Below are 55877 nucleotides of genomic sequence, written 5' to 3'. Positions count from 1 at the left end.
CCCGGGGTTGTCGATAAGCACCATCGGCAGCAGGGTGAAACTGCCGAGGAGCGGATCGGTACCCGAATAGTTCGCTCCGCCAGGCTGATTCGGGAGATCGTCGACGACTTGTTGATACGCCGCCCCTGCGGCGAAGGCGCCCAGTCCCATGCCTACGACGATCGGTACGCGAAGGTCGACCACGCTCGGGAAGTGGTTGAGCTCGTCTTCGATCTTCTTGAGGATTTCCCTCACCAGAATGTGGTTCAACCCACCCGTCGGCACCAACGAGTTCAACAGCTCGTCGACGTCGGCCGACGTGACCGAGAGATACTCCGTGCCGTTGATCTCCTCGGCCACCGAGTTGGGGGATGACGGCACCCAGCCGAGGTCGACGCCGAACAACTTGAGAAGGGTGAAGATCGGTCCCGCGGTGATGACATTGAGGCCTGCGGTGTCTGGGACCTCGGCGAGGTTCAATGGGTCACTGAGGTCGAGGCCGAGGGGCTTGAGCAACTCGGTCAATGTGGTGGTGGTGTCCAGTCCGGGGAGACCGGCCGCAACGAGCGCATTGTTCAGATCGGTGAGCAGACTGCCGAGCGCTAGCGCATCGAAAACCGGATCGAGATCCACTGGCACCTCGCCCAGCGCACCGGTCAGCACACTGCCAAGAACCTGGTTGAGGAGGCCGGACGCCAAGGTCTCCAGGTCGATACCCAGGGCCTCGGCGGCCGCCGCCAGGTCGACGTTGTTGACCAACGCCGTCGACAGTTCGGCACCGATCGCCTGGGACAGGTTGTAGACCTGGGGACCAAGACCATTCGTGAGATCGTCGATCTGATCCGGCGGCGGGAAGATGTGCACACCAGCCTGCAGGTCGACATCTCGCTTGACCGCCGCTGCGTTTGCCTCGGACGGGGGGGCTATGCCGGCGGTGAGGGCGGTAACCGTCGCAGTCGCTGCGCCGATAGTCGCGATCTTCTTTGCACGCTGCCGACGCGTACGGTGTTTGGCGCCCATGCGAACTGTCCTTTCGACCGCCTTCTCAGGTTCTTCTCAGGCACCGTACACCGTCGTGATTGCGATCACTATGGTTGCTAAGGAAATTTGTTCGGGGACCTAATTGACTATGGAGCAAACATACGCATCCGTATCATTGGAACTGTTCCGACTGGGTGACAGGCGGTAATCTCGTGTTCATCTCAATATTCAGCGAATACGGTTTATCGACGCCAGCGTCAGTTGCTGTCGGGTGGCGTTCCTTGCGAAGCAAGTGAGTTGCGGGCGTTGGATATTCCAGTCGTTGTGTGACGGATGCGCTCGCGCGATATGGGTCATACCGTTTGCTAATCGCTGTTGAGTTCGCCGACAATTGTGTTCACCTGGCGCGCATAGCCACCGCCGAACAAGACCACGTGTGCCAGGAGCGGGTATAGCTGATGCAGCCCGATGCGGTCTTGCCAACCGTCGCGCAATCGTCGGATTGATTGATAGCCGGCCAGTATTTCGCCGAGATGCGGACAGCCGAACAGGTGCAGCATCGCCAGGTCCGTCTCACGATGGCCGCCGTGCGCGGCCGGATCGATCAGCACTGCACCGTTCGGCGTCCACATCACATTGCCGCCCCACAGGTCGCCGTGCAATCGGCACGGAGCATCATCGTCATCGAATCTGCCTGCGCGGCAGTGTTCGATCACCACGCCGAGGGCCTCGCATGTCGCGTTGCTCAACGTGGGCGCGACCATCCGCGCCATCGGCCGTAACCGTTCCTCGGCGTAAAACTCACCCCAGGAATCGTGCCCTTCCAACGACATTGGCAATGGGCGGGCCATCGGGCCGAAAAACCCCTGGCCGTCGTATCCGTCGGGGCCGGCTCCGAACCATGGCGCGCCGGCGTCGTGCGTGACGGCGAGGCGCCGCCCGAAGTCGAAGGCAGCTTCAACCGACGGCGCAACCGACGTAAGCCGCTGCAACCTCAGCGATGTGGCGTCGTACTCCAGCACGCGCACGCACTCGGCGCCGCCATCGACCTGAAGCCAGCGCAGGCCTGCCGCCTCGGCGGCGAAGAAGCCCGGTGGCGCGGCCGGATTGCGCTTGACGAACTCGTCCACTATCGCCGGCGTGGCACGCCGGCGATCTGGGCGAGCATCCGATCGCGAAGCGCTGCAGGCATATTCGTCACAAGCGCCACCTGTAGCTTGTTGCCGAGGCCGACGATGTAGCGGGCGCGCGGGCGACGCGCTGTCAACGCCTCGTCGACAACGGCGACCACCTTGGAGGCCGGCGCCGCCATCTTCCGCGCCATCGGGATGAACTTCTTCATCCCCGCGACGTGCTGGGCGTAGAGCACGCGATGCTCGGTTGACATCGCCGCTTCCGCTTTGATCACCATGTCGTCGGCCATGCGCCACATGTCCGTGTCAGTCTGCGCCGGCTCGACCACCACAACGTGCACACCCCACGGCCGCAATTCCACCCGTAGCGCATCCGCGCCTGCTTCCAACGCGAATTTCGACGCCGAGTACGCACCGAGCATGGGCAGCGACAGCTGTCCGTTCACGCTCGAGATGAACACCACCCGGCCACGCGATTCGCGTAGCTTGGGCAACACCGCCCGGGTGACCGCGAACTGGCCGATCACGTTGACGTCCAATTGTTTACGCCAGTCTTCGGCGGTGAGCGCCTCCACCGCACCCGCCACCGCGATACCCGCGTTGTTGACGACGGCATCCAGCCGCTGCGGCAGCGCATCGGGCAACGCCGCGATGTGGCCGGCATCGGTGACGTCGAGGATGACGGTCGAGATGCGATCCGGATTCACGGATGCCACCGCGGCGGCATCGGCCTCGGTCCGGACACCGGCGATCACGGCCCAGCCGGAGGCGGCCAGATGTTCGACGACGGCCCTGCCGATGCCACGGGCCGCGCCGGTGACGAGAACGGTTGGCATAGTCGCGAGACTACTGCGCGATTCCAGAGTTATCCCCAGTCTGTACTTCATCCACAGGTCACCGATTTGGTGCGCGGTGGGCCTGCCGGGATCGGTAGATTCGAATGCATGTTCGATGGATCACTTGCTGGGATCGCCGAGCTCGCGGGCCTGGATGATGCGACGCTCAGCGACACCGCGGTCGGGTGGGCGCGGGTCGAGGCCGCCGCGGCCGCCCGCAAGCTCGCCACCATGGCCGAGATGTTCACCCGCCGGACCGACACCCCGACTGCCGAGGACCGTGATCTGTGGTGGGTGGATCCGAGCGCTGCGGTGGGCGCTGAACTCGGCGCCTCCCAAGGCATCAGCACATGGAACGCCTTGTCGCAGGCGCGGATCGGCGTTGTTGTGCGTGACCGGCTACCCGCGGTGGGCGCCTTGTTCGCCGCCGGTCTGGTCGATGCGGATCTGGTGCGAGCCACCGTCTGGTGTACCCATCTCATACAAGACCCTGACGCGCTGGCCCGCGTCGATGCCGACCTGGCCGCCCAGATCATGAGGTGGGGTGCGTGGTCCGATCGCGCAGTCCGCCAGGCCATCGACGCGTTGATCATCGAGCACGATCCCGGTGCGCTGCGCCGCGGTAAAGCAGCCGTCCGGGCCCGCTACGTCGACTTCGGTTCGCCCGGCGACGAGCCCGGTACGACAAGCATGAATGGCCGGTTGCAGGCCCATAACGCGGAGTTGTTGGACAGCGTCGTCGACGAGATGGCAAGGTCGGTGTGCGCGAATGATCCCCGCACCCTCGATCAACGCCGCTCCGACGCACTGGGCGCATTGGCGGCTCACACCGACCTGGCGTGTCTGTGCCACCGCGACGACTGCACCGCAGGCACGTCGACCGCCCCGGTGAGAAACGTTGTGGTGCATGTCGTGGCCGACCGGGCCACGGTCGAGGCTGTAACCGGCACCCGGGCCGAGTCATCCGACGACGCTACCGACGACGGCGCAGCCAAGGTCCCGGACGATTTAGACGACGAAACCAGCGACGACATCGCCACCCGTGCCGACGACGCGCCAGCCGACGATGTCGCGCCCGCGTTCCTCGTTGGCGGTGGGGTTCTGCCTGCCTACGCTCTGGCCGAGGTCTTGCCGTTCGCGACCGTGCGGCCGGTGATCCACCCAGGCGACGCGCCGCCCGAACCCGGCTACGCCCCGTCGCAGGCCTTGGCCGATTTCGTGCGCTGCCGTGATTTCACGTGTCGCTTTCCCTACTGCGACAAACCCGCGGACCGATGCGACATCGACCACACGGTGCCTCACCCGTTGGGGTGTACGCATGCGTCGAACTTGAAGTGCCTGTGTCGCTTTCACCACCTGTTGAAAACATTCTGGGTGGGCGAAGGCGGCTGGAAAGACCGCCAGATGCCTGACGGCACGATCATCTGGACCGCGCCCACCGGACACGAATACGCCACGCTGCCCGGCAGTATGCTGCACGCTCCCGCGCTCGCCCGGCCGACCGGCACGCTCGCGTTGCCGCATTCCGTGCCCGCCTTCACCGGCGACCGCGCGGTGATGATGCCGAAACGCGCCCGCACCCGGGCCGAAAGCACTATGCGAGCCATCGCCGCCGAACGACGCCTCAACGACGCGTTCGTCGCCGAATGCAACGCTCCCCCGCCTTTCTAGCGCAGCGGAAGCGCCGCGATCGCCGGCTCGATGACGGCGCGTAACCGCCTCGGCGATACGCCGTCTCGGGCCTGAACCGATAAGCCGTTCAGCACAGTTGTGAAGTAATCACCCAACTGCTGGACGTCGGCGTCAGCGTGCAATTCACCTGCCGCCTTGGCCACTCGAACGGCCCGCGTGATGGATTGCGCGCGCTCGTGTCGGCACTTCTCGAGCCACTCGCGAATCTCGTCGTGTCCGGGCGTGCAGTTCGTTGCCGCGGCCACGACCATGCAGCCTCGCGGATGCGGCTTGGCATAGACGTCGACGGCATCGCGCAGCATGCGGCGCAGGGCGTCCGCCAGGCTGGACTCCTCCGCGAACGCCCGGTCGGCGAATCCGCCCTCGGTTCGCATGTAGAGTTCGACGGCCTCGCGGAACATCTGCTCCTTCGATCCGAATGCCGCGTAGAGACGCGCGGAGGCCAATCCCGTCGCGGCCACGAGGTCGGCCATCGATACACCCTCGAACCCGTGCCGCCAGAACAGCTCCTGCACTATCCGCAGGGCAGCTTCGCGGTCGAATTCCCGTGGACGTCCTGCCATCACGCAACTCTCAGAATCGGTCTATGACGACCACACCGGTCGTGCCGTAGGTCGCCATCGACTCCAGAACACCGCCCGCACCGTCGAGGCCGACCGTTGACGAGACGACTTTTCCAGGATCGAGCCGGCCGGTTTCGATCATCGACAACATAGCGGGAAACCGGTGTGCCGCCATGCCGAAGGCGGACAGGAACTCCAGTTCCCTGATCATCATGACGTCTATCGGGAGTTCGACATTGCCCCGTTCGGCGGGGGTTGTGTGTCCCAACTGCACATGGCGTCCCCGAATACGCAGCGAGTCCACGGAAGCCCGGCACGACGCCGCGATACCAACGGCGTCGACCGACACATGCGCACCGCCTCCGGTGAGGTCACGCACGGCACCGGCTGGATCGTCCTTGGCGGCGTTGACCGTGTGCACGGCGCCGAGTGCGCGCGCGGTTTCGAGCTTGTCGTCGAAAATGTCGACGGCGATCACGTTCGCGCCAACCGCGGCCGCGATCTGCACCACGGCCAGTCCCATGCCGCCTCCCGCTCCGTGGACGGCCACCCATTCGCCACCACGCGTCCTGGCCTGTTCGACAATGCCATGGAACGCGGCCATGTATCGGCAGCCGAGGCTCGCCGCGGCCGTGGAGCTCAGCGACTCCGGCAACTCGATCAAGTTGAGGTCGGCGAACCGCACCGCGACGTACTCGGCATAGCCGCCCCAATAGGAAACGCCGGGCACCAGCTCGTCGAAATGCTCACATACCTGCTGATTTCCCGTGCGGCACGTCTCGCAGGTTCCGTCACCGGGGTTCATCGGGAATGTCACTCTGGCACCAGGCTTCCAGTTGCTCACGTCGGCACCGACTTCGACAACGGTTCCGGCGAACTCGTGCCCGAGGACGAACGGCGCCGCGAGAACCGGTCCGCCCGACCAGAACTGACCTGACCACAACGCCCAGTCCGTACGGCAGATGCCGTTGGCTTCGACCCGAAGGATTGCGCCGTCGGCCGGGCAGGCCGGATCGGGCACTTCAACCAAGACCGGCTGTGTTCCTAGCTGTTCTATGACGGCTGCGCGCATCGAATGTCCTATTCTTTGTTGATTGACAAAGAATAGGATGCGGCAGCGGCCGCGGATCCGCAAGCGTGCCGTCGATCTAGCGGCCGAACCTGAAGATGAGCGCGCTGATCGCGACCAGCAGGGCGGCCAGCGCGATCACAGGCGCGACGGTGAACCTCGACAGCGTCGCACCGATCACCGCACCACCACACATCGTCGCGACCACTGCGTAGCGCAGCTTCTCGCGCTGTCCGGTTCCACCAGCCAGGCGGCTGTCGAAACCTATGCCGACAATCGTCGACGTGAGCACCGTGGTGCTGAGTTCTTGTATCCCGAACTGGCGGGCCGTGGCGTTCTGGATTCCGAACGTGAGGGCCAGGCCGGCGATCAGAAACAGCTTGGAGTTGTCGCGATAGTCCAACACCCCCATGCCGGCCAGGATCGAGAGCGCGGCCAACATAACGACTTCCACGCCGAGGGCAACGGTCAGCCAGGTCCGCACGTGGCTGTCGATGTGCCGGGCCAGCCTCCCGCCCAGCACAGTGCCTGCCACGAAACCGGCGAATGCGACGACTGCGGCGGTCAGGTCCACACCTGAATGCGGCACGAACCAGAAGCCCAAGAAGATCACATTGCCAGTCATGTTCGCGACGAACACGTGGCCGAGCACAAGCACGCTGATCGCGTCGACGATTCCGGTCGCCATTGTCAGCAGCAGAAGCGCAGTGACAGTGAGTCGTTCGGATACCGGCGAAGCTATGGCCATGCCTACATCCTCGGATTACAGCTGCGGCGAAAGGTCCAGCTGAGTGAGCGCGGGCATCTGGGTGATGCGCCAATCCCCGTCGTTACGCACCAGAGTCAACCGATAAGACAGGTACCGCAACGACGGAACGTTCTTGGTCACCGGGCTTGTCGACACCGAGTTGGTGTAGACGATCGCGGTGGCCTCCGTCGGGCTGATGCTCTCCACCGCGGTACCCACCACCTGCGTGTTGTTGGTGATCTGGGCTTGCTTGTTGGACGGCACGATCGAGTCGATGAATTGCCGGTACTGATTGGCGAAGTCACTCGACAAGTACCGCGACGCGCGGTCTGGCAACGACTCGATGTTGTCCGGCGTATAGGTCCACAGCGTGGTGATCGCATCTGCTGACGTCTGCGCCACCTGGAGTTTGGTGTCCACCAATGCCCGATCGGACAGGTAGGGCTGCATCATCGCCCCGGCGAACGCGCCGGCGGCGACGAACACCGCCGCCGCACCGACTGCGGCATAAGTCAACCGCTTCCCAGCCGGACGGTACGGGACGAGTGCGGGCTGCGGTTCCTCGTCGGTCGAGGGTTCCGGCTCGGGCTCGGGTTCTCCAGGCTCGGTCTCGGTCACGGTCTCGGTCTCTTCAGGCTCGACCTCGGCAGCCTCTTCGGCCGCAACAGCTTCCGTCTCGACGGGCTCGGGCGTCTCGGCCTCGGGCTCCGGGTCGGTAGCCGCGAGGCGCCGGCCCTTGCCCACCGGCATGCGCTTGGGCCGCGCCTCGGGGGACGGCTCGTTAGGGCTCGGCTCCTCGGCAGGCTCCGATGCATTGCGCTTGCGTCCGAAACCCCAACGGCGGCGTGGCTTCTGGTCGTCGGACGTCAGATCACCTGGATCAGCTGGCTGATCTTCCACTGTTGTCCTTCCAGAATCGTCGTTGCCACCCAACGGTTTCCGCTCTCGATGTTGGTTTTCCCGTCCGGCGACCGGGTGTTGATCTTGGTCGCCACCAGCACGTCGGCGCTGCCGTTGTCGTTCCAGCGCTGGATTCCGGCCTCCAGCACGCTGCCTGCGGTCGGTTCGGCGCGGGCGACCTGGATGATGATCTCGTTCTGCTTCTCTTTGAACATCTTCTGGAAGTCGCCGGTCGCCTGCGTCAAGATACGGTCCGCATAGTCGTTGGCGTGGAACGGATCGAGCGTCGTGTAGACGGTCATGAATTCACGCACATAGCTGAGCGCTGCCGCGTTCTTGATCTCGGTACGGCGATCGGTCTCGTGCCGCACGAGTATGTACGTGCTGCCCGCGACGGCCGCGGCGATCAACAGACCGGACAACAACGCGATGATGGGCAGGCCCCACCGGATCGGCGGCTTGGGCTCGACCGCGAAGTAGTCGCGCTCGTCGGGGTCGATCCTGCGGCGCGGGCTCATTGACCGCCCCCGTTCATCTGCGGCTTCTTGAGCACCGTGAGGTTGTCGACCTGCCAGGCGTCACCGGATTTGCGGAAATCGGCCCGCACGGTCGCGGTGATGAACTTCAAGTCCTGGGGGTTGATTCCGCGCTGGCCCTGCATCGCCAAGAGCATCGACGCTTCGGTCTTGGTGGCCGACAGCACCGCGCTGCTCACCGCCCAGTACTCGTTGGTGGTTGGGCCGCCCTTTCGGATCGCATCCTGCTGGGCGATCACCTGGGGCCGGTAGTTGTCGGTGGCGAGGCTCTGCGCTCGCGCGAAATCCTGGTCGAACGAATCGACGCCGTAGCTCAGTAGCTGCTCCACGATCCGCGGGCCCTCGTCGGCGATCTGCTCGTGCGCGTGGCGCACCGCCTGGTCCTGGCGGTACACCGCCAGGTAGCCCACGCCGGCCGCGGCCACACAGACGATAGCCGCGGACAGGATCAAGACACCGGCGTGACGACGGGCGTTCTGCTCGGGCTCCTCGACACGATGCACTTCCGTGCGGGTCAGCAGATCGGCGAACGTGCGCTTGCGCTTGTCCCACAACGGCCACAGCCAGCCTATGAACACCGCAGCGGTATCCAGCAGGTGCGCGAGGTCGCGCAGCAACAGACGTACCAAACCCGCTTTGCCGTCGCGCGTCATCACCCGGATGCCGAACACCGCGCGTCCGACCGACCAGCCCGTGGTCGCCGGCCACAACACCCGGTTGACCAGCACGGCGATCGTCACCAGAACGGCCACCGCAAAGGAGGCCCACCACAACCAGCCGTACAGCGGTGCCGATAGCGCCAACAGCGCGAGCGACGCGACCGCCGCCAATCCCGGGAGCACATCGATCGCGAACGCGCCCACCCGTGCCGCCCACGACGCCAACGGCACGTCCGGAGTGTCGTTCACGGTTTCCACGTCGGTGGAGTCGAGCACTGCAGTCACGACGTGACCTGATCCAGTCTCGCGACCTTGTAGTTGCCGTCCTCGGCGCGCGCCATCTTCACCCGCAACCGATAGCCTTGTTCCTCGTCCGACTTCTCGGTGTTGGTCACCAACACGCGCACGGCGACAAGCAGATCCATCGACCCGTCGTCGTTGTGCTTCTCCACCGCGGCGCGCAGATCCGACACCTTCACCTGGACGTTGGCCGCCTGATAGGCGTCGAGCAACATGCCGCTGTACAGACCGGCCTGGGTCTCGAAGTCGCCCGTCGCGCACTCGATGATCTTGGTCTGGGCCTCGATCATGGCCTGGGTGTCCGGCGCCTGCGTCGCCGTCACACAATCCTTGGCCGCTTGCAGAGCCGCAGCCTCGTCACGCGCGATCTGCTCGCTGGCCGAGTGCGCACGCAGCGCCAGGTAGCCACCGACACATGTCGCGGCGGCCAGGACGACCAGTCCCGCGCAGATGCCGGACATCCAGCCCCGACCGAGCCGGGACGGCCGGCGCCCATCGACGGCCTCGGCGGTGTCCTCTACGGTCTCCTCGGCTTGAGGTTCGGTGTGCTCCGGTTCCTGCTGATCGGTGAGGTTCAGCTGGCTGGCGCCAGCATCTCCTTCCATCCGTCATCTCCTGGGTTATTCGAGTTGGTGACGGAGTACTTCACACCGCCGGGACCGACCACCTCACCACTGGACGGGTTATAGGTAGCGGTCGAGCCTGCTCCCGGAGTGTAGATGCAGGGGTTGGGTTGTTGTCCACTGCAAGTGACACTGCCGCCACGGGGCGCCGTGAGCGGATCGCTGGTCGGTCCAGAAGCCACCTCGGGAGGTGGCAGCTGACTTGCCGGCAACGGGTTGAGCCCATTGTTGATCGACGGAGCCGGGATCACCCGGCCTGGGTCGACCGGCTGGTCACACCGTGCGGCCGGAGCCGGGCAGTTGCGCACCTGGTTCGGATCGCCGTACCACGGGTTGGTGCCCAGCGGGACGTACGGATCCTCGCTGCGGCACTCCCGCGGCGACGCTGCCCGCTTGCCGGGCACGTCGGCGCACGGGTAGTTGCGGGCACCACGGACCGCGTTCGGCGCGTCCTTCGGAATCTTGCAGTACAGACCTTCGGGCAGCGGACGCGGCGAAGTATCTGCCGGCGAACGCCATTCGGACGCAGGGAGGAAGCCCGTCAGGCACGGCGGCGGCGAGTTGATGCCCAGGCCGAAGTGCAGCAGGCCGTCTGGCGCGAAGATCGTCGCGGTCTGCGCGACCGCACCGCCCTGCGGCAGCGCCACCAACACCTGCTCGACGTTCTTGTTGTAGCGCTTGAGCATGTCGATGACGATCTCGAGGTTCGCCAACGTCTGTGGCAGCGACTCCCGGACATCGCTGAACACCGCGTTCAGCTGGTCGGCGGTCGGAGCGGCCTGCTGCAGACCACTTCGCAGCGCCTCATCGTTCTGTGCGCTCTGCGCGGCGAGCGTGTTGAGGTTCGCCGCCCACCGCGAGATCGCGTCGCCGGAATTCACCTGGCTGTCGATGATGGGCCCGGAATTCTCGATGATGTCGTTGACCGGATCGAGGTTTTCCTTGAAGTCGCCTGCGATCGCCTGCGTCGAATCGACCAGACGTTGCAGCGACGGGCCCAGGCCGCCGAAGGCCTTGGATGCCTCGTCGAGGAGGGTGCCGATCTTCTCCTTGGGCAGCACGGCGAGACCGTGCTCAGCGGCGTCGAGCGCCGGGCCCACCTCGGCGGGCACGGTGCCCTTCGTGATGGTCTGGCCTTCGCTGAAGTACTGCTTGGGGTCGCCGTCGGAGATGAGGTCGATGAACTGCTCACCGACCGCCGACACCGAGTGCACGTTGGCGCTCGCGTCGACCGGGATCTTGTACTGGTCGTAGATCTCCATCTCGACCCTGGCGCCGCGCTCGGTGGGCTCCACGGACGTGACCTTGCCGATCGTCGTGCCGCGATAGGTCACGTTGGCCGTCTCGTACAAGCCGGCCGAGTTCGGTAGCTCGGCGTTGAGCTTGTACATCCCAATCCCGGCCCACGTCGGCAACCGCAGGTAGAACAGCGCAAGCACCACCAGCGCGACCAGCGTCAGCGTCAGGAAGATGACGAGCTGCATCTTGATGAAGCGGGTCAGCAGCATGTCTCACTCCCCCCTTTCGACCAGCGGGCCACCGGGTGCGTTGTGCGGGTTCGGGGTGAACCGAACATCGGGAATCATCGTGTTCGGGTCGCGGCCCCAGGCCTGTTCCAGCGCCCGCAGCATGCCCGACACACCAGTTCCGGACAGGAACGCGTTGTCGACCGAGCTCAACGTGAGGTCCAACTTCAACGACACGTTGATGAAGTCGCCGCGAACGGCCTTCGGGATGTTCTCGATGTTGAACGGCACCGTGAGGATCAGCTTGAGAGCGTCCACGAGGTACGGGGCCGCACGCGACAACTGCTTGAGCGGCCGCTGCAGGTTCTGCAGGTTGGTGTGCAGATTCGCGTTGCTGTTCGACAGCGTGTCGTCGGCGGCATCCGACAACCGGCCCAGCGCGGTCACCGCGTCGGCGAACAGATCGCGGGTCTCCGCGAAATGCTGGATCAGCGGCGGGAACTCGGTCAGCACCCGGTCGAGGGTGTCGTTCCGCTGCGCGACGATGTTGAGCAACCGGTTCGTCGAGTCGATCGCGCGAGTGATCTCCTGGCGCTGCTGATTGAGCTCATCGGTGAACGTGTCGAGCCGGTTCAGGAACTCCCGGATCTGATCGCCGCGGCCGTTGAGGATGTTGAACACCTCGGTCTGGATGACCTCGATGTTCGGGATGCCGCCACCGGTCAGGATTCCCGAGATACCCGCCAGCGTCCGCTCGATCGTCGGGTACGCCGACGACTGCGCGAGCGGGATGGTGTCTCCGCTCTTGAGCATCTCCTTGGACGGGTCGGGCGGCGGATTGAGTTCGACGTGCTGCGAACCCAGCAGGCTGGTCTGGCCGATCTTGGCCAGCGTGTTCTTCGGCAGCTCGATGCCCGGCTGCAGATCGATGGTCAACGTCGGCACCCAGTTGATCAACTCGATGCTGCGAACCCGTCCGACGAAGACGTCACGCACGCGGACCCGGCTGTTGGCGTTGAGCGCCAACGTTTCCGGCATCTGCACGTACAGCGTGGTGCGGCCGGACTCCGTGCCCGGCCCACCCGGCAGTGGCACGTTGGCCACACCGCGCCACTGACCGCACGAGGTCAGCACGAGCGCCGCCGCTCCCAGCACCGCAATGCGGCGGCCGATGCGACTCAACTTTCTCATCACCTTGCTCCTGCTTCTGCGGGCAGCGGCGGACCGGGTGGCGCCGGCGCAGCAGGCGCGGCCGGAGCGGCGGGCGCGACGGCCGACAACGGGTCACCTGGGATGACTCCCGGAGCCGGGGCCGGCGGTGGGCCCGGCTGCGGATACCACGGCGGCGGAAGCGGATTGCGTTCGTCGTACGCGTTCGGCGGACCGGGCAGGTTGCCGCCCGGCGGCACCCCGAACGCAGGCGGGGCCTGCGGCGGCACGATGTCCGGACCACCCATCAGTTCGGCGAGCGACTCCGGCGTCAGCATGTTCTGCGTGAACGGCTGCACCTGGACGCCCTGCATGCCGGGCGCCACGATCCAGCCCGGTTCGTGGTTGCCGTGCGAGAACAACGTGTCACGCGACCAGATACCGGGAACAGTGGTGTCCTTGTATCCCGGCGGCGGTTGCAACCGCTTCTCGGAGTACGCGATCTGCTTGGGCAGCGTCATCGCCGTACTGGCCAAGTTCATGCCGAAGGGCAGGTAGTTGAACTTGATCGCGTCGAGAATCGGCGCCAGGTACTGCGCGCACAACTCGGCGGAATCCTGGTAGCCAAGCCGGCTTCCGGCCTGGATCGAGCTGCAGATGAACTGCAGTGGATTCGAGAAGTTGGTCAGCCCGGGAAGCACCGGGAGGCCGATGATTCCGCCCTGGTTGGGCGCGACGATGTTCAAGACGTTGGCCGCCAGGTTCGGGTAGGCGTGCAGGCCGGTCTCCAGACCGTTGCGCGGTTCAGGCTGCAGGATCGCGGTGGTGACCTGCTCGAGGTTGTTGATGTCGTGCGTGAGCACGCCGCCGTTCTCGTCCAGGAACTCGCGCGTGGTCTTGAGGACACGGTTGAGGTCCTGCAGCGCGTTCGCCAACTCCTGGTCGGTGTTCGTGAACGAGTTGGTGAACTGCGCCAGATCGTCGTTGAGCGCCACGAACTGCTGATCGCTGCGGTACAGCGCGTTGACGAACAACGCCAGGCTCTTCACGACCGCGAAGAAATCGCCGCGGCCCTCGTTGAGCGTGGTCAACGCCTCCGACAAGCCGTCGAGCGTGCGGTTGACCTGATCGCCCTTGCCTGCGAAACCGTCGGCGAAGGATTCGATGATGTCGCCGAACGGTCCCTTGGGTTGCTCTGGTGTCGGGCCCAGGTCGGCAAGCAGGCGGGTGACCTGGTTGCGCAGTTCGTCGTACTCGATCGGGATCTGCGTGCGCTCGATCGGGATGACCGCACCGTCCTGCATGGCCGGTCCGCCGGTGTAAGGCGGCGACATCTGGATGACGCGCGAGGCGACCAGGCTCGGGTTGAGCACAGAAGCAGTCGCGTCCGCGGGCACCTTGTACTTGTTGTTGAAGTGGAAGACCACTTTCATCTTGTCGCCCGCGGTCTCGATCGAGTCGATCGCGCCGACCTTGACGCCCATGATGAGCACCTTGTCGCCGGGATAGAGCGCGAGCACCTCGGGAAAATACGCGGTGACCGTCGTGGTCGTCAGTTTCTTGTACAGGTTGATGCCGAGGAACCCGGCGACCAACGCCGCTGCGACAACCAGTGCGCCGACGATGACAGCTGCCCGGGAAACGTTGGGCAACTTCATGTTCCGAATGTTGAAAATCGTTGACATAACGTTCGCCTAACCCTCTTGCGACCCTGGCGGCAGGAACGGCGGATTGCCGGGAAGCGGTGGCGTACCCGCCGGCGGCAATTGCTGGCCGGGTCCTGGCGGCGGCGGCGGACCGACGATCGCCGGGGGCGGCGGTGCGATGCCCGGCGTGAAGTCAGGCGGGCCTGGCTGCGGGCTGACCGGGACGGTGCGGGCTCCCGGCGGACCGGGGGCCAACTCGACAGGTGCGCCGGGCTGATCCGGCGGCATCTGACCCGGGATGGCAGCGCTCGGCACACCGGGCGAATGCGCGATCCCGTCCGGATTCGGTGCCGACGTCGCGACGTCGGGCGGACCGTAGCCACCGGGCACCGGCCCGTACGGGCCCTGCGTCAGGTGCGCACACGGCAGCGGGTTGCCCGGAGACGGGATGCCGTCCGCAGGCGGGGTGTACGAGCACGGCGATCCGGGCGGAACGGCCGGACCCGGATGTTCCGGCGTGCCCTCGAGCGGCGTCGGTGCCGCGGGCGGGGCGCCGTTCTCGAATCGCTGGCCGTTCGGATCCGGGAAGCGGAAGGCCGGCAGACCGGCGTTGCGCCAGAACTCCTCGGGATCGATGCCGCGCTTCTTGAAGGCCGCGTCGACGAAGGGCTGCAGGATCGTCGGCGGAATCAAGTTCACCAGCATGACCTTGAAGTACGGACCCGAAGCGAGTGCCTCGGCAAGCGAGGTGATGAACGAACCGGCGGTGGTCAGGATGTCTGCCAGATCTTGCTTGCGGGCCACCAGCACGTCGCTGACGGTGCGCAACTGCTCGAGCACGTGGTTCAGATTCGGGTTGTCGGCGATGAAACCTTCGACCTGCTGCGAGACGGACGACACCCGTTCCAGCAACATGCTGACGGCCTGCCCGCGTTCGTTCACCGCAGCCAGCAGCGTCTGCGCATTCACGAGGAGCTGGTTGACCTGCGTGCTGCGGTCGCCGAGCACCGTCGCGATCTTGTTCGCGTTGGCGAGCAGCTTCTTCACGTCGTCGTCACGCTTGCCGATGGTCTCGGAGAACCGAGCCACGCCGTCCAGCGCCGCGCTCAGGTGTGGCGAGGTCTGATCGACGGTCTCGGACAACACATTCAGCGACTGCTTGACCGACTGCGTGTCCCAACCAGATGCGTTGCGCGTGACATCCAGGAACGCGTCATAGATCTGGTACGGCGTCGTCGTCTGCCCCAGCGGCAGCATTCCGCGCGGCTTCAGCGTCTCGTCACCGCGCGGCTGGATCTCGATGTTCTTGCGGCCCAGGATCGTATCGGTCCGGATCGCGGCCCGGCTCTCTGTTCCGATCGTGCGACCGCCGAGCGTATAGCCGATCTCGACCTTGTCGCCGTTGATGTCCATGCTCCGGACGGTGCCGACGTCCATGCCTGCGATGCGCACCTTGTCGCCGATGTTCAGGCCGCCGGTATCGGCGAACTGCCCGTAGTACGTCGGCACCGCGAACAGCATCGGCACGCTCGTCAACGTCGAACCGACACCGATGATGAGCGCGACAACCACGACGCCCATCAGGCCCTTACGGAACCGGTCGGAACCCTGCAATGTCCTCATTTCGGCGTGCACCTACCCGACGGCTGTGACGTGACTCTTACGGTTCGGACGGGCCCGCCCGGCTGCAATCCGTTGAGCTTCAGAGTGAGGTCGCAGGCATAGAAGTTGAAGAAGTCGCCGTAGATGCCACCGGCACGGCCGATGAGCTTCAACGCCGCCGGGAAGTCGACGAGGATGTCGTTGAGCTTCTGCTGCTGATCGATCAGCGGCTTCTGGATGACATCGAGATACCCGACGGTGTCCTTGAGCAGTGGCCGGTTGTCCGACAGTAGGTCGGCAAGGGAACCGGCCGCGTCACTGATGTCGGCCACCGACTCCCCGATCGGATCGGCGCGGTTCTTCAGCCCGGTGATCAACGTCTCGAAGTTGACCAGGGTCTCGTCGAACTGCTTCTGGTGCTTGACCGTGGTGTCGAGGACCGTGTTGAGGTTCTTGATCACCTCGCCGATCGCCTGATCGCGGTCGGCGATGGACTGCGTCAGCTGTGCCGTTTGATCCAGGATGTCGTTGATGGTGCCGCCCTGGCCCTGGAAGATCGTGATGATCGACTTGGCGATCGTGTTGACCTTGTCCGGCTCCAGCGAACGGAACAGTGGCCGGAAACCGCCAACGAGGGCATCGAGATCCAGTGCGGGCTCGGTGCGCTCGAGCGGGATCGTGCTGCCCGGCGGCATGATCGTGTTGCTCTCACCGCGCTTCAGTTCCAGATAGCGGTTACCGATCAGGTCCTGATAGCGGATCGCGGCAGTGGTCTGGTCGAACAGGGGCAGCGACTTCTCGACGCTGAATTTGACCTCGGCTTGCTCACCACCGTTGATCAGGTCCACGCTCGAGACCTTGCCGACCTCGACGCCGGCAGCGCGCACGAATTGCCCTGTGCGCAGGCCGCTGACGTTCTTGAAGATCGCCGAATACTCGGCGGTCCGGTTGAACCGGATCTGACCGAACACCACGAAGATGAGCGCGGTGAACGTCAGCAGCACCAACGAGAAGATGCCGAGCTTGATAAGCGTGCCCTTGATGCTCATGCGGCTCCCTCGCAGGCTCGGGTCCCGCATGCCATCTGCTGTCTATTCGCTCCGCTCATGGGTTGATCGTGTTCTCCCCCACTTGGCGACCCCAGACATACTCGGTGAACATCGGCTGACCCAATTCGAAGTGGTTGTAGGGGGCGATCGACGCGCCGGTGTCCATCACCAGATACGGCATAGGCCACAGATCGCGGGTGATCGGCTGCCAGCACCCCGGCCGGCCCTCGGGCCCGCCCTTGGCGTTGACGCGCGGCAGGTTGTCCGGGAACACATACGGGTTTCCAACACCGACCACCAACGAGTTGGTCACCAGCGAGTAACCGTTACCACCAAGCGCCCCAGCGAGTTTCGGTGCCGCGTCATGGTAGTTGCGGATGGTGCAGAACAGCGCCGGGCTGTACTCGTCGAGCAGCGCCGATGTCGGCAGCAGATCCTGCGCGCCGCGGACCAGATACGGGCCCCCGCGCTCGAAGATGTCACCGCCGGTGTTGCCGAAGCCGACTGCGGCGACCAACGCCTGATCGAGATTGCCGCGCTGCTCGTTGAGCGTGCGCGCGGTGGTCACCGCATTCGTCAGCCCGTCGAACAGATCGGGTGCCGCATCGGCGTAGACCTCACCGAGATTCGCCAAACCCGTGATGTCGCGGCGGATCTGAGGCATGCGCGGGTTGACGTCGGCGAGGATGTCGTTGCCGTCGACCAGTGACCGGCCGAACTTGTCGCCCAACCCGTCGAGCGCCTGCGCGGTCGCGGTGAGGGTCTCGTTGAGCTTGATCGGATCGACCTGCTCCGAGATCGCGGTGATGGTCTCGAACAGCGTGTTGAACTCGGTCGTCACGCCCTGCGCCTGGATCGGTGTTGACGGCGAAAGGCGCTCGGGCGACGGGTTCTCCGGCGACAGGAACGATATGTACTTGTTGCCGAACACCGTGGTGGCCCGCAATTCCGCAGTTGCATTGGACGGAATCAGCTTCAGGTAGCGCGGATCCACGTCAAGCGTCAGCTTTGCCTCCGGATTGTCACCGACCGTCTCGACATCGACGGAGGCCAGGCGACCGATCGGCACGCCGTTGAAGGTGACCTTCGAACCAGGATCCATCGACAGACCGGCCCGGCCCGACATCACCGTCAACTGCACCTTGTCCTCGAACACCCCGCGGAACTGCATCCACGTGAGCGCGAAAACCAGTGCGGCGACAAGCGCGAGCACCAAGCCGGCGAGCTTGTAAGGCGGTGTTTTCGGCTTGTTCAGGGGAGCTTGCGGCGCCGTCATCGCGCTACACCGTGAGGTTGAAGTTCGGGTCGGTGCCGTACAGCGCCAACGATGCCAACAGGACCACCAGCACGATCGCGATCAACGAGGTACGCATCGACCTCCCTACGGCCTCACCCACACCGACAGCACCGCCACTCGCGAAATAGCCGAAGTAGCAATGGTTCAACATGACGACGATGGACATGATGATCACTTCGAGGAAGGACCACATCACGTCGTCGACGCGCAGGAACGTATGGAAATAGTGCTCATACGTACCGACCGACTGGGAGTAGAAGATCGTCGTCACCAACTGCGCCGACATGAACGACAGCAGGATCGCCATCGCGTAGAGCGGGATGATGACGATCGCGCCTGCCATGATGCGGGTGGACACCAGATACGAAATCGACTTGATGCCCATGACTTCCAGCGCGTCGACCTCCTCGCTGATGCGCATGGCGCCGAGCTCGGCAGTGGCTCCTGCGCCGACTGTGGCGGCCAATGCCTGGCCCGTGACGACGGGTGCGACGACGCGAATGTTGGCCAGTGCGGCGAAGAAGCCCGTGAACGCCTCGACACCGATGTTGCCCAATGATGCGAAACCCTGGATCGCGATCAGCGAGCCTGCCGACAGCGTGACGAATCCGATGATCGCGACGGTTCCGCCGATGACGGCCATGGCGCCGGTGCCCATGCCGATTTCGGCGACCAGCCGCAGCGACTCCCGGCGGTAGTGCCGAAACGCATGCGGCACATGGACGATGGCCTGCACGACGAACCAGGCGACATGCCCCATGCTGTCGAGGAACCGCGCGGGCGTGCCCGCGAGATCGGCCGTGCGCGAAAACGCTCGCGGGAACCTCGAGCGCAGGACCTGTGTCGTACTCATATCAGTTCCCTGTCCCGAACCGCACACCGATCGTGGTGAGCACGACGTTGACCGCGAACAGCGCAACCACGCACAGCACGAGCGTCTCGTTCACCGCGGTGCCCACACCTTTCGCGCCACCGGCGACTGTCAATCCCCGGTAGCAGCCCACCAATCCGGCGATGAGCCCGAACAGCGTTGCCTTGATGACCGAGATCATCACCTCGGGGAATCCGGTAAGGAGTGTCAACGTCGACACATACGCACCCGCGGAGACGTTCTGGATGTAAACGCCGAAGAAGAAGCCGCCCACCAGACCGATGGTGATCACCGCACCGTTGAGCATGAAAGCCACGAACGTGGAGGCGACGACGCGCGGGACGACCAGTCGCTCGATCGGGTCGATGCCGAGCACCTCGAGCGCGTCGATCTCTTCACGGATGGTGCGGGCGCCGAGGTCGGCGCAGATGGCTGTCGAGCCTGCGCCCGCCACCACGAGCACCGTCACCAACGGTCCGAGCTGCGTGACCGCGCCGAGCGCCGCACCGGCACCCGACACGTCGGCCGCGCCGAACTCCGCCAAAAGGATGTTGAGCGTGAAGATGATGAGCACGGTCAGCGGGATCGAGACCGCAAGCGTCGGCAGGAATGCCACCCGGATGAGGAACCAGCTCTGGAGGACGAACTCTTTCCACTGGAAAGGCCTTGTGAACAGTGCCTTTCCGGTCAACACCGACATCTTGAAGAAGCCGCCGACGGTGGCCAGCGGCTTCTCCAGCTGACCGCGCACATAACCGACGAGACCGTCGGTGGACGCCGTCACCGCTGGTCCCCTTGGACGTGTCGCACGCCCCCTCCTTGCCGCAAGCCAGTGTGTGTGATCCGCATCTCCCTACTCACGGGTAGTAAGTGAGACCACCGGACTGTACCCGATCCGAACCGGGCCGTACACCGCATCGGCTGGATTGTGCCTTGAACCGTTAGCAAAGGCGGCGCAAAGCCTTCATCCATCGCTGTGACCTGCAGAAACCGTTGGTGCAGAGGTACTTTCGCTAACGTCAGAGCGGCTCTGCGCACTGAAGCGCTCCCGGAGTGCTGTCTTGAGAACCTTGCCCGAGGGATTACGGGGTAAAGCATCCACGATTTCGACCGCTTTGGGGTGTTTGTACCGAGCCAGACGTTCGGTCAGGAACGCGTCGAGGTCCTCGAGGCTCAGCGGATCGTCAGCGCGACTCAGTGCTACAACGGCCACCGGCACTTCACCCCACTTCTCGTGTGCCCGTCCGATTACCGCGACCTCCATGATCGCCGGGTGGGCGGCCAGAACGTTCTCCACCTCCGCGCAGTAGATGTTCTCGCCGCCCGAGATGATCATGTCCTTCTTACGGTCGACGACCCAGATGTAACCATCCTCGTCCTGGCGGACAAGGTCGCCCGAGTGGAACCAGCCCCCGGCGAACGCCTCTGCGGTGGCCTTCGGGTTGTTCCAGTAGCCGGCCATCATGGACGGACCGCGGTAGACGATCTCACCGACCTCGCCCACCTTGACGTCGTTCATGTCCTCGTCGACGACGCGGGCGGCAACGGTGGGAATCGCCCGCCCGACCGAACCGAGCTTGCGAATGGCGTCTTCGCCCAACAGCATGCACGTCACCGGCGACATCTCGGTCTGGCCGAACGCCGCGAAGATCTCGGCACCAGGGAACACCTCGGACATCTCTCTGAGAAGGGTGTCCGAGGCCGGGGCGGCGCCCCACGACAACGCGCGCAGCTTCAGGTTCCGCGGTTTGGCGCGTTGCGCCGCACAGACGGCCTGCCATTGGGCCGGAACGAGGAAGATACCGGTGACCTTCTCGGCCTCGAGTACATCGAGTAGCGCATCCGGATCGAACGCACCGAGCGGATACAGGACGGTGGGCAATCCCAACGTCAGGCCGCTGAGCACATTGCCCGCGATCCCGGCGATGTGGAACAGCGGGACACCGATGAACCCGACGTCGTGGTTGAGATCGACACCGATCGTGAACAGGTTCGTCATGGCCTGGGCGGTCAGGTTCGTGTGGGTGAGCACGGCGCCCTTGGGCCGACCGGTCGTCCCCGACGTGTACATGATGAGCGCCGGGGAGTCGTTGGGGATGTCGATGGGCTCGGGCAGCGGGCCGGCCTCGGCGATCAGATCGTCGTAACCCAGCACGCCGTCTTCGGTTTCGCCGCCGGCCACGATCACGGTGCTCAGCGTCTGGTCCAAGTCCCGCACCGCGGTGGCCACGCCCGCGAGCACCGACTCGGTGACCACGACGCGGGCCTCACAGTCGCTCACGAGAAACGCGATCTCCGGCGGGGTCATGCGGAAGTTGACCGGAACGGCGATCGCGCCGAGTCTGTTGGCGGCAAGCATCGATTCGATGAACTCGTTGCGGTTGAGCATCAGGATCAACACGCGGTCGCCGAATCCGACGCCGCGCCTGCTCAACGCGCCGGCCAGCCGGGACACCCGATCATCGAGCTCCCCCCACGTCGTCGTCTGCCCCAAAAACCGCAGCGCGGTCTTGTCGGGCTGCATCAGTGCGTGCCGCGCAAGCTGGTTCGTCCAGTTCTGGCGGCGGGCCAGGTACGGCTGCTCAGTGAGGGAAGGCGCGGCAGTCAACGGCTCTGTACTCCATGGGTATCGGGTTGCACGATGTTGATATTTGATCAAACATTGGGTTGCCCCGGTCACATTATGGCCTCGGCGCCTCGGGTACAAGCCCACGCCAGACGGACCGAAAGGCGACCGGAAAACACGTGAACGCGCCTGTCAGAACAGCCGTGCGACGCCGCCGCGGAGTGCGCCGTGAGCAACTCTCCGACGAGGTGGCGGCGCACCTGCGGGCCGAGATCATGACCGGGGTGCTGCGGCCGGGCACATTTATCCGACTCGACGAGACGGCTGCTGCTCTCGGGGTCAGCATCACCCCGGTGCGCGAGGCACTGCGGACGTTGCGCGGGGAAGGCATGGTGCAGCTCGAGCCGCACCGCGGCCACGTCGTCGTGCCGCTGAGCCGCACGGACGTCGAGGACATCTTCTGGCTGCAGGCCACGATCGCGCGTGAGTTGGCCGCGACGACCACCGAACGCATCACCGACGCCGAGATCGACGAGCTCGAACGACTCAACGGCGAACTCGAGGCCGCGGTCGACCGGCACGATCCCGAGGAGATCTCGGCTGCCGAGTTCGCGTTTCATCGCGCGTTCAACCATGCGAGCGGCCGCATCAAGCTGGCGTGGTTCCTACTGCACGTCGCGCGCTACCTGCCCGCGCTCATCTATTCGACCGATCCGCGGTGGGGACACGAGGCCGTCGCGAGCCACCGGCTCCTGATCGACGCGCTGCGCCGGCGAGACGCTCGAACGGCCGTGGAACTGAACGGAGGGCAGTTCACCGACGGCGCCCAGCGATTGATCGCACGTCTCGACGAGATCGGGATGTGGGCTTAGCGGGCGCTAACCGGCCAATTGCTGAACCCTGGCGACGAGGCTGTTGGCCAGATGGTCCAAGGTGTCGCCGATGGCCTTCTTGACCATGGGTCCGGGAATCGAAAGCTTGGTCTCGACTTCGAGATCGACCGTCAGCAGGGATGTGGCGCCGATCGGCACCACCGAGAACTTCTGTTCCTGCTTCTTGAAGTGGTCGCCCTGTTGCAGCACCGTGAAGATCTGGTTCTCGTCGGGGTAGTACACCGCGGTGATGAATACGCCCGACTGGCCTTGGATCTCGACGTCCAGACGCAGCTGGCTCGGCCTGCCGTCGTCGTAGCGGGCCAGGATCCAGCAGCCTTTGATCTCGGGGTTCCACTGCGGATAGGCCTCGAAGTCGGCGACGATCGACATGATCTTCTCGGCCGGGGCGTCAACCTCGACGGTTCTACTCACGAGCGGCATCGGCAGAGCATATCGACTGCAACAACGACCGGATCGCGCCGGGAATCGGCACCGGACGGCGCGTGGTCCGGTCGACGTAGACATGCACCCAGTGCCCCACCGCGGCCACCGGCCCGTCAGGCTCGAACAACCCCAATCGATAGGTGACGCTGCTGTTGCCCAACCGGGCCACGGACAGCCCCACCACCAGCGGATCGGGGAACTTCAACTCAGCGAAGTAGCGGCAGCCCGATTCGGCGACGACACCGAGCCACGGCGCGTTGACCGGGTCGATGTCGCACTTGGTGTTGATCCACCCGTTGATCGCGGTATCGAACAACTCGTAGTAGACGGCGTTGTTGAGGTGGCCGAACATGTCGTTGTCGGTCCACCGGGTCAGCACCGGCCAGTGCAGCGGGAAATCGCCAGGAGTGAGTTCGGTACCCGTCATGGCTGAAGTCTTGCAGCCGAGGCAGGCTGGACGTCATGAAGATCCGCGGAGCCGTCCTCGAGGCCATCGGTCTGCCTCGCCCCTACGTCGAATCCCGCCCGCTGAGCGTTGGCGAACTCGACCTGGCCGAGCCCGGCCCGGGCGAACTGCTGGTCCGCATCGAGGCGGCCGGGTTGTGCCACTCGGATCTGTCGGTCGTCGACGGCAACCGGGTGCGGCCGGTCCCGATGCTGCTCGGTCATGAAGCGGCCGGGATTGTCGAGGCCGGTGACGTGCCGCAAGGCCAGCGCGTGGTGATGACCTTTCTTCCGCGGTGCGGCCACTGCCCGGCCTGCGCCACGGACGGACTGACCCCGTGCGGGCCGGGCTCGGTCGCCAACGGCGCGGGCACCTTGATGGAGGGCGACATCAGGCTGAGCCGAAACGGTGAGCGGGTCTTCCACCATCTCGGAGTCTCCGGGTTCGCGACGCATGCGGTTGTCGACCGGCGATCCGTTGTCCCCGTTCCCGCCGACGTCCCGCCCGTCGTCGCGTCGTTACTGGGTTGCGCCGTACTCACCGGCGGAGGCGCCGTGCTCAACGTCGGCAAGCCGCGGCCCGGCCAGACGGTGGCGGTCGTCGGATTGGGTGGCGTCGGAATGGCCGCGGCACTGACCGCGCTCGCGCACGATGATGTGCGGGTGATCGGTGTGGACCAGTTGTCGGACAAGTTGGCCCGCGCTCGCGAACTCGGCGTGCATGAGACGTACACACCGAACCAAGCCGCCGACCTCAAGGCCGACGTGGTTATCGAGGCCGCCGGCCATCCGGCCGCGCTGGAGACCGCGATCGCGCTCACCGGACCCGGTGGCCGCACCATCACGGTCGGCCTCCCCCGGCCGGATGCGCGAATCTCGGTGTCACCCCTGGGTTTTGTCGCCGAAGGCCGGTCGTTGATCGGCAGCTATCTAGGCTCGGCGGTCCCGGCCCGCGACATTCCCCGATTCGTCGAGCTGTGGCGGGCCGGCCGGCTGCCGGTGGAATCCCTGGTGTCGTCGTCGATCGCGCTCGACGACATCAATGCGGGCATGGACGAGCTCGCCGACGGCCGAGCGGTCCGTCAGGTCATCGATTTCAACTGAGCCTGTTCAACTTGTATGACAAGTTATAGACTTGTCATATGTCTGATCGCATTCGTCATCTCACGCTCTCTCACGTCGTCCTACCGCTGCCCAACCCCGTCAGCGACGCCAAAGTCCTGACGGGCAGGCAGAAGCCCCTCACCGAAACCGTCCTGCTGTTTGTCGAGGTCACCACCGAAGAAGGCCACCAGGGCATGGGGTTCAGCTACTCCAAGCGCGCCGGCGGCCCTGCCCAGTACACCCATCTCGCCGAAATCGCCGATGTCGCGATCGGCCAGGATCCGTCGGACATCGACCGGATCTACCAATCGCTGCTGTGGGCCGGGGCATCCGTCGGCCGGTCCGGCGTCGCCACCCAGGCCATTGCCGCGCTCGATGTCGCGCTCTGGGATCTCAAGGCCCGTCGCGCCGGTCTGCCGCTTGCCAAACTGCTCGGCGCCCATCGAGATTCCTGCCGGGTGTACAACACGTCCGGAGGCTTCCTGCAGGCCTCGGTCGACGAGATCAAGGACAAGGCCACCGCGTCGCTGGGGTCCGGCATCGGCGGCATCAAAATCAAAGTCGGGCAACCGGATTGGAAGACCGACCTGGAACGTGTCGCCGCGCTCCGCGAGCACCTGGGCGACAACCCGCTCATGGTCGACGCCAACCAGCAGTGGGACCGCGCGAGGGCTCGGCGGATGTGCCGCGAGCTCGAGCAGTACGACCTGATCTGGATCGAGGAGCCGCTCGACGCGTGGGATGCCGTCGGCCACGCCGACCTCAGCCACACGTTCGACACCCCGATCGCCACCGGAGAGATGCTCACCTCGGTGCCCGAGCACATGGCGTTGATCGACGCGGGTTACCGCGGAATCGTGCAGCCCGACGCACCCCGCATCGGTGGCATCACACCGTTCCTGCGGTTCGCGACGCTGGCATCGCACGCCGGGCTCGCACTGGCCCCGCACTATGCGATGGAGATTCACCTGCACCTCGCGGCCGCATATCCGACCGAGCCGTGGGTCGAGCACTTCGAGTGGCTCAACCCGTTGTTCAACGAGCGCATCGAGATTCGCGACGGCCGGATGTGGCTGCCCGAGCGTGCCGGCCTCGGCTTCACGCTGAGTGACCAGATGCGGGCGCTGACGAAGGAACGGGCAGAATTCGGTTCGTGACAACTTCGTTGGCCCAGCGGGTGGTCGCCGGTCTGAAGGACAAGATCTTCGCCGGCGACCTCCCGCCTGGGCGCAAACTCCCGTCGGAATCCGAACTGATCGAGGAGTTCGGGGTTTCACGGACCGTGGTGCGCGAGGCCGTGACGCGGCTGCGCGCCGAAGGCTTGGTCGAAACCTTCCAGGGCCGTGGGTCATTCGTGCTCGCGGTGCCCGAGCCGACGTCGTTCACCGTCGAATCCGCCGCCATCCGGACCCACCACGACGTACTCGACATGATCGACTTCCGGCTCGGGATCGAATGTGAGGCGGCCGCTCTGGCGGCCGCCCGCGTCGACGGCAACGGCAGCGAAGCCGTCCGGGCCGCGCTCGCCGAATTCGTCGACGCAGCCCCGGAGGATGCCGTCGAGGCCGACTTCCGCTTTCACCGTGCGGTGGCGGCGGTCAGCGGCAACCGGTTCTACCTCGATCTGCTGGACTCGCTGGGCCCGATGATGATCATGCTTCCGCGCACCCGCCTCGGCGATACACACTCCATCACCGACGCCGCGCACGCCGAACGCGTCCGGCGTGAGCACGGTGAGGTCGCCGCCGCGGTGATCGCAGGCGACCCGGACCTGGCCCGGGCCGCCATGCGCCTACACCTTGGTAACACTCGCCGGCGGCTCGACGCCGGCCGGCTCTGAGCGGCGCCGCAGCATCTGCCGGATGACCGGCAGCAGCGCCACCACGACGAAGATCGCCAGGATCGCACCCGAAATAGGCCGCGTGACAAAGCCCGTCGGGTCCCCGTCGAAGATCAACAGCGAACGGCGGGTGCTCGACTCGATGATGGTTCCCAGCACGAACGCCAAGACCATGGAACCGGGGTCGAAGCCGAACTTCTTCATCAGGTAGCCGATAACGCCGAACACGATCATCAAGAAGATGTCGAAGACCGAGTTGTTGATCGTGTACACGCCAAGGATCGTGATGAGCGCGGTGATCGGCGCCAGGATCGCGGGGCGGACCCGCAGAATCTTCACGAAGATGCCGACCAGCGGAATGCTGAGCAGAAGCAGCAACAGGTTGCCGATGTACATCGAGTTGATGACGCCCCAGAACACGTCCGGGTGCTCGTCGACGAGCTGCGGGCCCGGTGAGATCCCGAGGATCAGCAGCGCGCCGAACAGCATTGCCATCGACGCGTTGGCGGGCAGACCGATCGTCAGCAGCGGGATGAACGACGACGTCGCCGCGGCGTTGTTGGCGGTCTCCGGCGCGGCCACGCCCTCAACCGCCCCGCGCCCGAACCGCTCCGGCGTCTTCGAGCGCTTCTTCTCGGTCGCGTACGCGACGATCGACGACAGCGTGGCTCCGCCGCCGGGCAGCACACCGAGCACGAAGCCGATGATCGAACCGCGCCCGATGGCACCCGATGACTGCTTGAGATCCTTGCGCGACGGCCAGACATTGCCAACCTTGGCCGGGACGTGTGGCTTGCCGTGCCGCTGTTCCAGGTTGTAGAGGATCTCGCCGACACCGAACAGGCCCATCGCGACGACGACGAAGTCGATGCCGTCGGCGAGTTGCAGGCTGTCGAATGTGAATCGGGATGCGCCGCTGAAACTGTCGCGCCCGACGGTCGCGAGCAACAGGCCCACCGCGCCGGCGATCAGCGCCTTGAGCTTGTTGCCGCTGCCGATCGTGGCGACCAGCAGCACACCCAACAGTGCCAGCGCGGCGTACTCCGGCGGCCCGAAATCGAGCGCGACGCTGGCCACCACGGGGGCGAGCAGGGTCAGACCGATGATCGAAATCGTCGCGCCGACAAAGGAACCGATCGCCGCGATGCCGAGGGCCGTGCCGGCCTTGCCTTGTTTGGCCAGCGCGAAGCCGTCGAAAACCGTTACGACCGAGGATGCTTCACCCGGCAGTCGCAACAGGACCGAGGTGATCGTGCCGCCATACTGTGCGCCGTAGTAGATGCCGGCCAGCATGATGATGGCCGACACCGGGTCGATGGTGTAGGTGATGGGCAACAGGATCGCGATGGTCGCGGCCGGGCCGAGGCCTGGCAGCACGCCGATGATCATGCCGATCAGTACGCCGATCAGGCAGTAGAGCAGGTTGTGGGGCTCCGCGACGAGTGCGAACCCGTCCAGGAATGCGCTGAAATCCATAGTTTTAGAACGCGATCAGATGGGGCAGCGGGATCCGCAGGCCGTAGAGGAACAGGAAGTAGAACACCGCGGTGGTGACGACGCTGACGATGATCGTGCTGCGCCAGCTCTCGCCGCCAAGGAACCGCAACCAGATCAGGCACAGCAGCACGGCCGGGATCTCGAAGCCGATCAACGGCATCAGGACGCCGAACGCGACGAACGTGGCCGCTCCGGCCACCGCCAAAAGGCTGCTGCGGGTGAACTTCTCGCTGTCGGTCAGGCCGCGCCCGACGACGAGCAGTAGAACCGACAGCAGGGCGATCACGACGCTGACCACGAACGGCCACAGGCCTGGGCCTGGCTCGGCCAGCGAGCCGAGCCCGTACCCGTATGCCAGCACCGCGCCGACGACACCGATGGCCAATCCGGCCAGCGCCCCGATCACCTGGTAGGCGATGCCGCCGGCGGGCGGACGCTCATCCTCCAGTTCGTGAGCGACCTCGGCCTCGATCTCGGCGAGGACGTCGCGTGTGTGGTGCGCGTGCGGTTCTTGCACGGCGGTCATCAGCCCTCGTTCCGCAGGTTGATGCCGTACTGGGCCACCAGATCCGCGTAGCGCTGCTTGTCCTTGTTCAGTTGAGCGGTCACCTCGTCACCGGAGATCTCCATCGGCGTGAGGCTGTTCTGCTCGTTGAACTTCTTGTACTCATCGGTCGCAAATGTCGCCTTCAAGCCTTCGACGAGCTTGTCCTTGACCTCCTGCGGCGTGCCCTTCGGCACGGTCATGAAGCGGTACTGCGTGACCTCGACGTCGAGCCCCTGCTCTTTGGCCGTCGGGACCTCGGGCAGATAGTCGATCCGGTCCGGGCCGAAGACCGCGAGCGGCGTCAGCTTGCCCGACTGGATGTTCTCGATCGCCTCGCCGACCTGGATGGAGGCGACGTCAACCTGATTGCCGAGGACGGCGGCCAGCGCGGGGGCACCGCCGTCGAACGGAACCGCCTGGGAATTCACGCCGCTCGTCTTGAACAGCAGGGCTGCCGACAGCTGCGCGCCGGTGCCGACGCCGGTGGTGCCGTACTTCACGAGGCGGTTGGAGTTCTTGATGTCGTCGAGCGTCTTGAACCCGCTCGCGGGGTTGGTGACGAGCACGTAGTCGTCGCGCGATACGCCGTAGACGACGTCGAAGTCATCGAGGTTGGTCACCTCGTCGGGGCTGACGGCCAGCGGGGTGATGGTGAACAGCGATGCGTTCTGGATCGCGATCACCGAGCCGTCCGCAGGCGCCTTCGCGACTTCGGCGGCCGCGAGCGCACCGTTGGCGCCTTCACGGTTGATCACCGGGAACGACGCCCCGAGGTCATCGGACAGGCCCTTCGAAACGGCGCGGCTGATGAGGTCGCTGGATCCGCCTGCCGATGCGCCGACGTACATCTCGACGCTGCCCGAGGGCCATTCCGCGCCGGAGCCACCGCCGCCGGTTGTGGTCTCGACACCGCCACACGCGGTGAGGGCGAGGCCGGCGGCTGCCGCCGCGGCGAGAATCGTGCGGGTGCGCCCGCATCGTGAGCGAGCGGTTGAGATCGCCATTACGTGTGCTCCTGTGGGGATGTGAAGTGCTGCGTAATACGCCCGTCATGTGGCGGCCATCACTACACGTTAGGGAGCATGGACGATACCTGTCCAAGCCTCTTTTAGCATCGCTTGATACCTTCAATGCATGGCAATCACGCTGGATCAGGTGCGTTGTTTCATCGCGGTTGCCGAGGAGCTGCACTTCGGCCGGGCCGCCGACCGGCTCGCGATGAGCCAGCCGCCGCTGAGCCGCCAGATTCAGAAGCTTGAGCGCTCGGTCGGGGCGGTTTTGCTGGACCGCGACAACCGCCGCGTCCTGCTTACGCCGGCCGGGGCGGCGTTCCTCGAGGATTGCTACCGGATGCTCAACACCCTCGACGCCGCGACCGAACAGGCGCAACGGGTGGAACGAGGCTCGGCAGGCACGGTGCACCTCGGCTTCACCGCGGTGTCGGCGATCGGCATTCTCGGCCCGCTACTGGGTCTGCTCGGCAGCGAACTGCCCGACATCGAGGTCGTGTTGCACGAGCGCGTGACGGGCGCTCAGGTGGACGGCATCCGGCGCGGCGAGCTCGATCTCGGGCTGGCCCGCCCGCCGTTCGACACCTCGGCGCTGTCCTCGATCGTGGTCGCGCGTGAGCCGCTCCGCGCGGTCGTGCCGATCAACCACCCGCTGGCCGGGGCGACGGGGCCGCTCGGTCCCGAGGACTTCGACGGGCTGCCGGTGATCAGCTACCACCCGGTGCAGGCGCGGTATTTCCACGAGCTGACGGTCCGCTTCCTGTTCAACGGACATCCGAGGATCAAGCAGCGCGTGCAGCAGATTCTCACCGCGGTGCTACTCGTTGCGGCCGGCGAGGGTGTTGCGCTGGTGCCGGCGAGCGCGACGGCGCTGCACGTCGACGGCGTCGTCTACAAGCCGTTGGTGGATGTCGGTGGCGGGCATCCCGAAAGCGATCCGTCCCGCCCCGTCGAGCTCCACGCGATCTGGGCGCGCCGCGGTCTCACGCCGCTGCTGCAGCAGGTGCTGCAGCTGGTCGGGCGGTCAGCCGAACACCTCGACGACCTCATCGCCCTCGGCTAGGACTTCAGCGAATGGTGCTGACCCCGCCGTCGACCGGGATCACCGCACCGGTGATGTAGGTGCTGGCCCGGCTCGCGAGGAACACCGCGATGCCCGCGATGTCGTCCGGCTTGCCGATGCGCCCGAGCGGCAACGCCGAACCCACCGCATCTGAGCCGGCCCGCAGCAGTTCCTTCGTCATGCGCGACTCGAACAGGCCCGGCGCGATCGCGTTCACGAGGATCCTCGGTGCGAGCTCGCCTGCGAGGTGCCGGGTCAGCATGTGCACCGCCGCCTTGCTTGCGCTGTAGGAGAAGTTGTCGCGTCCGCGCTCGGGCGCGACAATGCCGTCGATGCTCCCGGTGTTGATCACGCGTGCCGGATCCTGTTCGGACGCACCGGCATTCAGCAGCGGTGTGAGCGCCCGGGTGAGCAGGAAGACGCCCTTGACGTTGACGTTGTATATCTTGTCGAAGCCCGACTCCGGGAACTCGTCGTACGGGGCGCCCCACGCGGCTCCGGCGTTGTTGAACAGCGCGTGGATCGCATCCTCGCGCCCGGTGACCGCCGCCGTCAGCGCCGCAACGCCCTCGGCGGTCCCGAGATCGGCCGGCACCGCCGCGACACGGCCGAGCGGTGACAGCTCGGACACCGCGGCGTCGAGTTCGGCCTCCTTGCGGCCCGACAGATAGACGCTCGCACCGGCCTGCAGCAGTCCGCGGGCCATCATCAGCCCGATACCGCGGCCACCGCCGGTGACCACCGCGACCTTGCCGTCCAGTCGGAACAAATCGCTCACGACCGGTGCCCGGTCTCGATGTCGATGCCGAGCGGGGAGTCCGTGCGTACGGCTTCATCGCGGATCAGTCCGCGCAACAGTGCGGTGCTGAACTCGACGGCGATCTCCTCGGCCGTGCGCCTGCCATGCGGCCGCAGCCAGCGGTAGGCGCCAAGCGTCATCCCGATGTAGCCGAGGGCCAGGACATGCGAGTCGCAGTCGTGGAACTCGCCGCTGGCGATGCCGCGGTCGATGACGTCACGCACATGCTCGTAGACCGTGGTTTCGGCACGGCGGATGTAGGCGACCTGTTCCTCGGTGAACCACTCGGCGATGTAGGGGCCCTCCTGGAAGTACACCGCGGCGCGCTCGAGGTCGTTGGCGATACCGACCATCAACCGGCGGGTGAAGTGGTAGATCGTCTCGCGCGCGGTGGCCGTCGGATCGTCGTGCAGCGCTTCTACGGTGAAATCGGCGGCGCTCTTGTAGATGTCGTAGAGGATCAACGACTTGCTCGAGTAGTAGTGATAGACGGTGGCCTTGTTCAGGCCGACGGCTTCCGCCACGTCGTCCATCCGGGTGCCGTGGTAGCCGCGCGCGGCGAACAACTTGGCGGCGACGGTCAGCAGTTCGTCGCGCCGGGACGTTCCGTTGTTCGCGGCCGCGGTGCGGCCCCGACCGGCGTCTGCATCGGATGACATAGGACACTCGCTATCGGCCTCGCCCGGGCATGCCGGGGCTATCAATCAACTGGCTGGTTGAACAGTGTAGGCAATCTCTGTTCTGATCTTGCACAGTCGGTCTAGACTGCCGGAATGGATCCGAATCCTGACTACGACCTCAGCGACGAGGGTGATTTCTTCTTCTCGTGGCTGCCGTGGGCTCTGCGCGGCGTTTACCCGCCGCCGGCCTATCCGCCGGTCTGATCCGGCTCGGTTGTCTTGGCGCGCTGGTAGTGCCTGCGCGCCTTCATGCGGTTTCCGCAAATCGCCATCGAACACCACCGCGCGGTGTTCGGCTTGCTCCGGTCGATGAGGAACAGCCGGCATTCGTCGTTCGCACACGGCCGTAACCGGCCCGGACTGTTGATCCGCAGCGCATCCCAGGCCAGCACCGCGCGCACCGCGCCGGGCGCGACGCCATCGACCGCCAAATTCCATGTCACGCCGTCAGCCGTCATCGTCGGCCGCAACGCGACCGCGGCGAGGAACGGCTTCAGCGCCCGCGGCGACTGCGTGCCACGCACCACGGCCTGAAGAACATTGCGGGCCGTGATCAGATCCGCCAGTTCGTCGCGCGTCAGCCCGTGATCTTTGAGCCAGGCAGCGGCCGTTTTCGGCGCGTCGAGCACGTCGTGCTGCACACCCTCCATCACCGGCGTGGTGTTGAGGAGATCGAGCAGCAGCGTCTCATCCTCTGGACTCACCGCCACCAGATCCATATCTAACCTCCAAATTCCTATTGACAGGTTACCCGGGATCGGCGTTGAATGTCGCTAACCGGTAAAAGCAACCAGAGGAGTTAGAAATGACCGTGCATCACCGCTACGCCACCGTCGACGGGCAGCGTCTGCACTACCGCGAGGCCGGCTCACCCGACGCGCCCGCGATCGTGCTGCTCCACGGCTTTCCCACCAGCTCGTTCATGTTCCGCGACCTCATCCCGCGGTTGGCCGAGCGCTACCACGTCATCGCACCAGACCACCTCGGGTTCGGACACTCGGACGCCCCAACGGTCGGCGAGTTCGACTACACCTTCGACGCCCTCGCCGACCTCACCGAAGGACTGCTCGACCAGTTGGGTGTCAGCCGCTACGCGGTCTACGTCCAGGATTACGGTGCGCCCATCGGATGGCGGCTGGCGCTGCGCCGACCGGAAGCCATCACCGCGATCGTGACTCAGAACGGCAACGGCTACGACGAAGGCTTCGTCGAGAGCTTCTGGACCGTCGTGTGGGACTACCAGCTCGAGCAGACGCCACAGACCGAGGCCGGCGTCCGTACCGCACTCGACGTCGACGGCATCAAATGGCAGTACCTGACCGGTGTTTCCGACGAGAGCCTGGTCAGCCCCGACACCTGGACACACGACGCCGCGCAGTTGGCCCGGCCCGGCAACGACGAGGTCCAGCTCAAGCTCTTCCGTGACTACGCGACCAACGCCCCGCTCTACCCGGCACTGCACGAATACCTGCGCAGCAGCAAGGTTCCGGTACTCGCGGTCTGGGGCCAGGGCGATCCGATTTTCGGGCCCGACGGCGCGCGAGCATTCGGCAAGGACGCCGTCGACGCCGAGATCCACCTGCTCGACGGCGGACACTTCCTGCTGGAAACCCACGTCGCGGAAGTGGCCGAGCTGATCGATGCGTTCCTGCAGCGGCGGGTCCGATGAAGCCCGAGGTGCTGGTGTTCGATGTCAACGAGACGCTCATCGACATCGATTCGCTGCAACCACATTTCGACCGGATCTTCGGCGACCCCCCGATGCTGCGCGAATGGTTCGGCCAGTTGGTCATGTACTCGATGGCCGTCACGTTGTCGGGTGGCTACACCGACTTCTTCTCACTCGGTCAAGCAGTGCTCCGCATGACCGCCGAAGTTCGCGGCGTCGCCATCGACGAAGAGGATCTACGCCGACTTGCCGACGGTATGCGCGCAATGCCGGCCCATCCCGATGTCGCCGAGGGACTTCAGCGCCTCCGCGACAACGGGTTTCGCCTCGCGACGCTGACCAATTCACCGCACCAAGACGGCCCGACACCGTTGGAGCACGCCGGCTTGGCCGGCTTCTTCGAGCATCAGTTCAGCGTCGACGAACACCGCGTCTACAAGCCGTCGACGGTGTTGTACACCAGCGCCGCCGACGCTCTGGGTGTCGCTCCCTCGAGCTGCATGATGGTGGCCGCACACATGTGGGACACCCTCGGGGCGCAGGCCGCTGGCTTCAGCGGAGCCCTGATCACGCGACCCGGCAACGCGCCATTGCTCGTGCCCGGGGTGGCGCCGCCGACCGTGGTCGCCACAGATCTGTTGCACCTCAACGCGATTCTGGAAGGTCGGTCATGACTGCAACATCAACCATGCGTGCGATCGTCCTCGACGGCTTCGGGGGCCTCGACCGGCTGGTCTACACCGACATCCCGAAGCCCGAACCGCGGGCCGGTGATGTCGTCATCCAGATCAAGGGTTTCGGCATCAACCACGCCGAGATGCACATGCGGCGCGGTGAATGGGCCGAAGCCGCCAAGGTCAGCGGTATCGAATGCGTCGGCATCGTCGACTCGTGTCCGGGCGGCGAGTTTCCCGTCGGAGCGAAAGTGGCTGCGCTCATGGGTGGGTTAGGCCGCACCATCAACGGAAGTTACGCCGAGTACACCAGAGTGCGAGCAGCCAACGTGGCGCTCATCGAGTCCGACCTGCCGTGGGCGGCGCTCGCCGCGTTGCCCGAAACCTACGCAACCGCTTGGACCTGCCTGTTCCGCAACATCGGCCTGCGATCCGGGCAGACGCTGGTGGTCCGCGGCGCAACCTCGTCATTCGGACAGGCCGCCGTCAAGCTCGCCGTCGGCGCAGGTGCCCGCGTCATCGCCACCACGCGCAACCCTGATCGGTTCGACCCGCTCGAAAACCTCGGCGCCGCGCGCGCCGAGAAGGAGGTGCCTGATCTCAGCGCTCACATCGCCGAATCGGGCGAGATCGACGCTGTACTCGATCTCGTCGGCAACAGCACGATCCTCGACTCGCTGGACATGCTGCGGCGGGGCGGAACCGCATGCCTCGCAGGGTGGTTGGGTGGGCTCGATCCCATACCCGACTTCAACCCGCTGCTTCGGATGGCCAGCGGCGTGAACCTCAGCTTCTTCGGCAGCTTCGTGTTCGGCTCTCCCGGCTTCCCGTTGTCCGACGTGCCGTTGGGTGACATCGCCCGCCAGGTCGCCGACGGCCGGCTGGAGGCGGCACCGTCGCGCGTGTTCTCGTTCGACGTGAACCGGCTCACCGCGTCATGGAAGCCGGCGAGGCCGGCGGGAAAATGGTCGTCGTCCTCGACTGAGGCCGCATGTAGTGTGAACTCGTGGACGGGCGCGAGAAGGACATCACCGCGGCCGACCTCACCTCTGACGAGGCGCTGTTCAGGGGACCTCTCGGGCCCATCGTGTGCGGGATCCTGGACGCCACGAAGCGTGCGCCAGAACCGATCCGGCGCATCCTCTGGGGTGTGCGCACCGAACCCACGCCGCACGAGCCCGGGGCTACGCCGCGGCCGCCTTCACCGCCTCCCCCACCTCAGCCCGAAGCCTGAGGTATTCGGGTGAGCGCCGCAGTTCGTGCGGGTCGACGCCGGTGCGGGGCAGCTCGACCGGCAGATCGAGGGCGACCTTACCGGGGCGCCGGGTCAGCACCACGATCCGGGAGCCGAGAAACGCCGCTTCGTCGGCGCTGTGGGTGACGAAAACCGTTGTGCGCCCGGATTCCGCGCTCACCTGACGGACGTCCTCCTGCAGCCGCTCGCGCGTGAGCGCATCGAGGGCCGCGAACGGCTCATCGAGCAGGAACAGCGGGGTCTCGGCTGCCAGCGCTCGCGCGATCGCCACGCGCTGCTGCTGGCCGCCGCTGATCTCCCAGATCTTGCGGCGCGCAGTGCCTTCCAGCCCCACGCGCTCAAGGAGCTGGTCACGTCGTTCGGCTCGCCGCTCACGCGGCACCTTGGCGTACTTGAGCGCGAGTTCGACGTTGCCACCCACGGTCCGCCACGGGAACAGCCGCGGCTGCTGGAACACGACGCCCGACGTGACACCCGGCGTCGGTTGCGTACCCGCGACCTGAACCTCACCCTCGGAAGGACTTTCGAAACCGGCGATCAATCGCAACAATGTGCTCTTGCCGCATCCCGACGCTCCGACCAGGACCAGGAACGCGCCCGGCTCGACTTCGAGGTTCACCGGCCCGAGCGCGGTCACCTCATTCGCGCCGCGGCCGTACCGGTGCGCGACGTTGCGAATCCGCAGAGTGCCGTTGGCATCACTGTTTGGTGATGACACCCGGCAAACCCTTCGTGTAGATCGCATCCTGGAATGTCTTCAGCGGCGCCGCTGCCGGAATCTGCTTCTGATCGGCAAGGAACTGCGATGCGCTCTGCAGGTTGGCGGAGATGTTGCCCGGCGCACCCTCGGACCCGAGCCACGGCTCGGACGCCACCTCGGCCGGCGTCAGGTACACACCCTGCTTGAGTTGTCCCTCAACGTCTTCCGGAGACAGGCCGATCTCCGCGGCGATGGCCTTTGCGGCAGCGGCTGGGTCGTTCTTGATCACATCGAGGGCGCGGGCCTCCTGCGCACGCCACGTGTCGACGACGTCGGGATGCGCCGCGGCGAACTCGTCGGACACAACGCCCAGGTCGAGGGTCGGCTTGCCGTTCTTGGCGAGCTGCCTGCTGGTGATCAGGTCCTTGCCGGTCTTGCGCAGCTGGTCCAGTGTCGGCAGCCAGGTGTAAGCGGCGGCGATGTCGCCGCGGTCCCAGGCCGCCAGGATTGCCTGCGGCTGGAGGTCGATGAGCTGAACATCGCTGGGCGACAAGCCGTTCTGCGCCAGCGCAGCCAGCAGGCTGTAATGCGCGGTCGACGCGAACGGCGTCGCGACGCGCTTGCCACGCAGATCGGCAATGGTGTTGATGCCGCTGTCGTTACGTGCCACGAGCGCTTCGTTGTCACCGGCCACGTCGAGGACGAACGCCACCTTGTACGGAATGTTGAGCGGAGCCGACAGCCCGCGGGCGACGGGGCTTGAGCCCAGCGCACCGAAGTCGAGTTCCTTGGCGATGAACGCCGTGTTGACGTCGGCACCCGAGTCGAACTTGGTCCACTTGATGTTGTAATCGGGCAGCGCCTCTTCGAGCCACTTGTTGTTCTTGACGACTAGGTCGCCGCTTGGAAAGGACTGGTAGCCGATGCGAATCGTGGGCTTCTCCGGGTCATTTCCGGCGGCGTTTCCGGAGTTGTCGACCGCGCAGCCGGCCAGGGCGAAAGTAGCGGCTGCGGCCGCGGCAAGTAATGCCCTGATTTTCATATCTTTCCTCTCCATGGGACAGCGCGCCGCTCGACGGCTCGCAAAACTCCATCGATCACCAGGCCCGAGATCCCGATGGCGAAGATGCCGACCAGGACCACCGGCGTGTTGTTGTAATTGCTTGCGTCCTTGACCAATCCGCCGATGCCGGGGATGCCGTTGAACAGTTCGGCGGCGACGACCGACGAGTACGCCATGCCGACCGCCAGCCGAATGCCGGTGAATGTCTCGGGCAGGGCGGACGGCACCACGACGTCGCGGATGACCTGGGCGCGCGAGGCGCCGAGCGCGCGCGCTGCTTCCTGCAGCCCGACGGGTGCGGCGACGACGGCCGCGGTGGTGGCGACGGCGGCAGGCGGCAACGCGGCCAGTGCCAGCAGCGTGATCTTCGGGGCTTCGTCGATGCCCAGCCAGATCACGAGCAAGAAGAAGTACGCCAGTGGTGGCAGCGCGCGAAGGAACGTCAGCCACGGCTCAAGCACGCTGCGCAACCAGCTCACCGAGCCCATGAGCAGGCCGAGGAGCACCCCGACGACTACACCGATGACCACACCGGCCAGCACGCGCCGCAGTGTCATGTACAGGTGCTCGATCAACAGATAGCCGCCGTAGCCGCGTACGCCGTCGTGGGTCGTCGACACGTCGATGAACGCGCGCCACACGGTGCTGGGGTACGGAACGAAGGTCTGATTCCAGATGCCGGCCAGCGCGACGAGCTGCCACACGACAAAGAACACGACCACCGACAGCAGCGGCAGTACGGCTTTCGTGAGCAACGCGCGCCACTTGCCTGGCGTTGCGGCGGGCCGCGAGTCCGTCTGGGACTCAGTGGGGACGATATCGACGAAGACAGACACGGACGGCCGGCTTTCTGTTGCTGAAGCGAGGGCGGAGGTTCGGCTTCAGCGACAGCAGGAGTCAGCGGACCGCGTCGTGTTCACCCGCGTATTAGTACCGGCGGCAGTGACCGCGAAGAAGGTCTGGAATCGCGGTGAGTTTATGTCGCGGACTGCGGCAACGTCCGTATCGCGTAACGGACGACCAGCAGGATCGCCGCGGTGGTCACGAGGAACAGCGGCCACCCCATCGCGATCCGGGCAACCGCGAGCAGGCCCTCCTGGTCGGTGTCGTAGAGGTAGTACTGCACAAGGAACCGCGACCAGGACACCGTCGCCATCACGGCGGTCACCACGTCAAAGGCCAGCCGTACGCGGGGAATTCGCCGCCACGTGCCGTCGCGCCCGGTGACCCAGGCCCACACGACGCCGACGAGCGGTCGCCTGACGACGATCGAGACCGTGAACAGCGTCGCCATCAAGAAGTACATCCAGATGCCGGGCAGGTAGAAGTCCTTGGCCTGACCGGTGACGAGCGCAAGACCCGCGCACACCGCGACACCGGCGAACCCCCACAGCGCGGGCCGGGTCGACTCCCGGCGGAAAAGCTGCCACCCCAGCACGAGCGCGGCTGTGGTCAAAGCGGCGATGGTCGCCGGGATGCGCCCGAACAACGCGGAAGTCAGGGCGAACGTCGTCACGGGCAGTGCCGAATAGACCAGACCGCGAACGCCGCCCGCGCGGGCCAGCAGTCCGTCGAGCGGGGAGTCCGTCATGTCCACCGAGCGTACCTAGCTCAGCGAAACAGTTCGGCCGCCTCGACGCGAGCGCTGCCCAGTTGAGCGGGGAGCCGGAGGTATCCGTGCAGATTCACGAGCCCGCGGCGTTGCGGCGTCTCGGTCAGATGCAGGTCCGGATACGCCTCGAACAGCGCGCGCAGCGCGGTCGTCCCTTCGATTCGGGCCAATGCGGCCCCGAGACAGGCGTGGATACCGGACGCGAAGGCAAGGTGGTCGCGAACGTTGGGGCGGGTGATGTCGAAGCGGGCCGGATCGTCGAACACCACGGGATCGCGATTGGCCCCACCGAGCAGCACGGCGACCATGTCACCGGCCCGCAGTCGCTGTCCGCCGATTTCGATGTCGGACTGTGCGGTGCGAGCCGTCATCTGCACCGGGCTGTCGATCCGCAGGATCTCGTCGACGGCGGCGGGCCACAGGTCGGGATGGTCTCGCAGCAGCGCGAGTTGGTCGGGATGCTGCAACAGCAGCACGATGCCGTTGCCGATGAGATTCACGGTGGTTTCGAAGCCCGCCCCGATGAGCAGTGCCGCGTTCGCGGTGAGTTCGCGGTCGGTGAGCGTGTGGTCCGCCGCCATCCGGCTGAACGGGTTGTCGCTGGGAGCGCCGGCCCGGACCTCACGGAAGTGCTCGTTGAGATAGGTGTCGATGCCGCGGAGCCCGGCGATGGCCTTGCGGTAGGTCTTCCACCGGATTCCGATGTCCAACAACGGCGCACCGTGGTGGCCCCAGTCCAGAAGCCGGGCATGAGTTTGCGCGGGCAGGCCGAGGATCTCGGCGATCATCGCGACGGGAAGCGCCGCCGCGTAATCGGCGATCAGATCGGGCCGAGGTGTCGCGCCGAGGTTGTCGATGAGTTCTGCGGTCACCTCGGCCACCCGCGTGTCGAGCGTCTCGATCGCGCGTGGGGTGAAGCTCTGTGCCACCAACTGGCGGTAGCGGGTGTGGTCGGGCGGGTCGACGATGACCATGGCCGGCGGCTCGACCGGGTTGGCCACGCCCGGGTCGGTACGGTCCAGCAGCATTCGCAGCGCCCGCGGCATCTCCATGCCGGTCGGCGGGGTGACACCGAACCGCTTGTCGCGCAAGATCTCCCGGCACAGAGCATGGTCGGCGGTGACCCAGACGAACGGCGTGCGGATCAGCCGGCCCCGCGACCTGACCTCTTCCATGACCGGGTAGGGGTCGTTGCCCCGGCCGTGATTGACGATGAGCCGGGCCATGGGGTTTCCCCGCCACGCCTGGACCGTCATGAAGGACCTCGGTACCGCGTGCAATGCCAGCCACCGTGTCCACAGTCCGATGCCCATAAGCCCTCCCCTTGTCCCGACGCTCGTTACGATGAGACGTTGAGACATTTAGACGCTCATCGTCTCTCTTGTTTCGATGGTTAGGCTACGGCGGACAGCACGAGCAGGCAAGGAGGAGTTCGGTGACATCCACACGAACAGCGGATTTCGTGCGGCGGCTCGCCGAGCCTGACCCCGACGTCCTTGCGCGCGTGCGCGAACCGGACGCCATCAGCACCCGGATCTTGAGCGCGACCCTCGAACAGGCCGAACTCGTCGGCATCCGGCGAACCACGATGGAGGACGTCGCCAAGCGCAGCGGAGTCGGCCGCGCAACGCTGTACCGGCGCTTCCCCACCAAAGACGCCCTGATCGACGCCCTCGTACTGTCGGAAGCGCGGCGCTACCTCGACGGCAGCGCACAGGCTCGTGCACACGCCGAATCGCTGGAGGATCGCCTGGTCTACGGAACGGTGTTCACGGTGACGTTCCTGCGCGAGCACGCGCTGCTCAAGAAACTGCTGCGCACCGAACCCGAGACCATCCTGCCGAGCCTAACCATCGACGCAGGCGCCATCGTCGACTTCGCGACCGACTACTCCGCCGCGCAACTGCGTAGCGACCTCTACGGAACCGCCGAGACGACGCCCGAACAGGAGCGTCACATCCGCACCGTCGCCGAGTTGCACACCCGACTCACGTTGTCGTTCATCGTCACGCCGCACACCAGAATCAAGCTCGCGACGATCGAGGACACCCGCGGCTACGTCCGCACCTATCTATTGCCGATGGTGACCGTCGGATGACCCAGGTGCAGGGCCGGATCTGGCGAGCCGGTGAACCCGACGACGAGCACTTCAGCTTCTCGGCGATCTCGGACTGCCTCGCCGACGACGACACCTTGCTGTGGGCCGACATCTACGACCCCGATCACGAGACGCTGCGCGGCCTCGCCGACGAGCTCGGCCTCAATGTCTGGGCGGTCGAGGATGCCATTGCCCCGAACGAACGCACGAAAGCGTCTGTGTACCACACACATACGTTCTTCACGGTGTATGCAGTCGACATCCGCACACCGAACGGCGACATCGTCTCCGCCCTGATCAAACACCGCATCTCGGCGTTCGTCCTACCGCGCGGGCTCATCACCGTCCGGCTTCCAAGTGGGGAGGCTTCGGCGGGCGAGTTCGACATCGACGAGGTGTCGCGGCGCTTCGATGAACTCGGCGGGCAGCGCTACGGCGTCGGCGCGCTCTTGCACGGCCTGCTCGATGTCGTCGTGGACGGGCATTTCGAAGCCGTCCAAGCCCTCGACGACGCGATCGAATCGCTCGAGGACGAACTGTTCGCCGACGACGGACCCAAGCACGGCCTGCAGCGGCGCACGTTCCGGTTACGCAAGGACCTCGTCGAGTTGCGACGCGTCGTGCTGCCGATGCGCGAGGTGGTCAGCACGATTCAGCACCGGCGGATGGACGCCAAGATGTCGCCCGAACTCGACCCGCTGTACGCCGATCTCTACGACCACGTACTGCGGGCGTCCGAGTGGACCGAATCCCTGCGCGACATGGTCACGACGGTATTCGAGACCAACCTTTCGTTGCAGGACGCCCGGTTGAACACCGTGATGAAGAAGCTCACCGGCTGGGCCGCGATCATCGCGGTGCCCACGGCCATCACCGGTTTCTACGGGCAGAACGTCACCTATCCGGGAATCAACACCGTTGTGGGCTTCATCGCCAGTTCAGCGCTGATCGTCGTGCTCGTCATCCTGCTGTACGTGATGTTCAAACGGCGCGACTGGCTGTAGCGATTCAGTTGGTAAGCATGGCGCTTACCGCACGAGGGGGCACGCGCAATATCGCGAAGCAAATGCAAGACTCTTCAATGCCCAACCAACTAGATCGGACCGAAAATCGATGATCATCGGGATACCCCGCGAGTCTCTGCCTGGTGAGACGCGCGTCGCTGCCACCCCACAGACCGTCGGCCAACTCATCAAACTCGGCTACACGGTCGTAGTCGAATCCGGCGCGGGTGCCGCCTCCAGTTTCGCCGACGGCGCGTACGTCGAGGCCGGCGCCGACATCGGCACGTCCGATCAGACCTGGGCCTCCGATGTCGTACTGAAAGTCAATGCGCCCGACGACGCCGAGATCGGCAGCCTGCGCGACGGCGCGACGCTCGTCGGGCTCATCTCACCCGCGCTCAAGCCCGAGCTGGTCGAGAAGTTGTCGACGCGCCCCATCACGGTGCTGGCCATGGACGCGGTGCCGCGTATCTCGCGGGCCCAGTCCCTTGACGTGCTGTCTTCGATGGCCAACATCGCGGGTTACCGCGCGGTGGTCGAGGCAGCCCACACGTTCGGCCGGTTCTTCACCGGCCAGGTGACCGCCGCCGGCAAGGTTCCCCCGGCCAAGGTGCTCGTCGTCGGAGCCGGCGTGGCCGGCCTGGCCGCGATCGGCGCCGCGGGCAGCCTCGGTGCGATCGTGAAGGCCACCGACCCGCGGCCCGAGGTTGCCGATCAGGTCGCTTCGCTGGGCGGGGAGTATGTGTCCGTCGACCCGGCGTCAGCCGAGGTGTCGGCCACCGGCTACGCCAAGGAAATGGGCGAGGACTACAAGGCCCGTGAGGCGCAGCTGTACGCCGAGCTCGCCAAGGATGTCGACATCATCATCACCACCGCGCTGATCCCCGGTAGGCCCGCGCCCCGCATCATCACCGCCGAGATGGTCGCGTCGATGAAGCCGGGCAGCGTGATCGTGGACATGGCCGCGGCCAACGGCGGCAATGTGGAGGGCACGGTCAAGGATCAGGCGATCGTCACCGACAACGGCGTGACGATCATCGGCTACACCGACCTCGCCGGCCGCCTGCCCGCCCAGGCCTCGCAGCTGTACGGCACCAACCTGGTGAATCTGCTCAAGCTGCTGACGCCGGAAAAGGACGGGCAGCTCACCCTCGACTTTGACGACGTGGTGCAACGGTCGGTGACCGTCGTACGCGACGGGCAGACCACCTGGCCGCCACCACCGGTCCAGGTCTCGGCCGCCCCGGCCGCACAGCCGGCTGCCGCCGCCCCGGCCGTCAAAGAAGAAAAGCGGCCGATGTCCACCGGGCGCCGCCTCGGCATCACCTTCGCCGTCGCGGCCGTCATCTTCGCGCTCATCGCGATCTCGCCTGCGGCGCTGCAGGTGCACCTGACCGTGTTCGCGCTCGCGATCGTGATCGGCTACTACGTCATCGGCAATGTGCACCACGCCCTGCACACCCCGCTGATGTCGGTCACCAACGCGATCTCGGGAATCATCGTCGTCGGCGCGCTGCTGCAGATCGGCCACGGCGATATCGCAATCACCTCACTGGCCTTCGTGGCGATCCTGCTGGCCTCCATCAACGTCTTCGGCGGCTTCGCGGTGACGCGGCGCATGCTCGCCATGTTCTCGAGGAGCTAGACCATGTTCACGCTGGAAAACGTCGCCACGGCCGCCTACGTCATCGCGGCCCTGCTGTTCATTCTCGCGCTGGCCGGGCTGTCCAAGCACGAAACATCCAGGGCCGGCAACACGTTCGGCATCGCCGGCATGGCGGTCGCGCTGATCGCGACCATCGCTCTTGCGCTGGAACGCAAGATCGAACCGCTGGGCCTGGCCCTGCTGATCGGCGCCATGATCGTCGGCGCCGCGATCGGCCTGTGGCGCGCCAAGGTCGTCGAGATGACCGGCATGCCCGAGCTCATCGCGCTGCTGCACAGCTTCGTCGGCCTGGCCGCGGTGCTGGTCGGCTGGAACGGCTACCTGCACGTCGAGGGTGATCCCGGCGGCGCCGAGGCCGCTCACCTGGCCGGCGAGGGCATGATCGGCATCCACTCGGCCGAGGTGTTCGTCGGCGTCTTCATCGGCGCCGTGACGTTCACCGGCTCGATCGTGGCCAACCTCAAGCTCTCGGCGCGCATCAAGTCCGCACCGCTCATGCTGCCCGGCAAGAACATCCTCAACATCGGCGCGCTGGTGGCCTTCTTCGTGCTCACCGTGTGGTTCGTGATCGACCCGCAGCTGTGGCTGCTCGTGGTCGTCACGGTGCTCGCGCTGCTGCTGGGCTGGCACCTTGTCGCCTCGATCGGCGGCGGCGACATGCCCGTGGTGGTGTCGATGCTCAACAGCTACTCGGGCTGGGCCGCGGCGGCCTCGGGCTTCCTGCTCGGCAACGACCTGCTGATCATCACCGGCGCCCTCGTCGGCTCCTCGGGTGCCTACCTGTCTTACATCATGTGCAAGGCCATGAACCGCTCGTTCATCTCCGTCATCGCCGGTGGGTTCGGCATCGAGGCCGGCCCGGCTGACGACAAGGACTACGGCGAGCACCGCGAGATCACCGCGGAGGCCGCGGCCGAGATGCTCAGCTCGGCCAGCTCGGTGATCATCACGCCGGGCTACGGCATGGCGGTCGCGCAGGCCCAGTACGGCGTCGCCGAGCTGACCCGCAAGCTGCGCGATCGCGGCGTCAACGTGCGCTTCGGCATCCACCCCGTCGCGGGCCGCCTGCCCGGCCACATGAACGTGCTGCTGGCCGAGGCCAAGGTGCCATACGACATCGTGCTCGAAATGGACGAGATCAACGACGACTTCGCCGACACCGACGTCGTCCTCGTCATCGGCGCCAACGACACCGTCAACCCGGCTGCCGCCGAGGACCCGGGCAGCCCGATCGCCGGCATGCCGGTGCTCACCGTCTGGAACGCCCACAACGTCATCGTGTTCAAACGGTCCATGGCTTCGGGCTACGCCGGCGTGCAGAACCCGCTGTTCTTCCGCGAGAACACCCAGATGCTCTTCGGTGACGCCAAGGACCGGGTCGACGCGATCAACAACGCGCTGTCCGCGGTGCACGCGTAAGACCTCCGCGGGCACCGGGCAGTAATCACTCCGCACGCACTGTGACGAGCGTGCAAGCAACAGCGGTGATTTCGCGAAATTTCCGCAAAAGGCTGCACGCTCGGCACAGTGCCGCGAACTGAACAACTGGCTGGCGGTGGTGTCCTCTCCTATGGAGAGAAACTAGGATGTCCAACTATGCCGGTGGACCGCCTACTGCCCTCAGACGAAGCGCATGAGCTCATCGCGCTGACCCGCGACATCGCCGACAAGGTGCTCGACCCGATCGTCGACCAGCACGAGAAGGCCGAGACCTATCCCGAGGGCGTGTTCGCACAGCTCGGCGCCGCCGGGCTGCTGAGCCTGCCGCAGCCCGAGCAGTGGGGCGGCGGGGGGCAGCCCTATGAGGTCTACCTGCAGGTCCTCGAAGAGATCGCCGCTCGGTGGGCGGCCGTCGCGGTCGCGGTGAGCGTGCACAGCCTGTCGTCACACCCGCTGCTGGCTTTCGGGACCGAGGAGCAGAAGGCGCGCTGGCTGCCCGGCATGTTGTCCGGTGAGCAGATCGGGGCCTACAGCCTGTCCGAACCGCAAGCCGGCTCCGACGCCGCGGCGCTGCGGTGTGCCGCCAAAAGGACCGATGACGGCTATGTGCTCAACGGGTCGAAATCCTGGATCACCCACGGCGGCCGAGCTGATTTCTACACCCTGTTCGCGCGGACCGGTGAAGGGTCTCGCGGAATCTCCTGCTTCCTGGTGCCGGGGAACCTCGACGGCCTGAGCTTCGGTAAACCCGAAGAGAAGATGGGCCTGCACGCCGTACCGACCACGTCCGCGTTCTACGACAACGCCGTGATCGACACCGACCGGTTGATCGGCGCCGAAGGCCAAGGCTTGTCAATCGCGTTCTCCGCGTTGGATTCCGGCCGTCTCGGCATCGCGGCGGTCGCAGTCGGCATCGCGCAGGCCGCGCTCGACGAAGCCGTCCGCTACGCCAACGAACGAACGACGTTCGGCCGCAAGATCATCGACCATCAAGGCCTGGGCTTCCTGTTGGCCGACATGGCCGCCGCGGTGGTGAGCGCACGCGCCACCTACCTGGACGCCGCGCGCAGACGGGATCGGGACCTGCCGTACTCGACACAGGCCAGTGTGGCCAAGCTCGTGGCGACCGACGCGGCGATGAAGGTCACCACCGACGCGGTGCAGGTACTCGGCGGAGTCGGCTACACCCGCGATTTCCGCGTCGAGCGTTACATGCGCGAAGCCAAGATCACCCAGATCTTCGAGGGCACCAACCAGATTCAGCGGCTGGTCATCTCGCGCGGTCTGGGTTCCTGACTCACATGGCGAGCACCCCATTGAGCCAGCGCGTGAACGGCGTCGTTGAGCTCTGCACCGTCTGCCGTGAGTGAGTACTCGACCCTGGGCGGAACTTCGCCGTAATCGCGTCGACTGACGACGCCGGCCGCCTCGAGTTCGCGCAACTGTTCGGCGAGCACCTTCTCGCTGATTCCCACCACGCGGCGTCGCAGTTCCCCGAACCGCAGCGGCTCGGCGTGCAACTCCCAGATGATTGTCGGTTTCCACCGACCGCCGATCACCCGAAGTGCGGGTCCGAGACCACAATTGACGGTGTCCGGACGGGCCATCAGCGGCACTTACCTAAATGTGCGTTCTTCCGCGGGCGACGTTCAGTTCGTAGGTTTCGAATCATGAATCAACTCACTGCGGTAACGGTGCTCGGACTTGGGGAGATGGGCTCGGCACTGGCACATGCGTTGCTCCACCACCACTTTACGGTCACCGTGTGGAACCGGTCGGCAGCGAAAGGTGACTCACTGCGTGCGGCCGGTGCGGTTCTTGCGGAGAGCCCCGCGGCGGCCATTGCCGCCAGCCCGGTCACGATCCTGTGCGTGTCCGACTACCGCGCCTCCATGGAGATCCTCGGATCCGCGGGTGTCGGTGCGGTTGTGCACGGGCGCAATCTGATTCAGCTCAGTACCGGAACGCCCCGAGATGCCGTCGAGGCCCAGACGTGGGCGGTGTCCAAGGGCGCTTCGTATCTGGACGGTGGAATTCTGGCCTGGCCACGGCAGATGGGCACACCGCAGGCAGCCCTCCTGATCTCCGGGCCAAAGACCGCGGTCGACGCGGCACGACCCGTGCTGAACGCGCTCGCAGGCAACTTCAGCCACGTCGGCGAGCCGATCGGAAGCGCCTCGGCCCTGTTCGCCGCAACCCTCTCCTACCTCGCGGGCCGCTGGATCGGATTCAGTCACGGCGCCGTTATCTGCGAAACCGAGGGTCTGGACGTTGTCCAATTCGGCGCGATGCTCGGTGACCTCGCACCCATCCTCGCCGAGGATGATCGCCACATGGGCGTGGTGGTCGGGCACGGCCGGTTCGGTGCTCCGGAAAGCACCTTGCGCACGGCGGGCGGTGACATCGCCAAACTCGTCGCGCATGCCCGTCAGGCCGGTATCAGCTCCGAATTTCCCTCGTTCGCGTCCGGTTTGTTCCAGCAGGCGATCGACGCCGGCCACGGAGACGAGGAGCATGTCGCACTCATCAAGGTGCTCCGGCAGCCCTCGTCACCAGGAAGTAGCCGGACCGCAATTTCCTGACCAGTCAATATCGCGCGCGCGGCCCCATAATGGCAGGTGTTATGAATTCACCCGCCCATGTGAGACGACGCCGCTGGCGTCGCGTGCCGCGCCGGCGGGTGCGGACTGCGTGGCGGGCCGCGGGCAGCCTGGCCGCCGTGGTCGCCCTGGTCGTCACCGGGACGGGGTGGATCACCTACCGCGGCGCGCTGGACGGCATCACGACCTCCAATGCGCTCGACGGTGACCCCGGCTCGACCGGGGACACCGAGAACATCCTGATCATGGGGATCGACAGCAGGCTCGATCAGTACGGAAACCCGCTGCCGCAGGACATCTATGACGCGATGCACGCCGGCGACGAGACGGCCGGCGACTACACGGCCGATGTGCTGATCGTCGTTCACGTGCCCGGTGACGGCAGCCCGGCGACCGCGTTCTCCATCCCCCGCGACGACTACGTCGACCTGGCCGGCTGCCCGAATGACATCTGCGAAGGCAAGGTCAAGCAGGCGTACGGCTACGCCTACGACGCCGCGATGGACACTTCGGAATCGTCCGAATCATCGGAGACGACCGAAGACGCGCCTCAGCCGAGCGAGCAGGAGGCCCGAGAGGCCGGGCGGAAGGCGCAAATCGCCACGGTGCGAAACCTTCTCCAGATCCCGATAGACCACTTCGTCGAAATCACCCTCGGCGCGTTCTTCGAGATCGCCAAGGCCGTCGCGCCGATCACCGTATGCCTGAACGAGGACACCTCGGATCCCTACTCTGGCGCGGACTTTCACAAGGGCGAGCAGCAGCTCGACGCCTCCCAGGCCATGGCGTTCGTGCGGCAGCGCCGCGATGTGAACGACGCGAGCTTCACCGACCTGGACCGCACGCGCCGACAGCAGGCCTTCATCGCCGCACTGGTGTCGGCGCTCAGCAAGAGCGGCGCGCTGAGCAGCCCGTCCACTCTGCGCGACCTATTGGACGTCACGAAGCAGAACGTGGCTCTTGACGCCGACTTCGACCTGGCCAGCTTCGCCCGGCGGGCCTCTGATCTGACCGAGGAACCGCCCACGCTCTACACCCTGCCGATCGTGGAGTTCACCCAGAACGAGTACGGCGAGGACATCAACATCATCGACGTCCCGACCGTGCGCAAGATCGTGCACGACCTGGTGGTCGAATCGGATCCCGCCGCGTCATCCGCGTCGTCCACCCCGAACACTCCTGCTCTCGACGGCCAGGGCGCGATCCTCGACGTCGTCAACGCCTCCACCTACATCGGTCTGGCAGCACAGCTCGAAACCACGTTCGGCGCAAGAGGTTTCACGCAGGGCCAGATCGGCGACGCCGAAGCGTTGGCTGCCACCACCACGATCGCCTACGGGCCAGGCGCCGAGGCCGCGGCCCAGGCACTGGCCACCGAGCTCGGGGTGAGCGCTGCTCCGTCGCAGGAGGTTCTGGCCGACACCGTGCAGTTGACGATCGGCACCGATTTTCCCGGCGACGACTATCTCACCGCCGGCCTTGCCGACGAATCCAGCGCCACAACGAGTACGACGGAATCCAGCACCACCTCCAGCACGCCGGTCACGACCGTGGCCGCCACGGCTACCGGCACCTACACCCCGGCACCCACCGATCTCAGTCAGATGACCGTGTCCGGGGTGCCGTGCGTCAAGTGACGGCTACAGCGTGACCGTCACCTGTGTGCCGTAGCCGACCTCTGAACTGATGGTCATGGTGCCGTCCATCGCCTCGATACGGACCTGCAGCGAGGCCAGCCCGATGTGTCCGTCCGCGACGGCTTGGGGGACCGTGCTCGGATCGAATCCGGCGCCGTCGTCGGTGACGGTGAGTACGGTTCGGTCGCCGGTCCGGCGCAGCCCGACCGAAACCGTTCTGGCGCGAGCATGTTTGTTCACGTTGGCCAACAATTCGCGCGCCGCGCGGTAAAGGAGAGCCTGGGCGTCCGGATGCCCGACGTCGTCGAGGTCGGCGTGCACGGTGAGGTCGCTGCGGTTCTCGTACTGGCGTAACAACTCCCGCACGGCCGGGGTGAGGCCGAGCTGGGCCAGCACCTGAGGGTGCAGCGCGGTGACGGTGGACCGCAGCCCGATCGCGGTCTCCTGCAGGGCCGCGTGCACCATGTCCAGCGCCGGATCCGGGTTCCGCTCGCGTATCTCGTCGAGTTCGAGCCGTGCCGCCAGCAGGGTCTGCAACGGCCCGTCGTGCAGGTGCTCGGCGAGTTCGGCGTTGCGCAGATCGTCTGCTCGGGTCGACTCGGAAACCAGTCGTCGGCGCACATCGAGCAGCGCCCGCACGCGTGCCGAACGGCGAGCCAGCACCAACGACAACGCGGTGGTGGCAACGGCTAGCCACACGAGGAAGCCGACGTGCATGTACACCACATCCGGCAGGCCGACGTGGTCGTCGCGCTTCGAGTAGAAGATCCACACCGCCAGATAGCCTGCCGCAGTGGTCGTTCCCAAGATCGCGGTCAGTATCGGGCGGTCTTGAAACGCAACCGAGATCGGCAGCAGGAAGAACACGGGCAGCAACGCGGCGGTGGCTCCACCCGACACCGCGCACAGCGCGACCAGGACCAGTACATCGACCGCGGTGGACGCCCACTCGGCCCACGGCGGCATCGGTCCGCGTATCACCGCGATGAGCCATAGCACCGCGGCTGCCGCATAGAGTCCGAGGATCACCGCATAGAGGCCTGGGAGCCAGTGGTCGACGTCCCATACCGACACCAGCACCATGATCAAGCCGATCAGCGGCAACCGCAGCACCGCAGAGACTCGGACCGGTTGCGAGGCAAAGAATTCGACGCCGGACGCCATGTCAGTCCAGAAGTCGGCGGCGCATGGCCTCGGCGACCGCCGCACCGCGGTCACTGACACCGAGCTTCTCGTACAACCGCTGCACGTGGGTCTTCACCGTCGAGGGAGCCAGGTAGAGCTCCTTGGCCATCGCCGGAATGCTGCGGCCTTTCGCGATCAGGTCGAGCACTTCGCGTTCCCTCGGGCTGAGCACCGGAGCGTCGGGTTCATTGCGGCGACGGATCTCACCGGCCAGGCCTGCGGCCAGATTCGGGTCGATGACGTCGCGGCCCTTCGCGCACGAGAGCACCGCGTTGACGAGCTCACTACGCGTGGACTCCTTCGACAGGAATCCCGCCGCCCCTTGCTGCAGTGCGGTGTAGACGATCGCCGACTCGTCATGGGCCGACACCAAGAGCACCCGGGTCGGCAACTCGTCGCGGGTGACGGCGGCTGCCACTTGCGCGCCGTCCAATTGCGGCATTCGGTAATCGAGCAGTGCCACCTGCGGCCGATGGTTCTTGATGAGTTCCAGTGCGTCGGCGCCGTTGTCGGCTTCGGCCACCACCTCGATCTCGCCGCTTGACGTCAGAGCGCGCACCACGCCCTCACGGAACATCGGGTGGTCATCGCCTACCACCACCCGCACCTTCTCGGCCATGCGGCACAGCATCGCACAGCAACGCGCGCGGGTTCCCCTGATTGGGGGACAAGAGATTCACCCGGCTCGGCCGCCGTTCGCCCGACAGACCGGGCGCCCGCGCCACGGCACAGTGAGTACATCGCCGGGAACACCGGCATCTACACCGGAACACCAACACACACAGGAGAATTCAAATGAGCACCAATCGTTTGGCCCGCATCGTCGCCGCGCCAGCCATCGCCGCAGGCGCGATCGGGATCGCCGCACTCGGCCTGGCCGCAACCGCTTCGGCCAGCAGCAGCTACACCCCTCCCGAGCCGCGACCGGGAATCGTCGCCGTTCCCAATACGTACGCAACGCCCGCCCCGTCGGCCTACCCGGGGCACTGGTGGCACCGCCACCATCCGTCGCTGCTCAATCCGGCGACCGCCGCCGACCTCGTCGCCCCGTACGGCCACTGACCGGCGAGGACACAAACTCCCCCGACACGCCGAGTGAAAGGGGGAGTTTATGCCTGCGCGGCGGGAAAAGTCACCACCATGCACCTTGACGAGCTGAGCTGGTTCGTCGCTCTCGCCGAGACCGAACACGTCACCGACGCCGCGACCGAACTCGGGATCAGCCAGCCGACGTTGTCGCGAGCACTGGCACGCATCGAAGAACAGGTGGGTGCGCCGCTGTTCGACCGCGTCAACCGGCGCCTGCGGCTCAACGCCTACGGCGAGATCCTGCTGGAGCACGCCCGCCGTTCGATCGCCGAAATGCGTTCGGCCACTGAGCGGATCGCCGCATTGCGCGATCCGGACAGCGGCACCGTGCGGCTTGCGTTTCTGCACTCGCAAGCCAGTTGGTTCGTCCCCGATCTACTGCGCAGGTTCCGGGCCGAGGCTCCCCGGGTCCAGTTCGGGCTGGCTCAGGGTGCCGCGCACGAGATCCTCGAGCGACTGGCCGGCGGCCAGGCCGATCTGGCCATCACCTCACCGCGCCCGGAGGGCTACCGCTGGCGCGGGCTGTACATGGAACGGCTGTGCCTGGCGGTACCACGCGGCCATCGCTTGGCATCGCGGTCACGCGTCAAACTGGCCGACGCCGGTACCGAACCGTTCGTCGCGCTGGCGCCCGGTTTCGGGCTGCGCCAGCTCACCGACGAACTGTGTGCGGAGGCCAACATCGATCCCTACGTGGTGTTCGAAGCCATGGAGATCCCCACCATGGAGGGTCTCGTCGCAGCGGGTTTCGGGGTGGCCGTCGTGCCGGTGCCCCGCCCCGAGCGCGCCGAGCCAGGGGCGGTCTACCTGCCACTTTCCCAGGCCTCCGCCAAACGCCAACTGGGCCTGGCCTGGTCTGCCGACCGGTCACTGCCGCCGGCGGCCGAACGGTTCGCGAACTTTATCATACGTGCGACGCATGACGTTGAATAAGTCTATGCATTGGACACATTGACAGCGACTACCTAGCCTCGTTTCAGTGACTGCCACACTGACCACTGTTGTCTGGCAAGGGCATCCGCGCGGCTCCAGCGACTACCGCCGCCTGCTCGCCGCACTGTTCTGCGCCGGAGTGGCCACGTTCGCACAGCTGTATTCGCCCCAGGCCGTGCTGCCGCTGATCGCGCACGATCTCGGAACGGGCGCCGCCGACACCGCCCTGGCCGTATCCACCGCCACAATCGGCCTCGCCGTTGGCGTCATCCCATGGGCCGCCCTTGCCGACCGCATCGGACGCGTACAGGTGATGACGATATCCGTCGCTGCGGCAACGATTCTCGGTCTTCTCGTACCGTTCTCGCCGAGTTACCAGCTGCTGTTGTGCGGCCGGTTCCTGGAGGGCCTGGTGCTCGCCGGGGTACCCGCGGTCGCGGTTGCCTACCTCACCGAGGAGATCAACGCCGGACATGCCGCCCGGGCGGCGGGCACCTACGTCGCAGGCACGACCATCGGCGGGCTGGCGGGCCGACTGGTCACCGGCCCGGTGGCGGAGTACGCCGGCTGGCGGGTCGGGGTATTGATCGTCGCGGTTCTGTGCGGGCTTGCCGCGTTGGCGTTCGTCAAGCTCGCACCGCAGGCCCAAGGGTTCACGCCGAGCCGCAGCCAGCGCGACCTCGGCAGGCGATTGCTGGTCAACCTGCGCTCCCCTCGTCAACTGGTGCTGTTCAGCCAGGCGTTCCTGCTGATGGGCGGCTTCGTCGCGATCTACAACTTCCTCGGCTTTCGGCTCATGGCCGCGCCTTTCCACTTACCGCAGACCGTGGTGAGCCTGGTGTTCCTGGCCTATCTGGCCGGCACGTGGGCTTCCGCCCGGGCCGGCGCGGAGGCGACCCGGTTCGGGCGCAGGACTGTCATGATGGCCTCGATCGTGACCATGATTGCCGGGGTCGCCATCACGCTGAGTAACAACATCGTCGCGGTACTGGTCGGATTGGTGGTCGCGACCGCCGGGTTCTTCGGCGCCCACGCCATCGCCTCCGGCTGGGTAGGCGTCGAGGCAGGCAACAGCAAGGCGCAAGCTTCCTCGCTCTACAACCTCTTCTACTACGGCGGCTCCAGTGCCGTTGGTTGGTTCGGCGGCCTCGCGTTCGATGCAGCAGGCTGGTCCGCGGTGGCGGGCACCGTCATGGGGCTGGCCGCGCTGGCCGGGATATTGGCGCTCACCCTGCGCCGCTGACCGCGTTTTACGCGTGTCATATCGTGACGGGCATGGACTTCGCGATGTCGGCCAAGGCGGCTGATTACCACAAGCGGCTCACCGATTTCATGACCGAGTACGTTTTCCCGGCAGAGGCGTCCTACCACGCCTATCGCGAGGAAAAAGGCCCCAAGGACCACACGGTTCCCCCCATCGTCGAGGAGCTCAAGGTCAAGGCCCGCGAGCAGGGCCTGTGGAACCTGTTCCTGCCCTCGGAGTCGGGCCTGACAAACCTGGAGTACTCGCCGCTGGCCGAGATCTCGGGGTGGAGCATGGAGATCGCACCCGAGGTGCTCAACTGCGCAGCACCCGACACGGGCAACATGGAGACGCTGCATCTGTTCGCGACCGAGGCGCAACGCAAGCAGTGGCTCGAGCCGCTCCTTGCCGGTGAGATCCGCAGCGCGTTCGCGATGACCGAGCCTGCCGTCGCGTCGTCGGACGCCCGCAACATCGAGACAACGATGCTGCGCGACGGCGCCGACTACGTGATCAACGGCCGCAAGTGGTGGATCACCGGTGCCGCCGATCCGCGCTGCAAGATCCTGATCGTGATGGGCCGCACCAATCCCGACGCCGCCTCACACCAGCAGCAGTCGATGATCCTGGTGCCGGTCGATACCCCGGGCGTCGATATTCAGCGCTCACTGCCGGTGTTCGGCTGGCAGGACCAGCACGGCCACTGCGAGATCGTGTTCGACAACGTCCGGGTTCCCGCCGAGAACCTGCTGCACGAAGAGGGCAGCGGTTTCGCGATCGCGCAGGCTCGGCTCGGCCCGGGCCGCATCCACCACTGCATGCGGGCGCTGGGTGCGGCCGAACGCGCGCTGGCGTTGATGGTCGACCGCGTGCAGAAGCGCGTGGCATTCGGTAAGCCGCTTGCCGAGCAGGGCGTCGTGCGCGAATCGATTGCGAAGTCCCGCAACGAGATCGACCAGGCCCGGCTGCTGTGCGAGAAGGCCGCCTGGACCATCGACCAGGAAGGCAACAAAGCAGCCCACGTCCTGGTGAGCCAGATCAAGTCGGTGGCCCCGCAGATCGCCTGCAACGTCATCGACCGCGCCATCCAGGTGCACGGTGCGGCGGGCGTCAGCGACGACACCCCGTTGGCCCGGCTCTACAGCTGGCACCGCGCCATGCGCTTGTTCGACGGGCCCGACGAGGTGCACATGCGCACGATCGCCCGCGCGGAGTTGGGCCGCGAGAAATCACCTCTTGCCGCGGCGGTAACGGGATAGTGACCGAAAGCAACGGGGCCTCAGTGCAGTTGGCCGGCGCGTGGAATTTCCGCGACGTCGCGGCCGAGACCGGGATCCGGCCCGGCGTGCTCTACCGCTCCAGTGAGCTGAGCCGGCTCTCCGATGACGGCCGCGCGGTGTTCCGCCGGCTCGGCATCACCGACGTCGCCGATCTGCGCTCGCACCAGGAGGTGAACCGCCGCGGCCCGGGCCAGGTGCCCGACGGCGTGGCGGTGCACCTGCTGCCGTTTCACCCCGACGACGACTCCAACCAGGACGCACCGCACGAGAGCACCTTCCAGCGGGTCATGTCGCAATCCCCTGGCGACGAAGACGTCACCGAGGCGGCCCGGCGCTACATGACCGAGGTGTACGAGGAGTTCCCGACCCTGCCGGGCGCACACAACGCCGTCCGCCAGGTCATCACTCTGCTGGCCGCGGGAAAGCCGGTGATCGCGCACTGCTTCGCAGGCAAGGACCGCACGGGCTTCACGGTCGCGACCGTGCTGGCGACCGTCGGCATCGATCGCGACCGCGTCATCGCCGATTTCCTCCGCAGCAACGACGCGATCCCCGCGCTGCGCACCCGAATCATGGATTCGGTTCGCGCGCGTTCCGACGATGCGCCCGAGGTGGTCACGTTCGCCGAGGCACGCTTGACCGACGAGGTGCTCGGTGTGCGGGAGGACTACCTCACGGCGGCCTGGAGCAAGCTCGACGACGCCTACGGCTCGGTGACTGGATTCGTGGAGGCGGCCGGAGTGTCCGCCGACCAGGTCGTG

At 65.9% G+C, this 55877-nt stretch carries 57 protein-coding genes and 1 pseudogene (2 of these 58 cut by a window edge); 23 read left to right on the top strand and 35 right to left on the bottom strand.

Translation table 11 applies throughout. From position 1 onward, the window contains the following. The 3 genes from ACRCUN_RS09325 to ACRCUN_RS09315 all read right to left on the bottom strand — a co-directional run. Window positions 1-999, bottom strand: the 5' end (the start) of a protein-coding gene (locus tag ACRCUN_RS09325; protein ID WP_462141334.1) for an AAA family ATPase. It extends 1290 nt beyond the left edge of the window; 999 of the gene's 2289 nt are visible here — the first part of the coding sequence; its start codon is at window positions 997-999; the stop codon falls past the left edge of the window. A 326-nt stretch (window positions 1000-1325) separates the two neighbouring features. Then, on the bottom strand, window positions 1326-2090 hold the full coding sequence (locus ACRCUN_RS09320) for a fructosamine kinase family protein (RefSeq protein ID WP_462141333.1): 765 nt from the start codon (window positions 2088-2090) through the stop codon (window positions 1326-1328). Further along, complete coding sequence (locus tag ACRCUN_RS09315; protein ID WP_462141332.1) at window positions 2090-2929, bottom strand: SDR family NAD(P)-dependent oxidoreductase; 840 nt, start codon at window positions 2927-2929, stop codon at window positions 2090-2092. The genes ACRCUN_RS09320 and ACRCUN_RS09315 overlap by 1 nt, the downstream gene beginning before the upstream one ends. A gap of 108 nt (window positions 2930-3037) precedes the next feature. On the opposite strand from ACRCUN_RS09315, the gene ACRCUN_RS09310 reads away from it, so the two are divergent. Continuing rightward, a complete protein-coding gene (locus ACRCUN_RS09310) occupies window positions 3038-4600 on the top strand; it encodes an HNH endonuclease signature motif containing protein (RefSeq protein WP_462141331.1) in 1563 nt (520 codons plus the stop codon). Here ACRCUN_RS09310 and ACRCUN_RS09305 read toward each other — a convergent pair. The 16 genes from ACRCUN_RS09305 to fadD5 all read right to left on the bottom strand — a co-directional run bounded on the left by ACRCUN_RS09305 (window position 4597) and on the right by fadD5 (window position 21707). Continuing rightward, window positions 4597-5184 (bottom strand): TetR/AcrR family transcriptional regulator, encoded by a 588-nt coding sequence (locus tag ACRCUN_RS09305; RefSeq protein ID WP_462141330.1) that lies wholly within the window; start codon window positions 5182-5184, stop codon window positions 4597-4599. The genes ACRCUN_RS09310 and ACRCUN_RS09305 overlap by 4 nt on opposite strands. A gap of 10 nt (window positions 5185-5194) precedes the next feature. Next, window positions 5195-6205 carry an alcohol dehydrogenase catalytic domain-containing protein gene (locus tag ACRCUN_RS09300; RefSeq protein WP_462141359.1) on the bottom strand — a complete coding sequence of 337 codons (1011 nt, stop codon included), beginning with the start codon at window positions 6203-6205 and terminating at the stop codon, window positions 5195-5197. A 127-nt stretch (window positions 6206-6332) separates the two neighbouring features. Further along, window positions 6333-7001, bottom strand: coding sequence for a YoaK family protein (locus tag ACRCUN_RS09295; protein ID WP_462141329.1), 669 nt, complete (start codon window positions 6999-7001; stop codon window positions 6333-6335). Window positions 7002-7016: 15 nt separating this feature from the next. After that, on the bottom strand, window positions 7017-7901 hold the full coding sequence (locus tag ACRCUN_RS09290; protein WP_462141328.1) for a mammalian cell entry protein: 885 nt from the start codon (window positions 7899-7901) through the stop codon (window positions 7017-7019). After that, the gene (locus tag ACRCUN_RS09285; protein ID WP_462141327.1) at window positions 7868-8419 is read right to left on the bottom strand and encodes an Rv1363c family protein; all 552 of its coding nucleotides are present in this window, start codon (window positions 8417-8419) and stop codon (window positions 7868-7870) included. Before ACRCUN_RS09285 ends, ACRCUN_RS09290 begins: the two co-directional genes overlap by 34 nt. After that, window positions 8416-9381 carry an RDD family protein gene (locus tag ACRCUN_RS09280; RefSeq protein WP_462141326.1) on the bottom strand — a complete coding sequence of 322 codons (966 nt, stop codon included), beginning with the start codon at window positions 9379-9381 and terminating at the stop codon, window positions 8416-8418. The genes ACRCUN_RS09285 and ACRCUN_RS09280 overlap by 4 nt, the downstream gene beginning before the upstream one ends. Next, entirely contained in the window at window positions 9378-10001 is a 624-nt protein-coding gene (locus tag ACRCUN_RS09275; RefSeq protein ID WP_462141325.1) for an Rv1363c family protein, read from the bottom strand. Before ACRCUN_RS09275 ends, ACRCUN_RS09280 begins: the two co-directional genes overlap by 4 nt. Next, entirely contained in the window at window positions 9971-11524 is a 1554-nt protein-coding gene (locus ACRCUN_RS09270; protein WP_462141358.1) for an MCE family protein, read from the bottom strand. Before ACRCUN_RS09270 ends, ACRCUN_RS09275 begins: the two co-directional genes overlap by 31 nt. A gap of 6 nt (window positions 11525-11530) precedes the next feature. Continuing rightward, a complete protein-coding gene (locus ACRCUN_RS09265) occupies window positions 11531-12676 on the bottom strand; it encodes a virulence factor Mce family protein (protein WP_462141324.1) in 1146 nt (381 codons plus the stop codon). Continuing rightward, the gene (locus tag ACRCUN_RS09260; protein ID WP_462141323.1) at window positions 12676-14319 is read right to left on the bottom strand and encodes a virulence factor Mce family protein; all 1644 of its coding nucleotides are present in this window, start codon (window positions 14317-14319) and stop codon (window positions 12676-12678) included. The genes ACRCUN_RS09265 and ACRCUN_RS09260 overlap by 1 nt, the downstream gene beginning before the upstream one ends. 9 nt (window positions 14320-14328) lie before the next feature. Then, window positions 14329-15903 carry a virulence factor Mce family protein gene (locus ACRCUN_RS09255; protein ID WP_462141322.1) on the bottom strand — a complete coding sequence of 525 codons (1575 nt, stop codon included), beginning with the start codon at window positions 15901-15903 and terminating at the stop codon, window positions 14329-14331. Beyond that, on the bottom strand, window positions 15900-16931 hold the full coding sequence (locus ACRCUN_RS09250) for an MCE family protein (protein ID WP_462141321.1): 1032 nt from the start codon (window positions 16929-16931) through the stop codon (window positions 15900-15902). The genes ACRCUN_RS09255 and ACRCUN_RS09250 overlap by 4 nt, the downstream gene beginning before the upstream one ends. Before the next feature lie 55 nt (window positions 16932-16986). Next, window positions 16987-18207: an MCE family protein gene (locus ACRCUN_RS09245; RefSeq protein WP_462141320.1), complete on the bottom strand. Its 1221-nt coding sequence runs from the start codon at window positions 18205-18207 to the stop codon at window positions 16987-16989. 4 nt (window positions 18208-18211) lie between these two features. Further along, complete coding sequence (locus ACRCUN_RS09240; protein WP_462141319.1) at window positions 18212-19081, bottom strand: MlaE family ABC transporter permease; 870 nt, start codon at window positions 19079-19081, stop codon at window positions 18212-18214. A 1-nt stretch (window position 19082) separates the two neighbouring features. Further along, window positions 19083-19883 carry an MlaE family ABC transporter permease gene (locus ACRCUN_RS09235; RefSeq protein ID WP_462141318.1) on the bottom strand — a complete coding sequence of 267 codons (801 nt, stop codon included), beginning with the start codon at window positions 19881-19883 and terminating at the stop codon, window positions 19083-19085. A gap of 180 nt (window positions 19884-20063) precedes the next feature. After that, window positions 20064-21707, bottom strand: a complete 1644-nt coding sequence (fadD5, locus tag ACRCUN_RS09230; protein ID WP_462141317.1) for a fatty-acid--CoA ligase FadD5 — start codon at window positions 21705-21707, stop codon at window positions 20064-20066. Between the two features lie 137 nt (window positions 21708-21844). On the opposite strand from fadD5, the gene ACRCUN_RS09225 reads away from it, so the two are divergent. Further along, window positions 21845-22537: a GntR family transcriptional regulator gene (locus tag ACRCUN_RS09225; protein ID WP_462141316.1), complete on the top strand. Its 693-nt coding sequence runs from the start codon at window positions 21845-21847 to the stop codon at window positions 22535-22537. A 6-nt stretch (window positions 22538-22543) separates the two neighbouring features. On the opposite strand, the gene ACRCUN_RS09220 is transcribed toward ACRCUN_RS09225, so the two are convergent. Both ACRCUN_RS09220 and ACRCUN_RS09215 read right to left on the bottom strand, forming a co-directional pair. Continuing rightward, window positions 22544-22981 (bottom strand): SRPBCC family protein, encoded by a 438-nt coding sequence (locus tag ACRCUN_RS09220; protein ID WP_462141315.1) that lies wholly within the window; start codon window positions 22979-22981, stop codon window positions 22544-22546. After that, a complete protein-coding gene (locus ACRCUN_RS09215) occupies window positions 22965-23411 on the bottom strand; it encodes an acyl-CoA thioesterase (protein WP_462141314.1) in 447 nt (148 codons plus the stop codon). Before ACRCUN_RS09215 ends, ACRCUN_RS09220 begins: the two co-directional genes overlap by 17 nt. Window positions 23412-23446: 35 nt before the next feature. Here ACRCUN_RS09215 and ACRCUN_RS09210 point away from each other — a divergent pair, with 35 nt between their 5' ends. Genes ACRCUN_RS09210 through ACRCUN_RS09200 form a run of 3 tightly spaced genes read left to right on the top strand, consistent with a single transcriptional unit; the run spans window position 23447 to window position 26372 of the window. Beyond that, on the top strand, window positions 23447-24532 hold the full coding sequence (locus ACRCUN_RS09210) for an alcohol dehydrogenase catalytic domain-containing protein (RefSeq protein WP_462141313.1): 1086 nt from the start codon (window positions 23447-23449) through the stop codon (window positions 24530-24532). Window positions 24533-24570: 38 nt separating this feature from the next. Then, a complete protein-coding gene (locus ACRCUN_RS09205; RefSeq protein ID WP_462141312.1) occupies window positions 24571-25689 on the top strand; it encodes an L-talarate/galactarate dehydratase in 1119 nt (372 codons plus the stop codon). Then, entirely contained in the window at window positions 25686-26372 is a 687-nt protein-coding gene (locus tag ACRCUN_RS09200; protein WP_462141311.1) for a FadR/GntR family transcriptional regulator, read from the top strand. The genes ACRCUN_RS09205 and ACRCUN_RS09200 overlap by 4 nt, the downstream gene beginning before the upstream one ends. Here ACRCUN_RS09200 and ACRCUN_RS09195 read toward each other — a convergent pair. Genes ACRCUN_RS09195 through ACRCUN_RS09185 form a run of 3 tightly spaced genes read right to left on the bottom strand, consistent with a single transcriptional unit; the run spans window position 26325 to window position 29420 of the window. Continuing rightward, on the bottom strand, window positions 26325-27848 hold the full coding sequence (locus tag ACRCUN_RS09195) for a tripartite tricarboxylate transporter permease (RefSeq protein WP_462141310.1): 1524 nt from the start codon (window positions 27846-27848) through the stop codon (window positions 26325-26327). The genes ACRCUN_RS09200 and ACRCUN_RS09195 overlap by 48 nt on opposite strands. Window positions 27849-27852: 4 nt before the next feature. Beyond that, window positions 27853-28395 carry a tripartite tricarboxylate transporter TctB family protein gene (locus ACRCUN_RS09190; RefSeq protein ID WP_462141309.1) on the bottom strand — a complete coding sequence of 181 codons (543 nt, stop codon included), beginning with the start codon at window positions 28393-28395 and terminating at the stop codon, window positions 27853-27855. Continuing rightward, complete coding sequence (locus ACRCUN_RS09185; protein ID WP_462141308.1) at window positions 28395-29420, bottom strand: tripartite tricarboxylate transporter substrate binding protein; 1026 nt, start codon at window positions 29418-29420, stop codon at window positions 28395-28397. The genes ACRCUN_RS09190 and ACRCUN_RS09185 overlap by 1 nt, the downstream gene beginning before the upstream one ends. A gap of 130 nt (window positions 29421-29550) precedes the next feature. On the opposite strand from ACRCUN_RS09185, the gene ACRCUN_RS09180 reads away from it, so the two are divergent. After that, on the top strand, window positions 29551-30489 hold the full coding sequence (locus tag ACRCUN_RS09180) for a LysR family transcriptional regulator (protein WP_462141307.1): 939 nt from the start codon (window positions 29551-29553) through the stop codon (window positions 30487-30489). Between the two features lie 4 nt (window positions 30490-30493). On the opposite strand, the gene ACRCUN_RS09175 is transcribed toward ACRCUN_RS09180, so the two are convergent. Next, entirely contained in the window at window positions 30494-31267 is a 774-nt protein-coding gene (locus tag ACRCUN_RS09175) for an SDR family oxidoreductase (RefSeq protein ID WP_462141306.1), read from the bottom strand. Then, a complete protein-coding gene (locus ACRCUN_RS09170; protein WP_462141305.1) occupies window positions 31264-31947 on the bottom strand; it encodes a TetR/AcrR family transcriptional regulator in 684 nt (227 codons plus the stop codon). Before ACRCUN_RS09170 ends, ACRCUN_RS09175 begins: the two co-directional genes overlap by 4 nt. Before the next feature lie 114 nt (window positions 31948-32061). On the opposite strand from ACRCUN_RS09170, the gene ACRCUN_RS09165 reads away from it, so the two are divergent. Then, the gene (locus ACRCUN_RS09165; RefSeq protein WP_462141304.1) at window positions 32062-32172 is read left to right on the top strand and encodes a hypothetical protein; all 111 of its coding nucleotides are present in this window, start codon (window positions 32062-32064) and stop codon (window positions 32170-32172) included. Here the strand turns inward: ACRCUN_RS09165 and ACRCUN_RS09160 are convergent. Beyond that, window positions 32157-32687: a CGNR zinc finger domain-containing protein gene (locus ACRCUN_RS09160; protein WP_462141303.1), complete on the bottom strand. Its 531-nt coding sequence runs from the start codon at window positions 32685-32687 to the stop codon at window positions 32157-32159. The two genes, ACRCUN_RS09165 and ACRCUN_RS09160, sit on opposite strands and share 16 nt — an antisense overlap. 86 nt (window positions 32688-32773) lie before the next feature. On the opposite strand from ACRCUN_RS09160, the gene ACRCUN_RS09155 reads away from it, so the two are divergent. From ACRCUN_RS09155 to ACRCUN_RS09140, 4 genes and pseudogenes are all read left to right on the top strand, one after another. Beyond that, window positions 32774-33637, top strand: coding sequence for an alpha/beta fold hydrolase (locus ACRCUN_RS09155; RefSeq protein ID WP_462141302.1), 864 nt, complete (start codon window positions 32774-32776; stop codon window positions 33635-33637). Then, window positions 33634-34311: a haloacid dehalogenase type II gene (locus ACRCUN_RS09150; protein ID WP_462141301.1), complete on the top strand. Its 678-nt coding sequence runs from the start codon at window positions 33634-33636 to the stop codon at window positions 34309-34311. The genes ACRCUN_RS09155 and ACRCUN_RS09150 overlap by 4 nt, the downstream gene beginning before the upstream one ends. Further along, window positions 34308-35296 (top strand): annotated as a pseudogene (locus ACRCUN_RS09145) (zinc-binding dehydrogenase). Before ACRCUN_RS09150 ends, ACRCUN_RS09145 begins: the two are co-directional and overlap by 4 nt. A gap of 21 nt (window positions 35297-35317) precedes the next feature. Next, window positions 35318-35545 carry a hypothetical protein gene (locus ACRCUN_RS09140; RefSeq protein WP_462141300.1) on the top strand — a complete coding sequence of 76 codons (228 nt, stop codon included), beginning with the start codon at window positions 35318-35320 and terminating at the stop codon, window positions 35543-35545. Here the strand turns inward: ACRCUN_RS09140 and ACRCUN_RS09135 are convergent. The 5 genes from ACRCUN_RS09135 to ACRCUN_RS09115 form a co-directional block, all read right to left on the bottom strand. Next, window positions 35496-36311 carry an ABC transporter ATP-binding protein gene (locus ACRCUN_RS09135; RefSeq protein ID WP_462141299.1) on the bottom strand — a complete coding sequence of 272 codons (816 nt, stop codon included), beginning with the start codon at window positions 36309-36311 and terminating at the stop codon, window positions 35496-35498. The two genes, ACRCUN_RS09140 and ACRCUN_RS09135, sit on opposite strands and share 50 nt — an antisense overlap. Next, window positions 36265-37308, bottom strand: coding sequence for a taurine ABC transporter substrate-binding protein (locus tag ACRCUN_RS09130; RefSeq protein ID WP_462141298.1), 1044 nt, complete (start codon window positions 37306-37308; stop codon window positions 36265-36267). The genes ACRCUN_RS09135 and ACRCUN_RS09130 overlap by 47 nt, the downstream gene beginning before the upstream one ends. After that, window positions 37305-38165: an ABC transporter permease gene (locus ACRCUN_RS09125; RefSeq protein WP_462141297.1), complete on the bottom strand. Its 861-nt coding sequence runs from the start codon at window positions 38163-38165 to the stop codon at window positions 37305-37307. Before ACRCUN_RS09125 ends, ACRCUN_RS09130 begins: the two co-directional genes overlap by 4 nt. Window positions 38166-38305: 140 nt before the next feature. Beyond that, window positions 38306-38920, bottom strand: coding sequence for a DUF3159 domain-containing protein (locus ACRCUN_RS09120; RefSeq protein ID WP_462141296.1), 615 nt, complete (start codon window positions 38918-38920; stop codon window positions 38306-38308). 20 nt (window positions 38921-38940) lie between these two features. Continuing rightward, complete coding sequence (locus ACRCUN_RS09115) at window positions 38941-40254, bottom strand: cytochrome P450 (protein ID WP_462141295.1); 1314 nt, start codon at window positions 40252-40254, stop codon at window positions 38941-38943. 122 nt (window positions 40255-40376) lie between these two features. Between ACRCUN_RS09115 and ACRCUN_RS09110 the strand changes: the two genes are divergently transcribed. The 5 genes from ACRCUN_RS09110 to ACRCUN_RS09090 all read left to right on the top strand — a co-directional run bounded on the left by ACRCUN_RS09110 (window position 40377) and on the right by ACRCUN_RS09090 (window position 46445). Next, a complete protein-coding gene (locus ACRCUN_RS09110) occupies window positions 40377-41039 on the top strand; it encodes a TetR/AcrR family transcriptional regulator (RefSeq protein WP_462141294.1) in 663 nt (220 codons plus the stop codon). Further along, on the top strand, window positions 41036-42043 hold the full coding sequence (locus tag ACRCUN_RS09105) for a magnesium transporter CorA family protein (RefSeq protein WP_462141293.1): 1008 nt from the start codon (window positions 41036-41038) through the stop codon (window positions 42041-42043). The genes ACRCUN_RS09110 and ACRCUN_RS09105 overlap by 4 nt, the downstream gene beginning before the upstream one ends. 109 nt (window positions 42044-42152) lie before the next feature. Then, complete coding sequence (locus tag ACRCUN_RS09100; RefSeq protein ID WP_462141292.1) at window positions 42153-43688, top strand: Re/Si-specific NAD(P)(+) transhydrogenase subunit alpha; 1536 nt, start codon at window positions 42153-42155, stop codon at window positions 43686-43688. Between the two features lie 3 nt (window positions 43689-43691). Further along, a complete protein-coding gene (pntB, locus tag ACRCUN_RS09095) occupies window positions 43692-45128 on the top strand; it encodes a Re/Si-specific NAD(P)(+) transhydrogenase subunit beta (protein ID WP_462141291.1) in 1437 nt (478 codons plus the stop codon). A gap of 177 nt (window positions 45129-45305) precedes the next feature. Next, window positions 45306-46445: an acyl-CoA dehydrogenase family protein gene (locus tag ACRCUN_RS09090; RefSeq protein WP_462141290.1), complete on the top strand. Its 1140-nt coding sequence runs from the start codon at window positions 45306-45308 to the stop codon at window positions 46443-46445. Here the strand turns inward: ACRCUN_RS09090 and ACRCUN_RS09085 are convergent. After that, window positions 46409-46756 carry a winged helix-turn-helix transcriptional regulator gene (locus ACRCUN_RS09085; protein WP_462141289.1) on the bottom strand — a complete coding sequence of 116 codons (348 nt, stop codon included), beginning with the start codon at window positions 46754-46756 and terminating at the stop codon, window positions 46409-46411. The genes ACRCUN_RS09090 and ACRCUN_RS09085 overlap by 37 nt on opposite strands. 63 nt (window positions 46757-46819) lie before the next feature. Here ACRCUN_RS09085 and ACRCUN_RS09080 point away from each other — a divergent pair, with 63 nt between their 5' ends. Further along, window positions 46820-47731: an NAD(P)-dependent oxidoreductase gene (locus tag ACRCUN_RS09080; protein ID WP_462141288.1), complete on the top strand. Its 912-nt coding sequence runs from the start codon at window positions 46820-46822 to the stop codon at window positions 47729-47731. Window positions 47732-47772: 41 nt separating this feature from the next. Further along, a complete protein-coding gene (locus ACRCUN_RS09075) occupies window positions 47773-49386 on the top strand; it encodes an LCP family protein (protein ID WP_462141287.1) in 1614 nt (537 codons plus the stop codon). Window positions 49387-49389: 3 nt separating this feature from the next. On the opposite strand, the gene ACRCUN_RS09070 is transcribed toward ACRCUN_RS09075, so the two are convergent. Together ACRCUN_RS09070 and ACRCUN_RS09065 are read right to left on the bottom strand one after the other, a co-directional pair. Continuing rightward, a complete protein-coding gene (locus ACRCUN_RS09070) occupies window positions 49390-50550 on the bottom strand; it encodes a sensor histidine kinase (protein ID WP_462141286.1) in 1161 nt (386 codons plus the stop codon). Window position 50551: 1 nt separating this feature from the next. After that, entirely contained in the window at window positions 50552-51202 is a 651-nt protein-coding gene (locus ACRCUN_RS09065) for a response regulator (RefSeq protein WP_462141285.1), read from the bottom strand. A gap of 164 nt (window positions 51203-51366) precedes the next feature. Between ACRCUN_RS09065 and ACRCUN_RS09060 the strand changes: the two genes are divergently transcribed. The 5 genes from ACRCUN_RS09060 to ACRCUN_RS09040 all read left to right on the top strand — a co-directional run. Next, window positions 51367-51633, top strand: coding sequence for a hypothetical protein (locus ACRCUN_RS09060; protein WP_462141284.1), 267 nt, complete (start codon window positions 51367-51369; stop codon window positions 51631-51633). Window positions 51634-51711: 78 nt separating this feature from the next. After that, on the top strand, window positions 51712-52593 hold the full coding sequence (locus ACRCUN_RS09055) for a LysR family transcriptional regulator (RefSeq protein WP_462141283.1): 882 nt from the start codon (window positions 51712-51714) through the stop codon (window positions 52591-52593). Window positions 52594-52651: 58 nt separating this feature from the next. Continuing rightward, window positions 52652-53836, top strand: a complete 1185-nt coding sequence (locus tag ACRCUN_RS09050; RefSeq protein ID WP_462141357.1) for an MFS transporter — start codon at window positions 52652-52654, stop codon at window positions 53834-53836. Window positions 53837-53880: 44 nt separating this feature from the next. Next, a complete protein-coding gene (locus ACRCUN_RS09045) occupies window positions 53881-55095 on the top strand; it encodes an acyl-CoA dehydrogenase family protein (protein ID WP_462141356.1) in 1215 nt (404 codons plus the stop codon). Then, window positions 55095-55877, top strand: the 5' portion of a protein-coding gene (locus tag ACRCUN_RS09040; RefSeq protein WP_462141282.1) for a tyrosine-protein phosphatase. It continues 27 nt past the right edge of the window; only the first 783 of its 810 coding nucleotides appear in the window; the start codon lies at window positions 55095-55097; its stop codon lies off the right edge, out of view. Before ACRCUN_RS09045 ends, ACRCUN_RS09040 begins: the two co-directional genes overlap by 1 nt.

This window comes from Mycobacterium venezuelense (assembly GCF_054919535.1).
Note: the sequence above shows the minus strand (reverse complement) of the source record. Positions and strands in the feature narration are given on the sequence as shown.

What these genes read in the sequence shown, in the direction of transcription:
- ACRCUN_RS09055 (WP_462141283.1), top strand. Translation starts at nt 51,712, where the DNA reads ATGCACCTTGACGAGCTGAGCTGGTTCGTCGCTCTCGCCGAGACCGAA.
- ACRCUN_RS09165 (WP_462141304.1), top strand. Translation starts at nt 32,062, where the DNA reads ATGGATCCGAATCCTGACTACGACCTCAGCGACGAGGGTGATTTCTTC.
- ACRCUN_RS09185 (WP_462141308.1), bottom strand. Translation starts at nt 29,420, where the DNA reads ATGGCGATCTCAACCGCTCGCTCACGATGCGGGCGCACCCGCACGATT.
- ACRCUN_RS09240 (WP_462141319.1), bottom strand. Translation starts at nt 19,081, where the DNA reads ATGAGTACGACACAGGTCCTGCGCTCGAGGTTCCCGCGAGCGTTTTCG.
- ACRCUN_RS09170 (WP_462141305.1), bottom strand. Translation starts at nt 31,947, where the DNA reads ATGTCATCCGATGCAGACGCCGGTCGGGGCCGCACCGCGGCCGCGAAC.
- ACRCUN_RS09135 (WP_462141299.1), bottom strand. Translation starts at nt 36,311, where the DNA reads ATGCGATCTACACGAAGGGTTTGCCGGGTGTCATCACCAAACAGTGAT.
- ACRCUN_RS09065 (WP_462141285.1), bottom strand. Translation starts at nt 51,202, where the DNA reads ATGCTGTGCCGCATGGCCGAGAAGGTGCGGGTGGTGGTAGGCGATGAC.
- ACRCUN_RS09310 (WP_462141331.1), top strand. Translation starts at nt 3,038, where the DNA reads ATGTTCGATGGATCACTTGCTGGGATCGCCGAGCTCGCGGGCCTGGAT.
- ACRCUN_RS09190 (WP_462141309.1), bottom strand. Translation starts at nt 28,395, where the DNA reads ATGACCGCCGTGCAAGAACCGCACGCGCACCACACACGCGACGTCCTC.
- ACRCUN_RS09215 (WP_462141314.1), bottom strand. Translation starts at nt 23,411, where the DNA reads ATGACGGGTACCGAACTCACTCCTGGCGATTTCCCGCTGCACTGGCCG.
- ACRCUN_RS09220 (WP_462141315.1), bottom strand. Translation starts at nt 22,981, where the DNA reads ATGCCGCTCGTGAGTAGAACCGTCGAGGTTGACGCCCCGGCCGAGAAG.
- ACRCUN_RS09085 (WP_462141289.1), bottom strand. Translation starts at nt 46,756, where the DNA reads ATGGCCCGTCCGGACACCGTCAATTGTGGTCTCGGACCCGCACTTCGG.
- ACRCUN_RS09115 (WP_462141295.1), bottom strand. Translation starts at nt 40,254, where the DNA reads ATGGGCATCGGACTGTGGACACGGTGGCTGGCATTGCACGCGGTACCG.
- ACRCUN_RS09045 (WP_462141356.1), top strand. Translation starts at nt 53,881, where the DNA reads ATGTCGGCCAAGGCGGCTGATTACCACAAGCGGCTCACCGATTTCATG.
- ACRCUN_RS09205 (WP_462141312.1), top strand. Translation starts at nt 24,571, where the DNA reads ATGTCTGATCGCATTCGTCATCTCACGCTCTCTCACGTCGTCCTACCG.
- ACRCUN_RS09100 (WP_462141292.1), top strand. Translation starts at nt 42,153, where the DNA reads ATGATCATCGGGATACCCCGCGAGTCTCTGCCTGGTGAGACGCGCGTC.
- ACRCUN_RS09295 (WP_462141329.1), bottom strand. Translation starts at nt 7,001, where the DNA reads ATGGCCATAGCTTCGCCGGTATCCGAACGACTCACTGTCACTGCGCTT.
- ACRCUN_RS09150 (WP_462141301.1), top strand. Translation starts at nt 33,634, where the DNA reads ATGAAGCCCGAGGTGCTGGTGTTCGATGTCAACGAGACGCTCATCGAC.
- ACRCUN_RS09105 (WP_462141293.1), top strand. Translation starts at nt 41,036, where the DNA reads ATGACCCAGGTGCAGGGCCGGATCTGGCGAGCCGGTGAACCCGACGAC.
- ACRCUN_RS09130 (WP_462141298.1), bottom strand. Translation starts at nt 37,308, where the DNA reads ATGAAAATCAGGGCATTACTTGCCGCGGCCGCAGCCGCTACTTTCGCC.
- ACRCUN_RS09195 (WP_462141310.1), bottom strand. Translation starts at nt 27,848, where the DNA reads ATGGATTTCAGCGCATTCCTGGACGGGTTCGCACTCGTCGCGGAGCCC.
- ACRCUN_RS09180 (WP_462141307.1), top strand. Translation starts at nt 29,551, where the DNA reads ATGGCAATCACGCTGGATCAGGTGCGTTGTTTCATCGCGGTTGCCGAG.
- ACRCUN_RS09210 (WP_462141313.1), top strand. Translation starts at nt 23,447, where the DNA reads ATGAAGATCCGCGGAGCCGTCCTCGAGGCCATCGGTCTGCCTCGCCCC.
- ACRCUN_RS09090 (WP_462141290.1), top strand. Translation starts at nt 45,306, where the DNA reads ATGCCGGTGGACCGCCTACTGCCCTCAGACGAAGCGCATGAGCTCATC.
- ACRCUN_RS09275 (WP_462141325.1), bottom strand. Translation starts at nt 10,001, where the DNA reads ATGGAAGGAGATGCTGGCGCCAGCCAGCTGAACCTCACCGATCAGCAG.
- ACRCUN_RS09260 (WP_462141323.1), bottom strand. Translation starts at nt 14,319, where the DNA reads ATGTCAACGATTTTCAACATTCGGAACATGAAGTTGCCCAACGTTTCC.
- ACRCUN_RS09120 (WP_462141296.1), bottom strand. Translation starts at nt 38,920, where the DNA reads ATGACGGACTCCCCGCTCGACGGACTGCTGGCCCGCGCGGGCGGCGTT.
- ACRCUN_RS09155 (WP_462141302.1), top strand. Translation starts at nt 32,774, where the DNA reads ATGACCGTGCATCACCGCTACGCCACCGTCGACGGGCAGCGTCTGCAC.
- pntB (WP_462141291.1), top strand. Translation starts at nt 43,692, where the DNA reads ATGTTCACGCTGGAAAACGTCGCCACGGCCGCCTACGTCATCGCGGCC.
- ACRCUN_RS09255 (WP_462141322.1), bottom strand. Translation starts at nt 15,903, where the DNA reads ATGAGGACATTGCAGGGTTCCGACCGGTTCCGTAAGGGCCTGATGGGC.
- ACRCUN_RS09285 (WP_462141327.1), bottom strand. Translation starts at nt 8,419, where the DNA reads ATGAGCCCGCGCCGCAGGATCGACCCCGACGAGCGCGACTACTTCGCG.
- ACRCUN_RS09060 (WP_462141284.1), top strand. Translation starts at nt 51,367, where the DNA reads ATGAGCACCAATCGTTTGGCCCGCATCGTCGCCGCGCCAGCCATCGCC.
- ACRCUN_RS09245 (WP_462141320.1), bottom strand. Translation starts at nt 18,207, where the DNA reads ATGACGGCGCCGCAAGCTCCCCTGAACAAGCCGAAAACACCGCCTTAC.
- ACRCUN_RS09250 (WP_462141321.1), bottom strand. Translation starts at nt 16,931, where the DNA reads ATGAGCATCAAGGGCACGCTTATCAAGCTCGGCATCTTCTCGTTGGTG.
- ACRCUN_RS09265 (WP_462141324.1), bottom strand. Translation starts at nt 12,676, where the DNA reads ATGAGAAAGTTGAGTCGCATCGGCCGCCGCATTGCGGTGCTGGGAGCG.
- ACRCUN_RS09315 (WP_462141332.1), bottom strand. Translation starts at nt 2,929, where the DNA reads ATGCCAACCGTTCTCGTCACCGGCGCGGCCCGTGGCATCGGCAGGGCC.
- ACRCUN_RS09075 (WP_462141287.1), top strand. Translation starts at nt 47,773, where the DNA reads ATGAATTCACCCGCCCATGTGAGACGACGCCGCTGGCGTCGCGTGCCG.
- ACRCUN_RS09160 (WP_462141303.1), bottom strand. Translation starts at nt 32,687, where the DNA reads ATGGATCTGGTGGCGGTGAGTCCAGAGGATGAGACGCTGCTGCTCGAT.
- ACRCUN_RS09080 (WP_462141288.1), top strand. Translation starts at nt 46,820, where the DNA reads ATGAATCAACTCACTGCGGTAACGGTGCTCGGACTTGGGGAGATGGGC.
- ACRCUN_RS09070 (WP_462141286.1), bottom strand. Translation starts at nt 50,550, where the DNA reads ATGGCGTCCGGCGTCGAATTCTTTGCCTCGCAACCGGTCCGAGTCTCT.
- ACRCUN_RS09305 (WP_462141330.1), bottom strand. Translation starts at nt 5,184, where the DNA reads ATGGCAGGACGTCCACGGGAATTCGACCGCGAAGCTGCCCTGCGGATA.